At 73.4% G+C, this 56,181-nt stretch carries 55 protein-coding genes; 21 read left to right on the plus strand and 34 right to left on the minus strand.

Annotated features, from left to right (window positions below):
- Window positions 1–710: 710 nt before the first annotated feature.
- From AB0873_RS17900 to AB0873_RS17925, 6 genes are all read right to left on the minus strand, one after another.
- Entirely contained in the window at window positions 711–1,511 is an 801-nt protein-coding gene (locus tag AB0873_RS17900; protein WP_366600822.1) for a DedA family protein, read from the minus strand.
- A 201-nt stretch (window positions 1,512–1,712) separates the two neighbouring features.
- Window positions 1,713–3,158, minus strand: a complete 1,446-nt coding sequence (locus AB0873_RS17905; protein ID WP_366600823.1) for a serine/threonine-protein kinase — start codon at window positions 3,156–3,158, stop codon at window positions 1,713–1,715.
- 127 nt (window positions 3,159–3,285) lie between these two features.
- Window positions 3,286–3,489 (minus strand): hypothetical protein, encoded by a 204-nt coding sequence (locus AB0873_RS17910; protein WP_366600824.1) that lies wholly within the window; start codon window positions 3,487–3,489, stop codon window positions 3,286–3,288.
- Between the two features lie 4 nt (window positions 3,490–3,493).
- Window positions 3,494–4,543 carry a LacI family DNA-binding transcriptional regulator gene (locus tag AB0873_RS17915; protein ID WP_366600825.1) on the minus strand — a complete coding sequence of 350 codons (1,050 nt, stop codon included), beginning with the start codon at window positions 4,541–4,543 and terminating at the stop codon, window positions 3,494–3,496.
- Between the two features lie 117 nt (window positions 4,544–4,660).
- Window positions 4,661–5,548 carry a helix-turn-helix transcriptional regulator gene (locus AB0873_RS17920; protein ID WP_366600826.1) on the minus strand — a complete coding sequence of 296 codons (888 nt, stop codon included), beginning with the start codon at window positions 5,546–5,548 and terminating at the stop codon, window positions 4,661–4,663.
- A gap of 128 nt (window positions 5,549–5,676) precedes the next feature.
- Window positions 5,677–5,916 (minus strand): DUF397 domain-containing protein, encoded by a 240-nt coding sequence (locus tag AB0873_RS17925; RefSeq protein WP_155332512.1) that lies wholly within the window; start codon window positions 5,914–5,916, stop codon window positions 5,677–5,679.
- 241 nt (window positions 5,917–6,157) lie between these two features.
- On the opposite strand from AB0873_RS17925, the gene AB0873_RS17930 reads away from it, so the two are divergent.
- A complete protein-coding gene (locus AB0873_RS17930; protein ID WP_366600827.1) occupies window positions 6,158–6,805 on the plus strand; it encodes a GGDEF domain-containing protein in 648 nt (215 codons plus the stop codon).
- 58 nt (window positions 6,806–6,863) lie between these two features.
- On the opposite strand, the gene AB0873_RS17935 is transcribed toward AB0873_RS17930, so the two are convergent.
- The gene (locus AB0873_RS17935) at window positions 6,864–7,346 is read right to left on the minus strand and encodes a type II toxin-antitoxin system PemK/MazF family toxin (RefSeq protein ID WP_366600828.1); all 483 of its coding nucleotides are present in this window, start codon (window positions 7,344–7,346) and stop codon (window positions 6,864–6,866) included.
- 160 nt (window positions 7,347–7,506) lie between these two features.
- Between AB0873_RS17935 and AB0873_RS17940 the strand changes: the two genes are divergently transcribed.
- Entirely contained in the window at window positions 7,507–8,022 is a 516-nt protein-coding gene (locus AB0873_RS17940) for an NUDIX domain-containing protein (protein WP_366600829.1), read from the plus strand.
- Window positions 8,023–8,054: 32 nt separating this feature from the next.
- A complete protein-coding gene (locus AB0873_RS17945; RefSeq protein ID WP_366600830.1) occupies window positions 8,055–9,296 on the plus strand; it encodes a hypothetical protein in 1,242 nt (413 codons plus the stop codon).
- 65 nt (window positions 9,297–9,361) lie between these two features.
- Here AB0873_RS17945 and AB0873_RS17950 read toward each other — a convergent pair whose 3' ends face one another.
- From AB0873_RS17950 to AB0873_RS17965, 4 genes are all read right to left on the minus strand, one after another.
- Window positions 9,362–9,769: a DUF2267 domain-containing protein gene (locus AB0873_RS17950; protein ID WP_366600831.1), complete on the minus strand. Its 408-nt coding sequence runs from the start codon at window positions 9,767–9,769 to the stop codon at window positions 9,362–9,364.
- 81 nt (window positions 9,770–9,850) lie between these two features.
- Window positions 9,851–11,188, minus strand: a complete 1,338-nt coding sequence (locus tag AB0873_RS17955) for a hypothetical protein (protein ID WP_366600931.1) — start codon at window positions 11,186–11,188, stop codon at window positions 9,851–9,853.
- Window positions 11,189–11,229: 41 nt separating this feature from the next.
- The gene (locus AB0873_RS17960; protein WP_366600832.1) at window positions 11,230–12,051 is read right to left on the minus strand and encodes a sugar phosphate isomerase/epimerase family protein; all 822 of its coding nucleotides are present in this window, start codon (window positions 12,049–12,051) and stop codon (window positions 11,230–11,232) included.
- A complete protein-coding gene (locus AB0873_RS17965) occupies window positions 12,048–13,091 on the minus strand; it encodes a zinc-binding dehydrogenase (protein ID WP_366600833.1) in 1,044 nt (347 codons plus the stop codon). Before AB0873_RS17965 ends, AB0873_RS17960 begins: the two co-directional genes overlap by 4 nt.
- A gap of 116 nt (window positions 13,092–13,207) precedes the next feature.
- Between AB0873_RS17965 and AB0873_RS17970 the strand changes: the two genes are divergently transcribed.
- From AB0873_RS17970 to AB0873_RS17985, 4 genes are read left to right on the plus strand one after another with little or no spacing between them, the layout of a single operon-like run.
- Complete coding sequence (locus AB0873_RS17970) at window positions 13,208–14,602, plus strand: extracellular solute-binding protein (RefSeq protein ID WP_366600834.1); 1,395 nt, start codon at window positions 13,208–13,210, stop codon at window positions 14,600–14,602.
- Entirely contained in the window at window positions 14,599–15,561 is a 963-nt protein-coding gene (locus tag AB0873_RS17975; protein ID WP_366600835.1) for a sugar ABC transporter permease, read from the plus strand. Before AB0873_RS17970 ends, AB0873_RS17975 begins: the two co-directional genes overlap by 4 nt.
- Window positions 15,561–16,427 carry a carbohydrate ABC transporter permease gene (locus tag AB0873_RS17980; RefSeq protein WP_366600836.1) on the plus strand — a complete coding sequence of 289 codons (867 nt, stop codon included), beginning with the start codon at window positions 15,561–15,563 and terminating at the stop codon, window positions 16,425–16,427. Before AB0873_RS17975 ends, AB0873_RS17980 begins: the two co-directional genes overlap by 1 nt.
- Before the next feature lie 41 nt (window positions 16,428–16,468).
- Window positions 16,469–17,074 carry a class I SAM-dependent methyltransferase gene (locus tag AB0873_RS17985; protein WP_155332523.1) on the plus strand — a complete coding sequence of 202 codons (606 nt, stop codon included), beginning with the start codon at window positions 16,469–16,471 and terminating at the stop codon, window positions 17,072–17,074.
- 33 nt (window positions 17,075–17,107) lie between these two features.
- On the opposite strand, the gene eccB is transcribed toward AB0873_RS17985, so the two are convergent.
- Entirely contained in the window at window positions 17,108–18,496 is a 1,389-nt protein-coding gene (gene eccB / locus AB0873_RS17990; protein WP_366600837.1) for a type VII secretion protein EccB, read from the minus strand.
- A 125-nt stretch (window positions 18,497–18,621) separates the two neighbouring features.
- Between eccB and AB0873_RS17995 the strand changes: the two genes are divergently transcribed.
- The 7 genes from AB0873_RS17995 (at window position 18,622) to AB0873_RS18025 (ending at window position 23,739) form a co-directional block, all read left to right on the plus strand.
- Window positions 18,622–18,891: a metal-sensitive transcriptional regulator gene (locus AB0873_RS17995; RefSeq protein WP_155332525.1), complete on the plus strand. Its 270-nt coding sequence runs from the start codon at window positions 18,622–18,624 to the stop codon at window positions 18,889–18,891.
- Window positions 18,892–19,023: 132 nt separating this feature from the next.
- Window positions 19,024–20,436 carry an MBL fold metallo-hydrolase gene (locus tag AB0873_RS18000; RefSeq protein ID WP_366600838.1) on the plus strand — a complete coding sequence of 471 codons (1,413 nt, stop codon included), beginning with the start codon at window positions 19,024–19,026 and terminating at the stop codon, window positions 20,434–20,436.
- Window positions 20,437–20,513: 77 nt separating this feature from the next.
- Window positions 20,514–21,119, plus strand: coding sequence for a rhodanese-like domain-containing protein (locus AB0873_RS18005; protein ID WP_366600839.1), 606 nt, complete (start codon window positions 20,514–20,516; stop codon window positions 21,117–21,119).
- Complete coding sequence (locus AB0873_RS18010; RefSeq protein ID WP_366600840.1) at window positions 21,116–22,024, plus strand: sulfite exporter TauE/SafE family protein; 909 nt, start codon at window positions 21,116–21,118, stop codon at window positions 22,022–22,024. Before AB0873_RS18005 ends, AB0873_RS18010 begins: the two co-directional genes overlap by 4 nt.
- A gap of 27 nt (window positions 22,025–22,051) precedes the next feature.
- Window positions 22,052–22,666: a class I SAM-dependent methyltransferase gene (locus tag AB0873_RS18015; RefSeq protein WP_366600841.1), complete on the plus strand. Its 615-nt coding sequence runs from the start codon at window positions 22,052–22,054 to the stop codon at window positions 22,664–22,666.
- A gap of 81 nt (window positions 22,667–22,747) precedes the next feature.
- Window positions 22,748–23,467 carry a spermidine synthase gene (locus tag AB0873_RS18020; RefSeq protein WP_366600842.1) on the plus strand — a complete coding sequence of 240 codons (720 nt, stop codon included), beginning with the start codon at window positions 22,748–22,750 and terminating at the stop codon, window positions 23,465–23,467.
- Window positions 23,468–23,562: 95 nt separating this feature from the next.
- Window positions 23,563–23,739: a hypothetical protein gene (locus tag AB0873_RS18025; protein WP_366600843.1), complete on the plus strand. Its 177-nt coding sequence runs from the start codon at window positions 23,563–23,565 to the stop codon at window positions 23,737–23,739.
- Between the two features lie 235 nt (window positions 23,740–23,974).
- Here the strand turns inward: AB0873_RS18025 and AB0873_RS18030 are convergent, their stop codons facing one another.
- On the minus strand, window positions 23,975–24,610 hold the full coding sequence (locus tag AB0873_RS18030) for a GyrI-like domain-containing protein (protein WP_366600844.1): 636 nt from the start codon (window positions 24,608–24,610) through the stop codon (window positions 23,975–23,977).
- On the minus strand, window positions 24,594–25,127 hold the full coding sequence (locus AB0873_RS18035) for a PadR family transcriptional regulator (RefSeq protein WP_366600845.1): 534 nt from the start codon (window positions 25,125–25,127) through the stop codon (window positions 24,594–24,596). Before AB0873_RS18035 ends, AB0873_RS18030 begins: the two co-directional genes overlap by 17 nt.
- 232 nt (window positions 25,128–25,359) lie before the next feature.
- On the opposite strand from AB0873_RS18035, the gene AB0873_RS18040 reads away from it, so the two are divergent.
- Entirely contained in the window at window positions 25,360–25,791 is a 432-nt protein-coding gene (locus tag AB0873_RS18040) for a hypothetical protein (protein WP_366600846.1), read from the plus strand.
- Window positions 25,792–25,876: 85 nt separating this feature from the next.
- Here the strand turns inward: AB0873_RS18040 and AB0873_RS18045 are convergent, their stop codons facing one another.
- Complete coding sequence (locus AB0873_RS18045) at window positions 25,877–26,551, minus strand: hypothetical protein (protein ID WP_366600847.1); 675 nt, start codon at window positions 26,549–26,551, stop codon at window positions 25,877–25,879.
- Between the two features lie 450 nt (window positions 26,552–27,001).
- On the opposite strand from AB0873_RS18045, the gene AB0873_RS18050 reads away from it, so the two are divergent.
- Window positions 27,002–27,790: a hypothetical protein gene (locus tag AB0873_RS18050; protein WP_366600848.1), complete on the plus strand. Its 789-nt coding sequence runs from the start codon at window positions 27,002–27,004 to the stop codon at window positions 27,788–27,790.
- Window positions 27,791–27,904: 114 nt separating this feature from the next.
- Here AB0873_RS18050 and AB0873_RS18055 read toward each other — a convergent pair whose 3' ends face one another.
- From AB0873_RS18055 to AB0873_RS18065, 3 genes are all read right to left on the minus strand, one after another.
- Window positions 27,905–28,396, minus strand: a complete 492-nt coding sequence (locus AB0873_RS18055; protein ID WP_366600849.1) for a hypothetical protein — start codon at window positions 28,394–28,396, stop codon at window positions 27,905–27,907.
- 155 nt (window positions 28,397–28,551) lie between these two features.
- A complete protein-coding gene (locus AB0873_RS18060; RefSeq protein ID WP_366600850.1) occupies window positions 28,552–30,132 on the minus strand; it encodes a glycosyltransferase in 1,581 nt (526 codons plus the stop codon).
- Window positions 30,129–31,448 carry a glycosyltransferase family 4 protein gene (locus AB0873_RS18065; protein ID WP_366600932.1) on the minus strand — a complete coding sequence of 440 codons (1,320 nt, stop codon included), beginning with the start codon at window positions 31,446–31,448 and terminating at the stop codon, window positions 30,129–30,131. The genes AB0873_RS18060 and AB0873_RS18065 overlap by 4 nt, the downstream gene beginning before the upstream one ends.
- 311 nt (window positions 31,449–31,759) lie before the next feature.
- On the opposite strand from AB0873_RS18065, the gene AB0873_RS18070 reads away from it, so the two are divergent.
- On the plus strand, window positions 31,760–32,782 hold the full coding sequence (locus AB0873_RS18070; protein WP_366600851.1) for a glycosyltransferase: 1,023 nt from the start codon (window positions 31,760–31,762) through the stop codon (window positions 32,780–32,782).
- A gap of 21 nt (window positions 32,783–32,803) precedes the next feature.
- The gene (locus AB0873_RS18075) at window positions 32,804–33,913 is read left to right on the plus strand and encodes a glycosyltransferase (protein WP_366600852.1); all 1,110 of its coding nucleotides are present in this window, start codon (window positions 32,804–32,806) and stop codon (window positions 33,911–33,913) included.
- A 51-nt stretch (window positions 33,914–33,964) separates the two neighbouring features.
- Here AB0873_RS18075 and AB0873_RS18080 read toward each other — a convergent pair whose 3' ends face one another.
- Both AB0873_RS18080 and AB0873_RS18085 read right to left on the minus strand, forming a co-directional pair.
- Entirely contained in the window at window positions 33,965–35,107 is a 1,143-nt protein-coding gene (locus AB0873_RS18080; RefSeq protein ID WP_366600853.1) for an acyl-CoA desaturase, read from the minus strand.
- A 13-nt stretch (window positions 35,108–35,120) separates the two neighbouring features.
- Window positions 35,121–36,212 carry a ferredoxin reductase gene (locus tag AB0873_RS18085; RefSeq protein ID WP_366600854.1) on the minus strand — a complete coding sequence of 364 codons (1,092 nt, stop codon included), beginning with the start codon at window positions 36,210–36,212 and terminating at the stop codon, window positions 35,121–35,123.
- Between the two features lie 84 nt (window positions 36,213–36,296).
- Here AB0873_RS18085 and AB0873_RS18090 point away from each other — a divergent pair, with 84 nt between their 5' ends.
- A complete protein-coding gene (locus tag AB0873_RS18090) occupies window positions 36,297–37,535 on the plus strand; it encodes a helix-turn-helix domain-containing protein (RefSeq protein ID WP_366600855.1) in 1,239 nt (412 codons plus the stop codon).
- Window positions 37,536–37,562: 27 nt separating this feature from the next.
- Here the strand turns inward: AB0873_RS18090 and AB0873_RS18095 are convergent, their stop codons facing one another.
- Window positions 37,563–38,114: a MarR family winged helix-turn-helix transcriptional regulator gene (locus AB0873_RS18095; RefSeq protein WP_366600856.1), complete on the minus strand. Its 552-nt coding sequence runs from the start codon at window positions 38,112–38,114 to the stop codon at window positions 37,563–37,565.
- Window positions 38,115–38,208: 94 nt separating this feature from the next.
- Here AB0873_RS18095 and AB0873_RS18100 point away from each other — a divergent pair, with 94 nt between their 5' ends.
- Window positions 38,209–39,900 (plus strand): LLM class flavin-dependent oxidoreductase, encoded by a 1,692-nt coding sequence (locus AB0873_RS18100; protein ID WP_366600857.1) that lies wholly within the window; start codon window positions 38,209–38,211, stop codon window positions 39,898–39,900.
- Window positions 39,901–39,973: 73 nt separating this feature from the next.
- Here AB0873_RS18100 and AB0873_RS18105 read toward each other — a convergent pair whose 3' ends face one another.
- From AB0873_RS18105 to AB0873_RS18150, 10 genes are all read right to left on the minus strand, one after another.
- Window positions 39,974–40,777, minus strand: a complete 804-nt coding sequence (locus tag AB0873_RS18105) for a sugar phosphate isomerase/epimerase family protein (protein ID WP_366600858.1) — start codon at window positions 40,775–40,777, stop codon at window positions 39,974–39,976.
- Window positions 40,774–41,925 carry a DUF993 family protein gene (locus AB0873_RS18110; RefSeq protein WP_366600859.1) on the minus strand — a complete coding sequence of 384 codons (1,152 nt, stop codon included), beginning with the start codon at window positions 41,923–41,925 and terminating at the stop codon, window positions 40,774–40,776. The genes AB0873_RS18105 and AB0873_RS18110 overlap by 4 nt, the downstream gene beginning before the upstream one ends.
- Complete coding sequence (locus AB0873_RS18115) at window positions 41,922–43,076, minus strand: Gfo/Idh/MocA family oxidoreductase (RefSeq protein WP_366600860.1); 1,155 nt, start codon at window positions 43,074–43,076, stop codon at window positions 41,922–41,924. The genes AB0873_RS18110 and AB0873_RS18115 overlap by 4 nt, the downstream gene beginning before the upstream one ends.
- 115 nt (window positions 43,077–43,191) lie before the next feature.
- On the minus strand, window positions 43,192–45,279 hold the full coding sequence (locus AB0873_RS18120) for a PQQ-dependent sugar dehydrogenase (RefSeq protein WP_366600861.1): 2,088 nt from the start codon (window positions 45,277–45,279) through the stop codon (window positions 43,192–43,194).
- Window positions 45,280–45,317: 38 nt separating this feature from the next.
- The gene (locus AB0873_RS18125) at window positions 45,318–46,274 is read right to left on the minus strand and encodes a hypothetical protein (protein WP_366600862.1); all 957 of its coding nucleotides are present in this window, start codon (window positions 46,272–46,274) and stop codon (window positions 45,318–45,320) included.
- A gap of 106 nt (window positions 46,275–46,380) precedes the next feature.
- On the minus strand, window positions 46,381–47,130 hold the full coding sequence (locus AB0873_RS18130; RefSeq protein ID WP_366600863.1) for an ABC transporter ATP-binding protein: 750 nt from the start codon (window positions 47,128–47,130) through the stop codon (window positions 46,381–46,383).
- Window positions 47,120–47,860 (minus strand): ABC transporter ATP-binding protein, encoded by a 741-nt coding sequence (locus AB0873_RS18135; protein WP_366600864.1) that lies wholly within the window; start codon window positions 47,858–47,860, stop codon window positions 47,120–47,122. The genes AB0873_RS18130 and AB0873_RS18135 overlap by 11 nt, the downstream gene beginning before the upstream one ends.
- Window positions 47,857–49,038 carry a branched-chain amino acid ABC transporter permease gene (locus tag AB0873_RS18140; protein WP_366600865.1) on the minus strand — a complete coding sequence of 394 codons (1,182 nt, stop codon included), beginning with the start codon at window positions 49,036–49,038 and terminating at the stop codon, window positions 47,857–47,859. The genes AB0873_RS18135 and AB0873_RS18140 overlap by 4 nt, the downstream gene beginning before the upstream one ends.
- The gene (locus AB0873_RS18145) at window positions 49,022–49,909 is read right to left on the minus strand and encodes a branched-chain amino acid ABC transporter permease (protein ID WP_155332550.1); all 888 of its coding nucleotides are present in this window, start codon (window positions 49,907–49,909) and stop codon (window positions 49,022–49,024) included. Before AB0873_RS18145 ends, AB0873_RS18140 begins: the two co-directional genes overlap by 17 nt.
- A 6-nt stretch (window positions 49,910–49,915) precedes the next feature.
- Complete coding sequence (locus AB0873_RS18150) at window positions 49,916–51,139, minus strand: amino acid ABC transporter substrate-binding protein (RefSeq protein ID WP_366600866.1); 1,224 nt, start codon at window positions 51,137–51,139, stop codon at window positions 49,916–49,918.
- Window positions 51,140–51,255: 116 nt separating this feature from the next.
- On the opposite strand from AB0873_RS18150, the gene AB0873_RS18155 reads away from it, so the two are divergent.
- On the plus strand, window positions 51,256–52,362 hold the full coding sequence (locus AB0873_RS18155; protein WP_366600867.1) for a LacI family DNA-binding transcriptional regulator: 1,107 nt from the start codon (window positions 51,256–51,258) through the stop codon (window positions 52,360–52,362).
- A 164-nt stretch (window positions 52,363–52,526) separates the two neighbouring features.
- Here the strand turns inward: AB0873_RS18155 and AB0873_RS18160 are convergent, their stop codons facing one another.
- The 3 genes from AB0873_RS18160 to AB0873_RS18170 form a co-directional block, all read right to left on the minus strand.
- Window positions 52,527–53,597, minus strand: a complete 1,071-nt coding sequence (locus tag AB0873_RS18160; protein ID WP_366600868.1) for a MerR family transcriptional regulator — start codon at window positions 53,595–53,597, stop codon at window positions 52,527–52,529.
- A gap of 195 nt (window positions 53,598–53,792) precedes the next feature.
- Complete coding sequence (locus tag AB0873_RS18165; protein ID WP_366600869.1) at window positions 53,793–54,512, minus strand: alpha/beta hydrolase; 720 nt, start codon at window positions 54,510–54,512, stop codon at window positions 53,793–53,795.
- Between the two features lie 143 nt (window positions 54,513–54,655).
- Window positions 54,656–55,702 (minus strand): NAD(P)-binding domain-containing protein, encoded by a 1,047-nt coding sequence (locus tag AB0873_RS18170; protein WP_366600870.1) that lies wholly within the window; start codon window positions 55,700–55,702, stop codon window positions 54,656–54,658.
- Window positions 55,703–56,181: the final 479 nt, after the last annotated feature.

Genomic DNA, 56,181 nt, shown 5'->3' on the forward strand with positions numbered 1-56,181 from the left:
TGCGGGATCAGCGTGCCCTTGTCCGCCTTGTCGGCCAGCACCGTGGCGGCGACCGGCCTCGACTCCACCACGGGGGCGGCGTGAGCGGTGGCGGGACCGGCGAACACACCGGTGGCGAACGCCAGACCAGCAACACCCAGAACGCTCTTACGCAGCATCGTGTTCATGACCAAGCTCCATTCGGGGGATCGACACCACCACCACGAGGGGGATCACGGCGGGGTGCGAGCACCACTCAGGCACTCGAAAGACATCGGGGGATCCCGTCCAGGGCCCAGGGGGTGGACCTGCTCGACGGGGTAATCCAGGAACCGGCAACCCGGGGGATCCGCAGGCCACACCCTGCGGGGTGGGCGGCGCTCTCGTGGGGCCGGGACCAGATGTAACGACCGGGCGGCCGCCATCATTCCGGGGCCGCTCGCCCTGCCATCAAGGCGGGCGCTGCTCGATCGTCCAGGTGATGTAACGACCCCGTCCCCGCCACCATTCCACCCCCACGATGCCGCCCATCACACCCCCAAACCCGACAATCAGGCCACCACGTGACACCGATTCCGGATATACATTCCACAAGGTGCAGGTGACGCATCGAGATCAGGGAAGAATTCGGCCCCTCCAGGGGCCATACCCTTCCAAGATCTCGCCCCGGAACAGGGCCGAGCAGGCAGCACCGGCGGGCCACACCCCCACCGCAACCAACGACAAGTCGCCTATCCGACGTCCTGCCCCTGCGACCACGAACTGCGGTACAGCGTGCCGCGGCCGTGCGGGTCGGGTACGCCGTCGGCGGGCGGGACGGACGAGGGGAACTCGTCCTCGGGCCCGTTCGGCAGCACACCACCGGCCGTACGCGACCGGCGCACTCGCGTGACGACGAACCAGACGAGCCCCACCGCACAGGCGACGATGACGACCTTCTGAAGGGCGCCGGCGTACCCCTCGACGAGATGCCAGTTGTCCCCGAGCAGGTAGCCAGCCATGACGAACGTGGTGTTCCAGATCAGGCTGCCCAGCGTGGTGTAGACGGCGAAGGTCAGGATCGGCATCCGTTCCACGCCCGCCGGGATGGAGATCATGCTGCGGAAGATCGGGATCATCCGCCCGAAGAACACCGCCTTCACGCCGTGCCGGAGGAACCACTCCTCGGTGCGGTCCACGTCACTCAGCTTCACCAGCGGCAGCCGGGCGGCGATGGCCCGCATCCGCTCCCGCCCGAGCGCGGCCCCGATGTAGTACAGGGCCAGCGCGCCGAGCAGCGAGCCGAGCGTCGTCCAGAAGATCGCGCTGACCAGGCTCATCCGGCCCTGCCCGGCGACGAACCCGGCGAGCGGCAGGATCACCTCGCTGGGAATCGGCGGGAAGAGGTTCTCCAGGGCCACGGCCAGACCCGCGCCGGGCCCTCCGAGCCGTTCCACCAGGCCGGTGACGTACCCGACGAGGCCGTCCTGGGGTGGTGCGGCCTCCCCGGTGGCGGTGCCGGCGGCGAGCAGGGCGTGCGCGGTTCCAGACATGAGCTACACGCTACGAACCCATCCTGAGAGCCGGCCGAGCGGGCGGCCCCACTTCGGCGCGACCCGATTATCCTGCGGAGCCCCGGGAGAGGAGCCGCCCGAATGCCCGGGGCGTGGTCTTCCCGAGTTGTCCCTGACCGGCTACCACCTGGACGCGCCCGTCCTCGACCCCACCCACCCGGGCCGGCGCCCGGCTCACCGTCAACCGTCGCGCCGGGTGCCGCCGGTGTCGGCGAGCAGGGCGTCGAGCTGGGCGGCCACCGTCGGGTCGAGCTTGCCGTCCTCGACGGCCTTGTCGAGGCGCTCGCGCAGCTTCTCGACCCGCTCGGCCCGGTCCCGCGACCGGCCGCCCAGCTCGACGAGGTCCCTGCCCAGCTGCTCGGCGGTCTTGCGGTCGACGTCGCCCTGGGCGACCGCCAGCGCGAGCACCGCGGCGAACTCGGCGGCCACCTCGCGCAGGTTGACCGGCGCCGGTCCGGCGGTGGTGGGCGCGGCGCTGCTGGGTCTCGGCGCGGGCGAGCTGCTCGGCGCCTCGACCGGCACGGACCGTCCGGCGGTCGGGGCCTGGTCGCCCCGGTCGCCGAGGACCAGCACGGCGACGGTCGCGACGACCAGGGCGAGACCCGCGGCCACCAGGGCGGCGACCGGCCGGTCCGACCGTCGGGCGGGTGCCCGGGTCGGGGCGGGCGGCCGTGGCCCGGCACCGTCGGGGGTGGCCGGGCGCCGGTCGACCAGCGTCGGCGCGTGGGCGGGCGTCGACGCGGCGACGGACGGCAGGATCGCGGTCGGCGGGTTCGCGGGTGGGGCGGCGGGTCGCGTGGCACGCAGGTGGGCGGCGAGCTGCGCGGCGGTGGGCCGGCGGGCCGGATCGGCGGCGAGGCAGGCGAGCGTGAGCCGCGCGACGTCGGCCGGTAGCCCGGGTACGGCCGGTGGTGGCACGGTGGCGCCACGGGCGTGCACGTCGACCGCGTCCTCCCAGCTGTCCACGCGCAGGTGCGCCCGGCCGGTGAGCGTGCGGTAGAGCAGCGCGCCGAGGGCGTACACGTCGCTGGCCGGGTTCGGCGGGCCGGGCCGCATCCGCTCCGGGGCGAAGTACGCGGGCGTGCCCATCAGCAGCTCACCGGTCTGCCCGGCCAGGGGGTGGTCGGGGCCGGCCAGGGCGGCGATGCCGAAGTCGAGCACCTTCGCGCCGGTGGCGGTGAGCATGACGTTGCCGGGTTTGATGTCGCGGTGCACGACGCCGATCCGGTGGGCGTCGGCGAGCGCCGCGGCGACCTGCGCGGCCATCCGGACCGCCTCGGGCCAGGGCAGCGGGCCGGCGGCCAGCCGGTCGGCGAGGTTGTGCCCGTCCACCAGCTCCATCACCAGGTACGGCACGACGGCGCCACCGGCGAGGGACGCCTCGCCGTAGTCGTACACCTGGGTCACGTGCGGGTGGCTCAGCCGGGCGGCCGCGCGGGCCTCGCGCTGGATGGTGGCCCGGAGCTGGGGGTCGGCGGCCAGCTCGCCGGCGAGGGCCTTCACCGCCACCGGCCGGTGCAGCACCTCGTCGTGGGCGCGCCACACCTCGGACATCCCGCCGCGGCCGATGCGCTCGCGTAGGACGTACCGGTCGTGCAGCCGGAGGCTTGGCGTGAACGGCGACATAGGTCTCCAGTCTGCCTGCCCGACGGCGGGTAGGACCACCGACTACGCAGAGAGCCACGCCCGGTACCGACCGTGGTGACCGGATCATGCCCGAAGCACCAACTTCCGCTGGTCGCAAAACGCCGGTTCAGGAGCAACGGGGCGGAGCGGGCACCGGGGCGGGCTGGATGCGGTCGGCGAGCCGGCGCAGGGTGGCTGCGGCGGCCCGACGGGTGGAGGCGAGCCGTGGGGTGCGCGGCGGTTCGGGGCGGATCGGCGCGTCCGGTCGGGCGGAGGTGACGTGCCGCGTCACCGCGTCGACGGCGAGAACGAAACCGGTGGGCTGGTCCATGGGGTCAGCTCCTCGGGACGGGTCCGGTGGACGACCGGACGACGAGTGTGGTGGGCAGCAGGACCTGCCGGGCCCCGGGTTCCGCGGGCGGGTCGAGCAGCAGGCGGGCGGCGATGCGGCCCTTCTCCTCGGCGGGCTGCCGCACGGTGGTCAGCCCGGCGGCGGCCGCCTCGGGGACGTCGTCGAACCCCGTGACCGAGACCGGCGGGCCGCCGGCCAGCGCGTCGCGCGCGCCGAGGGCGAGGACGTCGGAGCAGGCCAGCACCGCCGTGGGCGACCGGTCGGCGGTACGCAGGGCGGCGACGGCGGCCGCGGCGGCGGCGCGGTCGTTGGCGGGGGCGGTGAGCACGGTCAGCTCCGGCCAGGCCACACCCACCTCGGCGAAGGCGTCGGCGAAGCCGGCGAGCCGTCCCCGTGTGGTCGGATGCGGGACCTCGGTCGCGGCGGCGAGCCGCAGCGGCCCGGCGGGTGCACCGGGCAGCACCGAGTCGCCGAGCAGGGCCACCCGCCGGTGCCCGAGGCGGGCCACGTGCCGGGCGATCTCCCGGGCGGCGGCGCGCTCGTCGATTCCGACGAAGCGGTCGTCGGGGCCGGCGGTGTCGGGGGGCGCGGTGGTCACGTACGGCACGCCGCGGCCCCGGATCGCGTCGATGGCCCAGCCCTCGTGGCCGGCGCAGTAGACGCAGAACCCGTCCACGGCGGCGTTCTCCACCGCCACCCGCGCGCCGGCCGGGTCGTCGGGCAACGGCACGAGCAGCAGGCTGGTGCCGCCCTGCTCGGCAGCCTCGGCGAGACCGGCGAGGAAGCGGACGGCGAACGGGTCGGTGAACGCGTACGACAGCCGGGACGTGAAGAGGACGCCGATCGCGCCCACGTACCCCCGTCGAAGCGAGCGGGCGGTGGGGTTGGGCCCCGGGTAGCCCAACTGCCGGGCGGTGGCCAGGATCCGCTCCCGCAGCGCCGAGGAGAGCTGGTCGGGCCGGCAGTACGCGTTGGAGACCGTGCTGCGGGACACCCCCACCGCGTCGGCCACGGCTTGCAGGGTCGGCTTCACCGGTCACCTCTGGATCGATTCAGACTGGATCGATCCAGAGAGTAGCCGGAAGCGTCGGCGTCGGTCAATGGGATGCGGGCGAACCGGCGCGCCACGGCCGCGCGCGGCCCCGGGGAGTTACCGCCCGGGCAGGTCGTCCAGGATCCGGCCGAGGATCTCCGGCGTGTGCTCCGGCGGCTCCGCCTCCCCGCGGAGCCGTTCCATCGCCGCCGCGTAGTTCTCGAGGTCGTCCCGTTTGTCCAGGTAGAGCGCGGTGGTGAGTTGCTCGATGTACACGACGTCCGGCAGGTCGTCCGCACCGAACCGCAGGATCGTGAACGCGCCTCCGGCGGCGGCGTGCCCGCCCGCGGCGAACGGAAGGATCTGGAGCCGGACGTTCGGCGCCCTGGTCGCCTCGATCAGTGCCGCCACCTGGTCGCGCAACACCCCCGGGCCGCCGATCGGCCGGCGCAACGCCGCCTCGTCCACGACCGCCCACAACTGGGGCGGGTCCTCCCGGCGCAGCACGCGCTGCCGCTGCATGCGCAGGGCGACCCGCCGGTCGATCTCCGCCGGCGTGGCGCGGCCGTGGCCGAGGAGCACCACGGCCCGCGCGTACGCTGGCGTCTGCAACAGGCCGGGCACGAACTGGACCTCGTACGTCCGGATCAGGGACGCGGCGGCCTCCAACCCCAGGTACGCCTGGAACCACGACGGCAGCACGTCGCCGTACCGGTGCCACCAGCCGGGGCTGTTCGCGTCCCGGGCGAGCTTGAGCAGCGCCTCCCGCTCCTGCGGCTCGGCGACCCCGTAGAGGGTGAGCAGGTCGGCGACGTCCCGCTCCTTGAAGCCGACCCGCCCGAGCTCCATCCGGCTGATCTTCGACTCCGAGGCGCGGATCTCCCAGCCGGCGCCCTCGCGGGTCACTCCGCTGGACTCGCGCAGCCGGCGCAACTGCGCGCCGAGCAGCATGCGCAGGACGGTGGGGCCGGTCGCCGGACCGCCCTCGGCGGGAACCATCGCCACTGCCGACCCTCCGCACGCCACCATGCCGTCGGGCGATCGAACCCGACCGGGGTGTAAGCATGCCATGGACGGTCAGTGAGGTGAATGGCTCCAGCGAGGCGAATCCGGCCCGGCCGCGGGACAGCGGGTCAGCGGATCAGGTGGTCGAAGTCGCCGTCGCGGGCGCCGAGCACGAAGGCCGCGATCTCGTCCACCGTGTAGATGAGGGCCGGCCCGTCGGGGTGCCGGGAGTTGCGGACCGCGATGCCCGCCCCGCCGGGCAGCTCGGCCAACTCCACGCAGTTGCCGCTGGGGTTGCTCCGTCGACTCTTCTGCCACCGCAACGGCGGCAGCTGGTTGGTGGGGAGGCCGTTCGGTGGCTGCTGCATGTACGTCTTTCTCTTCACGCACCGGCTCGCACCGGGGCCGGTGGAGGCGTCGCGAATGGACGGAGGGGTTTCCTGCACGTGCATCTGCTATTGCATCCGCATTGGACAGCGAGCATGATAACCGACGTGTGCGGTACCGAACCGCTCACGGACAGTCATCTCACCCTGGGCTGCCACCAGGGAAACACGGGGTGTCGGTGACCGCCGGCGGGGCCGGGGCGTCGGCGTGACGGGAGGGCTCGTGCCGGATCCGTTGACCATCGCGTCCGGCATCTGCGCCGCGGGAGCCCTCGTCTCGTCCTGGCAGTTGCACCGCCGGGCCATCCGAGCCGAAGCCGAGCTCGCCGTGCTGCAGGCCGAACTCGCGGCCGAGCGCCACGCGGCGAGCCACGACCCGCTGACCGGCCTGCCCAACCGGCGCGCCTTCCACCGGCTCGCCGCCGCGGTGCTGACCGGGGCGGCCGGCCGGCCCGTCATCGCCGTCGTCCTCGACCTCGACGACTTCAAGCAGATCAACGACCGGTACGGGCACGCCGTCGGAGACCAGGTGCTGGTCAGCGTCGCCCAGCGGTTCGCCGCCTTCGCCGGTGGCGATCCGGTCGCCCGGCTCGGCGGCGACGAGTTCGCCGGGCTGCTGACCACGCCGCGGGTGGACCGGCGGTGGATCGACCACGCCACCCGGCGACTCTGCGACATCCTCGCCGCGCCGATCCCCCTGCGCGGGCTGACCATCCGGGTGACGGCCTCGGTCGGCCTGGCGCCGGTCACCGGTCCGGGCCAGCTGACCGAGGCGCTGGACCAGGCCGACGCGGCGATGTACCGGGCGAAGGGCGTCGGGTCCGCCCGCCCGCGCCGCCAACTCGACGGCGCGGGCGCGACCGACCGCTGACCCGCCCGCTCCGTCACCTGCCCGGCCGCCGGGGGCACCGACGTGCCTGGGAGATGCCCTACCGCCAGCCGTAGCCGGCGCGCAGCGCCCGGGCCACCCGGTCGAAGCGTTCCCGGTCGAGCACCGCCCCCTCGCGACGGATGCTGTCCTCGCGCATGGTCAGCACCCGGTCCAGCCGCAGCCAGCTCGGACGGCCGGACCGGTCCCAACCACCCGCCCCGAGGGCCAGCCAGTGCCGCTGTCCGTCGCGGTCGTCCTGGCTGGAGAGCATCAGCCCGAACAACGTCCGGCTGTGCCGGCCCACCACCAGCACCGGACGGTCCTTGCCCTGGCGAGGGTCGTCCTCGTACGGCACCCAGGTCCAGACGATCTCCCCCGGGTCGGCGTGCCCGTCCAGCTCCGGGGCGTACGCGAGCTGGCGACGTTGCAGCGCGGCGACCTGGCGCCGACGCGCGACCTGGGCCGGGGCGGGGCCCGGTCGCCGCGGGGACGGGATGACGGTGCCGAGGCGCGCGGCCACGTTCCGGAGAAGACCTGCCACGGCCGGCAGCCTAACGCCTGCCCCTCCCGTCCCACGGCTGAGGGACATCGCACGGCTGAGGGAACACCGGCGCACCGAACTGGACGGGCACGCCGGCACCGGCCAGGATCGGGACCATGCCCGTCCCCGTACGCCCGCACTCCCCGTCCGGAACCCCGTCGTGACCGGGCTGCCGGACGACTACCCGGTCGTCGAGCGGCGCGCGGTACGGCTCGTGGTGCTCGACGTCGACGGACGGGTGCTGCTGTTCCACACCCGCGACCCGGCGCACCCGCGGCTGGGCACCTGGTGGGAGCTGCCGGGCGGCGGGATGGACCCCGGCGAGACGTACCTCGACACGGCCGTCCGGGAGCTGCGGGAGGAGACCGGCATAGCCGTCGCCCCCGCCCTGGTCGGGGCGCCGACCTGGCGTCGGCGGGCCAGCTTCCTGCACCGCCACCGCCGGCACCTCCAGGACGAGGTGGTCGTCCCGGTCCGGCTCGCCGTGCCGGGCCCGGACGTCGACGAGACGCACCGGCTCGCGTACGAGCGGGAGGACTACTTCGGCTTCCGGTGGTGGCCGGTGGCCGAGGTGACGGCCGGCGACGCGCGCTTCTACCCGGGACGGCTGCCCGACCTGCTTCCCCGCTTCCTGGCCGGCGAGCGCGTCGACGAGCCGTTCGAGCTCTGGTCGTGACGGAAACGGCCGACCACGGGCACAGTGGAGCGATGACCGACATTCCCGCCTGCGTGGCCCGGTACGCCGAACGGCTGCACAGCGCCCTCGGCGACGGCCACCACGTCGCCTCCCCGCTGGGCGCCTGGCTCCTGCTCGCCCTGATCGCACCCGCCGCCTCCGGCACCACCCGGACCGACCTGGAGGAGGTGCTCGGCACGGGCGCGGAGGCCGCCGCCGACGCCGCCCGTACGCTGCTGGCCGACCCGCACCCGCTGGTCGGCGCCGCGACCGGCCTCTGGCAGGCCGGCGGGGTCGACTCCCCCGGCCTGGCCTCCTGGCGGGCCGGCCTGCCACCGTCGACGCAGACCGGCCCCCTGCCCGACCAGGCCACCCTCGACGCCTGGGCGCGCGAGCACAGCCTCGGCCTGATCGAGCGCTTCCCGCTGAAGGTCCGGCCGGAGGTGCTGCTCGTGCTGGCCAGCGCGCTCGCCACCCGGGTGTCCTGGGCGGAGCCGTTCCAGGTGACCGGAGCGGAGGCGCTCGGCCGGGGCAGCGCCTGGGCCGGCCGGCTGCGGCGAGTCCTGCGCACTCCCGCGCACGGCCACCGCGCGTGGGTCGCGGCCACCGACCGGGCCGGGGACGTGATCGTGCACGCCGCACCCGCACGCCCTGCCGCCGAGGACGGACCGGGACTGCTGGTGGTCTCGGTGGCCGCGGCGGCCGACGTACCGCCCGGTGACGTCCTCGCCGCAGCCCACGAGCAGGCCGCCCACGCGCTCGACGGCGACGAGCCGGCCGGCCGGCGTTCGCTGTACGACCTGCCGCTGGGCGAGGCTCCGCTGTGGACGCTGCGGGAGGAGACGGTGCGCACGTTCGCGGTCCGGGAGGAGCGGGTCGCCGCGGTGCTGCCCTGCTGGTCGGCCGAGAGCCACCACGACCTTTCCGCGTCGGCGCTCGGTTTCCCGGCGGCCGCGAAGGCCTTCCGCGCGCTCCTGGCCCGGCCCGACCTCGGCTTCGAGGCGGCCCAGGCAGCCGCCGCCCGGTACGGCCGCTACGGGTTCGAGGCCGCCGCGGTCACCGGGTTCGCCATGACGGTCGCCCTGCCGCCGGAGGCGGTACGGCGCACCGCCGAGCTGCGCTTCGGCCACCCGTACGCGGCGGTCGCCGTCGCCACCGACGAGCGGTCCGGCACGCCCGGCCCGTGGCACGGCCTGCCGGTCTTCTCCGCCTGGGTCGCCGAGCCGGAGGACCTGCCCGAGGCCGACGCGGCCGACCCGCCGGACACCTGGTAGCCGCTGGTCAGCGTGGTGGCGACGGGGCCGGGACGGCGTGCGGGGGTCGCCGCGCGGCCCCGGGGTCACCAGTCCGGCGAGCGCGGGATCGGCTGCGTCATGCCGTCGAAGTCGCGGGGAAGCTGGGCCACCATGGCCCGGAACTCGTCGACCGTCACGGCGTCGCGCAGGGTGGCGAAGACGGCCGCCGTGCCGGTCCGGGCGGTCTCGTCGTCCACCCCGGCGCGCTCCCCCACCCGGCGCAGGAACTCCACCGGGCCGATGGCCGGCGGCCGATCGCCGGCGGGACTCGTGCCCGGCTCGGCGAGGTAGTCGCCCGCGTCGTCCGGCAGGTGTCCCGCCAGGTCGGCGGCCTCCCCACCGGTCATCCGTTCCACCATCGTCTGGAGCACCGCGCGGGCGACGGTGGCGGCCTGCTCGGTGGGCAGGCCCGCGCGGCGGGACACCGCGTCGACGAAGAGGGGAAACCGCACGGCCGCGCTTACCCGCCGCGCGACCGCACAAACCGACGGGACCGCGCCCGCCGGTGTGCCCGGCAGCGGGGCCGGCGGGCCCTACCCGTCGGCCAGGACGTCGAGCAGGAGGGCGGCGGTCCAGCCGAACGCCGGCGAGCCGAGGCCCGCGCCGGTGTCCGGATGGAAGTACTCGTGGCAGCCCGACCGCGCCACCAGCCCGATCATCGACCGGCGCAGGCCGGCGGCCAGGTCGGGCCGTCCGTGTGCGCGCAGCCCCCGGCGCAGCAGCCAGGCGAGGTTCAACCAGCTCGGGCCGCGCCAGTACCGCAGCGGCTCGAAGTCCGGCGCGGTGCGGTCGTGGCTGGGCAGCGGCCGCTCCATCCGGGGCGCGAGCCCGAACCGGGCCGAGCACGCCTCGGCGATGACGCTCGCCGCCGCCCGGGCCGGCAGGTCGGGCAGGCCCAGCGGCATCAGGCCGAGCGCCGTCCGCGCCGGGACCAGGCGGCCCGTGCGCAGGTCACGGGGGTGGAACAGGCCGGTGGTCGGGTCGTACAGCCGGCGGACGAGGGCCTCGGTGATCGCGGTCGCGCGGTCCCGGTGGGGGCCCGGGTCGGCGCCGACGACCGCCGCGATCCGGGCCAGGGCCTGCTCCGCGCCGCCCATCGCCGCGTTGAGCAGCGGACACTCCACCAGGAACGGATGCCGGTCGGCGAGGTCGTCGTCGCGGTACCGCAGCGCGCGGTAGGACGCGACGATCGCGATGTAGCGCGCGTAGTCCAGGTCCGTGGGGCGGTGCGCGGCGTCGGCGTGCGTGGTGTCGTGCCGGCGGTACGCGCGCATGAGGGCCGCGTCGACGCGTACCGCCGCCATCGGGGCGTCCCAGGCCGGGCTGTTGTCCAGACCGGACTCCCACGGGTGCACGATGCAGGCCAGCCCCCCGCCCCCGACGTCCCGGCGCGCGGCCAGGTACCGCTGCTGCGCCACCAGCCGCGGGTAGAGCCGGGCCAGCGCCGCCCGCGCCGCCTCGGACCGGTCCCGCCGGTACGCGAGCCAGGCGGCGAGCGCGTGCACCGGCGGCTGGATCAGGCCGGAGGTGGCGGCGGCCGGCGCGCCCTCGGCGAGCGCCGAGGCCCAGTGGTCCGGCCCGGGGAAGTACGCCCCGACCCGCACGGACGGGTTGAACACGATGTGCGGCACCCGGCCGTCGGCCCACTGGGCCCGGAACAGGCTGGCCAGCTCCCGCCAGGCGCGGGCCGGGCGGACGTGGGCCCAGCCGATCGCGATGAACGCCGAGTCCCAGCTCCACTGGTGCGGGTAGAGGGTGCGCGACGGCACGGTGTGGTCGTGCTCCCAGTTGCCGTCGAGGGTCGCCACGGCCAGCGCCCGAAGGTCGGCCGGGTCGGCGGTGACGGGTCCCGCCGGGGCGTCGTTGCGCACCGCGCCGGGCCCCGCGACCACACCGCCCGGCGTGCCGGCGCTCACGCCGCCGCTCGTTTCGGCTGGGCCAGCCGCAGCACCGTCGCGGCCTGTTGCAGCGCGCGGACCGGGTCGCCGCGCAGCCGGCACTCCAGCGCCAGCCAGCCGGGGTAGCCGATCTCGAGCAGGGTCCGCAGCAGCGCCGGCCAGTCCAGGTGGCCCGCGCCGGGCTGGCACCGGTTGGAGTCGCTGACCTGCACGTGCCCCAGGTACGGCGCGGCGGCGCGCAGCGCCGCGTGGACGTCGTCCTCCTCGATGTTCATGTGGAAGGTGTCGGCGACCACGCGCACCGAGGGCAGCCCGACGGCGGCGCAGAGGGCGACGGCCTCGTCGAGCCGGTTGACCATGTGGTCCTCGTACCGGTTGAGCGGCTCCAGGAAGAGGGTGACGCCTTCGGCGCGGGCGTGCTCGCCCAGCTCGCCCAGGGCGTCGAGGAGCACCTGCCGGTCGCCGGCCGGGGACCGGGGCGGCTCGAACGGCGGCAGCCGGCGGGAGAACATCCCCCACGCGGCCGGTGTCATCGCCCCGACGCCGCCCAGCTCAGCGATCACCGACAGCTGCGACCGGAGGTTGCGGACGGCGTCGCGGGATCGCCCGGGGTCGAAGTCGCCGATGAAGTGGTCCATCTCCACGCACACGGTGGGCATGACCACGCCGGCCGCGCGGGCCCGGCGGAGCTCGGGCAGCCGCCGGACAAAGGCGAGGTCGCCGCGCCCGCGCAGCTCGATGCCGTGGTAGCCGAGTGCGGTGGCGAGCGTGTACTTGCGGATCAGGTCGTCGCCCGGCAGGAGCTGCTCCTGGCAGGCCAGTGGGATCGTCGTCATGGTCGGAACCTCAGAACTACTTGGAGGACGTCACCGTCACCGCGGTCGAGCAGCGCGAGCGCGTCGGCCACCGCGCTCGCGTCGACGACGTGGCTCACCAGCGGCAGCGGATCGACGCTGCCCTCGGCCACCAGGTCCATGAACGTCTGGGTGACCCGCGCACCGGTCCACCGGCCGGCCATGCCGGGCGCCGGCGTCGGCCCGGAGACCTGGGCCGCCACCAACTGGATGCGGTTGTGGTGGAACTCCTCCCCCAGGCCGAGCGCGTCGGCCTGCCCCTGGTAGAAGCCGGCGGCCACGACGCGGCCGGCGTGGGTGGTGGCGCGGATGGCCTCGTGCAGCGCCGGGTACGCCCCGGACAGTTCGAGGCAGACGTCCGCGCCGCGCCCGCCGGTGGCCCGCCGGAGGACGGCGGCGGCGGAGTCGGCGGTGGCGTCCACGGCGAGCCGGGCACCGAGACGGGTGGCGTGCCCCAGGCGGGACGGCATCCGGTCCACCGCCACCACCCGGGCACCGGAGAGCACGGCGAGCCGGGTGGCGAGCAGGCCGATGACGCCCTGCCCGAAGACGCCCACCCAGTCCCCCAGGTGCAGGTCGCCGGCCAGGACGGCGGTGAGCGCGATCGCGCCGGGGCGGGCGAAGACGGCGGCGAGGGGGTCGAGCCCGGCCGGCAGCGGCTGCACGGTGTCGGCGGGCACGACCGCCTCCGCCCGGTGTCCCCAGATGCCCCAGACCACCTGTCCGGGCTGCCGGCCGGCCACGTCGGCGGCCACCTCGACGATCTCGCCGACCTCCTCGTAGCCGAAGCCCACCAGCGGATACGGCACGACGGCCTGCCGGGGGACGAACATCCGCGTGACGTCGTCCCAGTCCTTGCTCAGGCGCGGATTGCTGCCGCGGTAGAGGGTGAGCTCGGTGCCGGCGGAGATGCCGGAGTAGCAGGTGCGGACGCGCACCTGACCGGGACCGAGCGGATCCGGGGGGCAGGGCTGGAGGCTGATCTGTCGCGGCCCGGCCAGAGAGACAACCCAGTTGACCATGAGTCACATCCCGGTAGCACTGGGTTCCATCGTAGGCAAAATTTCGTTATATGTCTTGTCATTGATCAATCGAAGGGGTTGAATCCGTCATGTACCCTTCGAGAGGAGTGCCACCGATGCCAGCACCTCCGATGCGGACACTCGCCGCCACCCTGATCATGGCACTCGCCGGGGCCAGCCTGCTGTCCTGCGGCGACAACGAGTCCGAAACGGACAGCAGGAAGATCACCGTGTGGAGCCTGGAGGACGTGGCCGACCGGGTCACCGCCACCAAGGCGATCGTCGCCGACTTCACCGAGCAGACCGGGATCACCGTCGAGCTCGTCACCGTCAACGAGGACCAGTTCCCCGCACTGATCGCCTCCAGCGCCGCCGCCGGGGAGCTGCCCGACGTGGTCGGGTCGGTGTCGCTGGCCGGCGTACGGACCCTCGCCGGCAACGAACTGCTGCACGCGGACGCGAACAAGGAGGTCGTCGACAAGCTCGGGCGGGACACCTTCTCGCCCCGCGCCCTGGAACTGACCTCCGAGGACAGCCGGCAGCTCGCCGTGCCCAGCGACGGCTGGGGCCAGTTGCTGGTCTACCGCAAGGACCTCTTCGACGCCGCCGGCCTGCCTGTCCCCGACACGTACGAGAAGATCGCCGCCGCGGCGGCGAAGCTGAACACCGGCGGGGTCGCCGGCATCACCGCCGCGACCGCCCCCGGCGACGTCTTCACCCAGCAGACCTTCGAGCACCTCGCACTGGCCAACAACTGCCAACTCACCGACGACTCCGGCGCGGTGAAGCTGAACACCCCGGAGTGCGTGGAGGCGTTCCGCTTCTACGGCGACCTGATGCGGAACCACTCGGTCAAGGGCGCGCAGGACGTGGACACCACCCGCGCCACGTACTTCGCCGGCAGGGCGGCCATGCTGATCTGGTCGCCGTTCATCCTCGACGAGCTGGCCGGCCTGCGGAACGACGCCCGGCCGACCTGCCCGCAGTGCGCCTCCGACCCGACGTTCCTCGCGAAGAGCAGCGGCTTCGTCACCGCCATCAAGGGCCCGAACGGCGCCGAGCCGGCGCAGTACGGCGAGATCACCTCCTGGGCGGTGCTCGACGGCGCCGCCGACGACCCGGCGAAGTCCTTCGTGGAGCACATGCTGGACGACGCCTACCCCCGCTGGTTCGGGATGTCCCCGGAGGGGCGCTTCCCGGTGCGCAAGGGCACCGCGGCGGAGCCGGAGAAGTTCCTCACCGCCTGGAACACCAGCCAGGCCGGGGTCGACGCGAAGAAGCCGCTCGCCGAGGTCTACGGCGAGGAGGTGCTCGCCACCCTGCGCCGCAGCCCGGACACGTTCCAGCGGTGGGGCCTCACCCAGGGCCAGGGCAAGCTGGTCGGCGCGATCCTCGGGGAACTGCCCGTGCCGAAGGCACTCGCCGACGTCGTCTCCGGGAAGTCCGACGCCGCCGCGGCGGCCGGGCGGGCGCAGCAGGACGTGGAGGCCATCAAGGCGGGCGTCAATTGACGACCGCGGCACCGGACACCGGCCGCTCCCCCACCCGGGAGCGGCCGGTCCCGGCCCGCCGCCGGGGGCCGGTCACGCTCCGGCAGCGCGAGTCCCGCGCCGGGCTCGCGCTGGTCGCGCCCACCGTGCTCGTCGTGGTCGCGGTGATCGGCATCCCGATCGTCTGGACGGTGGTCCTGGCCTTCCAGCGGGTACGCCTGGCCACGCTGCGCCGCACCGGCCTGTTCGGCGAGTTCACCCTCGCCAACGTCGAACGCGTGCTCAACACCCCCGGATTCGCCGACACGCTCTGGACCACGCTGGTCTACAGCCTGGGCAGCACAGCCGGCTCGATCGTGCTCGGCCTCGTCTCGGCGCTGGTGGTGCGCCGGCCGTTCCGGGGCCGCACCCTGGTCCGCGCCTCGATGCTGCTGCCGTACGTGGCACCGGTGGTCGCGGTGACCTTCGTCTGGCAGGTGATGCTCGACCCGCAGCTCGGCATCGTCAACAACTGGGGGCAGCGGTTCCTCGGCTGGGACGCGCCGGTCCCGTTCCTGTCCCAGGAGTCGACCGCGCTGGCCACCGTCATCGCGTTCGAGGCGTGGCGGTACTTTCCCTTCGCGTTCCTGTTCCTGCTCGCCCGGCTCCAGGCGGTGCCCGGTGAGCTGGAGGAGGCGGCGCTCGTCGACGGGGCCACGCCGACCCAGCGGTTCCGGCACATCCTGCTGCCGCAACTGCTCCCGGTGATCGCCCTGCTGGGCGTGCTGCGCTTCATCATGACGTTCAACAAGTTCGACGACGTCTACCTGCTCACCGGGGGCGCGGCCGGCACCGAGGTGGTCAGCGTCCGGGTCTACGAGTTCCTGACCGCGCGTACCGACATCGGCGCCGCCGCCGCGCAGGCGGTGGTGTTGGCCGTCGTGCTCATCCTGTTCGTCGTCGTCTACCTGCGCTTCTTTGGCGGACGGAGGGCCGACTGATGGACCGGGACCGGATCGAGACGGTGAGCCTGCGCTGGCTGCGCCGGCTCGTGATCGCGCTGTTCCTGCTGGTCACGGCCTTCCCCTTCTACTACATGCTGGTGCTCTCGGTACGCCCCATCGAGCGCCTCCTGCTCGACCCCGGCTCGCTGATGGTGGGGCTGGGCGAGCTGACCGTCACCACGTACACCGAGGTGTTGAAGGCCGCCGAGGACGGCGGCCAGGGCTTCCTCACGTTCATGCGCAACAGCGGGCTGGTCGCCGTCGCGGCGACCCTGCTCACCCTGCTGGTGGCGATCCCGGGCGCGTACGCCGTCTCCCGGCTGCGGTTCTTCGGCCGCCGGCAGGTCCACTTCCTGTTCCTGGCGGTCTACCTGTTCCCGTCGATCGTCATCGCCATCCCGCTGTTCGTGGTCTTCACCCGGGCCGGGCTGCGCGGCTCGCTGCTCGGGCTGATCCTGGTCTACATCTCGCAGACGCTGCCGGTCTCGGTCTACATGTTGAAGAACTACTTCGAGACCATCCCGGTGAGCCTGGAGGAGTCCGCCGCCCTCGACGGTGCGGGACGGCTCGGCATCATCCGGCGGATCAGCCTTCCCCTCGCCGCTCCGTCGATCATGGCGGTCGCGCTCTACGACTTCATGATCGCCTGGAACGAGTTCCTCTTCGCCCTGCTCTTCCTCGTCGACAAGCCCGACCGGTGGACGGTGTCGCTCGGGCTGGCGCAGCTCGCCGACGGGGTGGAGGTCCCCAAGACCGTGCTCATGGCCGGCTCGGTCATCCTCACCCTGCCCATCGTGATTATCTTCTTCGCCAGCGAACGGCTGCTCACCGAGGGCCTGACCAGCGGCGCGGAGAAGGGCTGACCGCGGGGTGGGTGCCGCCGGGGAGCCGTTAACGTGGCGGCATGGGGAAGCCGACGCGCTGGATGACCGAGACCGGCCCGGAGCACTCGCAGTGGTACATCGACCGGTTCCGCCGACTCGCCGCGGAGGGCGTGGACCTCGCCGGGGAGGCCCGACTGGTCGACACCCTGGTGCCGCCCGGCTCCCGGATCCTCGACGCCGGCTGCGGCACCGGCCGGGTGGGCGCCGCGCTGGCCGCGCGCGGCCACACCGTGATCGGCGTCGACGCCGACCCGGCCCTGGTCGAGGCGGCCCGGGCGGACCACCCCGGCCCCCGGTGGCTCGTCGCCGACCTGGCCGACCTCGACCTGACCGCCGCCGGGGAGCCGGAGCCGTTCGACGCGGCCGTGGTCGCCGGCAACGTGATGGCCTTCGTCGCGCCCGGCACCGAGCCGGCGGTGCTCCGGCGGATCGCGGCGCACCTGCGACCGGACGGTGTGGTGGCGGTCGGCTTCGGCCTCGACCGGGGCTACCGGCTGGCCGATTTCGACGACGACGCGACCGCCGCCGGGCTGCGCCGCGAGCACCGCTTCGCCACCTGGGACCTGCGCCCCTGGCGGGAGGAGAGCGACTTCGCGGTCACCATCCTCCGCCGCCCGGCCGGCTGAGAACGCCCCGGAGATCCGGCTCCACCCGGCCCGTCAGGCCGGGGCGGCGACCACCCGGGCGGCGGCCGGGTCCAGCGTGGCGCCCGGGGGCACCAGGCTGACCAGGCTCGCCGGCAGGCGGAGCGGACGCACGTTGCGGTAGCCGAGCATCCCGAGCACCTCGGCGCCGGCCAGCACGTACCGCCGGCCGAGGTCGGTGACCACGCAGATCGCGCCCCCGGACGCCCCGGGCGCGGCGACCGCCTCGACCACCGCGCCCCGGCCGGGGTCCACGACGACGTGGTCGGCGACCACGCCGCCCTCCGCCGGGGCGGGCCCGGAGCGGAGGGCGGTGCCCAGGTCCGGCAGCCGGACCCCGTACCGGACGTCGGACACCGCGCCGTCCTCGCCGACACGCGTGCAGAGCCCGCCGTCGGGAGCGGCCAACCGGGGCGGTACGGCCGGCGGGGCCGTCGGCCCGGCCGGGGTCAGGTCGGGCACCTTGGGCAGGGCGGCGAACCGCCCCAGGGTGATCGGCTCCGGCTCGCCCTGGCCGGTGCTCGCCAGCAGCAGGCTGGCCTGCAACTCGGTGATGCCGGCGAGACCGTCGCGGAGCGCGACCGCGTACTGCCGGCCACCGCCGGAGTTGCGGACCAGGTAGACGTCGCCGATGCGGGCGCCGGGGACCCGCGCCGAGGGCCGCCCCTCACCGGGCAGGGCCGGTGGGGTCAGGTCGACGCCGGCGGTCAGCGAGTGCAGCAGGGCCGGCGCCACCGGGACCGCCCGGGCCCGGGTGGCCGCGAGCGCGGCGAGCACCCGGTCGGGGTCGCGGATCGCGTGCCGCCGCTGCTGCCAGACCAGATGCAGCCCGCCGTCGGGGTGGCGCAGGAGCAGGCCCTCGTCGCCCAGCGGCCGGCCACCCGGGGCGTCCACGCCGATCAGGAGCGCGGAGCGGGGTTCCGGCCGGTCGCCGTCGGGGCCGGTCACGGAACAGACCGTCCACGGCGCGGTCGACAGCCCGTTCGGGGCGGGTAGGGAGTCGGGCGCGTCGGCGATGCCCAGCGGAAGGCCGCGCGGCACCCCGGCGATGGACCGGCGGGACACCAGCACCGTCTTGGGCCGTTCGGCCCCGATGATGAGCAGGGCCGACGCGTAGTTGAGGACCGGGTGCAGCCGCTGGTCGCGGTAGACGAACCGGGCGCCGGACTCCTTCTCCACGATCACCGCGGCCTCGTCACGCCACTTGCTCCCGCCCCCGGCGAACAACCCGTACAGGGCGAAACCGCCCAGGGCGATCACCGCCACCAGCACGCTGGCCAGCCCCGCTCCCGCCAACCGCCGGAACGGCGACTGCGCGGGGTCGGTCTCCCGCATCACCAGGGCGGCGACCGCCCGTTGGACGGTGAACTGGTACGAGTGCAGCTGGTCCTGCCGCGACGGCATGGGATCCCCTCCGGTGGCGGGCTCGGCGCACAGGATAAGCGTTGCGTCGATGTCCCGAGGACCCTGCGTCGCCGAGGTGGCGGTTCGATACCCCTGGGGGTATGCTCGGTCGTGGAGGTGACGAGGTGAAGTTGCGACCCGAGATGACGGCGGACGCGCTGACCCGGTTGAAGCGGGCGCGCGGCCAGTTGAACGCCGTGATCGAGATGATCGAGACCGGGCAGGACTGCCGGGAGACCCTGACCCAGCTGGCCGCCGTCTCGAAGGCGGTGGACCGGGCCGGTTACAAGCTGATCGCCTCCGGCATGCGGCACTGCAACCTGGCGCGCGAGCGCGGCGAGCAGCCGGAGATGACCGAGGACGAGCTGGAGAAGCTGTTCCTCGCCCTGTCCTGACCCCCTGACGACCCGACCGTTCGTGGCGTGACCGCGCCGCGAACGGGTAGTCCGCGCGCGTGACATCGACCCAGGCGGACGTCTGTTCACCACATACCCCCGGGGGTATCAGTCGAGATCGAAGGAGCTCCCATGACCGTGCAGGTGTCCGTCATCGTGACGTCGTCACTCGGCGACCGCAGCTACCTGGCCGACGACGGCCAGGTAGCTGTCGTGGTCGACCCGCAGCGCGACATCGACCGGGTCCTCCACCTCGCCGGCCGGCGGGGCGTCCGGATCACCCATGTGGTGGAGACGCACATCCACAACGACTACGTCTCCGGTGGGCTGCAGCTGGCCCGGATCACCGGCGCCCACTATTTGCTGGCGGCGGCCGACGAGGTCGACTTCGGGCGCGTCGCGGTCTCGGACGGCGACACCGTTCCCGTCTCCGACTCGCTGCGCCTGCGGGTGGTCGCCACACCGGGGCACACCTTCCACCACCTGTCGTACGTCCTGGACGAAGCCGCAGCCGGCGGCTGGCGACCGGCCGGCGTCTTCACCGGTGGCTCGCTGCTGTTCGGCACCACCGGGCGGACCGACCTGCTCGGCAAGCAGCACGCCCACGACCTCGCCCACCGGCAGCACGCCTCCGCCCGGCGACTCGCCGACCTCCTGCCGGACGGCGCTCAGGTCTGGCCGACCCACGGCTTCGGCAGCTTCTGCTCGGCCAGCCAGGCCGACGCCCCCGAGTCGACGATCGGGCGGGAGCGGCAGGCCAACCCCGTACTCCGGCTGGCCGCCGACGACTTCGTGACCGAGACCCTCGCCGGATTGGACGCCTACCCGGCCTACTACGCCCACATGGGTGTGGCCAACGCCGCCGGGCCGGCACCGGTCGACCTCACCCCGGTCGCCCGCGCCGACGCCGCTGAGCTGCGCGAGCGGATCGCCGCCGGCGAGTGGGTGGTCGACCTGCGCCACCGCAAGGCGTACGCCGCATCGCACCTGGCCGGCACGGTCAGCCTCGGGCTCGACGGCCCGATGTCCACCTGGCTCGGTTGGCTCATCGACTGGAATATGCCGATCACCCTGCTGGCCGAGACGCCCGAACAGGTCGCCGACGCCCAACGCGAACTGGTGCGCATCGGCATCGACCGGCCCGCCGCCCAGGCCACCGGCGAGACTGCGCAGTGGGCGGCCGACCGCGAGCACCTGCGGGAGCTGCGGATGGCCGACTTCGCCGCGCTGGCCGCGGCGCGGGCCGGGACGACGCCCGCCGGGCTGCCCGCACCGGACGTCGTCCTCGACGTGCGGATGACCAACGAGTGGACCTCCGGCCACATCGACGGGGCGGTGCACATCCCGCTGCCCGACCTGCCGAAGCGCCTCGCCGACGTGCCCGCCGGCACCGTGTGGGTGCACTGCGGCTCCGGCTACCGGGCCACCGCCGCCGCCTCGCTGCTGGCGAACGTGGGCCGCGACGTCGTGGTCATCGACGACACGTTCGGCGAGGCCGAAGCGGCCGGCGTCGCCATGGCCGAGCAGGGCTTTCCCCGCTGGTGACCGCCGCCCGGCCGCCGCCGACCGGGCGGCGGCCGGGCCTCGCCCCGTCGCCCCGACAACCCCGGAACGAGGAGAACATGAGCACCTCCGGAAACATCCGCCCCGCCACCCTCGACGCCGCCACCCTGCGTGAGCTGATCGGCTCCGGTCGGGCCCCCCGCCTGCTCGACGTACGAACCCCGGCGGAGTTCGGGACCTCGCACGTCCCCGGCGCCTACAACGTGCCGCTCGACCTGCTCAAGGAGCACCGCGAGGAACTGCGCAACCACCTCGACGAGGACGTGGTGCTGATCTGTCGCTCGGGCGCCCGCGCCACCCAGGCCGAGCAGGCGCTCGCCGGGGCCGGGCTGCCCAACCTCAAGGTGCTGGACGGCGGCATGCTCGCCTGGCAGGCCGCCGACGCCCCGACCACGTGGGGCACCCCACGCTGGGACCTGGAGCGGCAGGTCCGCCTGGTTGCCGGCTCGATCGTGCTGGTCAGCGTCCTCGCCTCGGTGTTCGTGCCCGGCCTGAAGTGGGTCGCCGGCTTCATCGGCGCCGGCCTCACCTTCGCTGCCGTCACCAACACCTGCGCCATGGGCATGCTGCTCGGCAAGCTGCCGTACAACCGGGGCGCCAGCTGCGACCTGGACACCATCGTCGGGCAGCTGCGCGACGGCGCGACTGCCGGGCGGCGGTCGTGACCGGAAGCCTCGCGCTGACCGTCGGGCTGGCCGTGCTGATCGGGATCAGCCTCGGCCTGCTCGGCGGCGGCGGGTCCATCCTGGCCGTGCCGCTGCTGGTCTACGTCGCCGGCCTGCCCGCGAAGGAGGCGATCGCCATCTCGCTGCTCGTCGTCGGGGTGACCAGCGCGGTGGGTGTGCTGCCGCACGCGCGCGCCGGCCGGGTCCGGTGGCGGACCGGCCTGGTCTTCGGCGTCGCCGGCATGGCCGGCGCGTACGCCGGTGGCCGGCTCGCCGCGTTCGTGCCGGCGGCGGTCCTGCTCACCGGCTTCGCGCTGATGATGCTGGCCACCGCGGCCGCGATGATCCGGGGCCGGCGCGACACCGGCGGTAGGCCGGTGCCGCACGAGTTCCCGGTGTCGCGGGTGGTGCTGGACGGCGTCGTCGTCGGCCTGGTCACCGGGCTGGTCGGCGCCGGCGGCGGCTTCCTCGTGGTGCCCGCCCTCGCCCTGCTCGGTGGCCTGCCCATGCCGGCGGCGGTCGGCACCTCGCTGGTGGTCATCGCCATGAAGTCGTTCGCCGGCCTGGCCGGCTACCTGTCCAGCGTCAGCGTGGACTGGGGGCTGGCCGCCGCGGTGACCGCCGCCGCGGTGGTCGGCAGCCTCGCCGGCGGCCGGATCGCCGGGCGCGTCCCGGAGCAGGTACTGCGCACGGCGTTCGGCTGGTTCGTCGTGGCGATGGGCGTCCTCGTCCTCGGCCAGCAGATGCCCGGTCAGCTGCGTGGCGACCCGCTGTTCTGGGTCGCAGCCGGCGGCCTCGCCGCCACGGTCGCGGCCGTCGCGCTGCTCGCCGCCGCGTGCCGGGGCGGGCGCGGGTGGATCCCGACACCGGTGTGCCGCGTGCTGCGGGCGGTCGCCCCACGGTGAGAAGCTGACCCGGGAGAGGAGGCGGTCATGGACAGCGACGAGTGGGACGCGCGGTACGCATCCACGCCGGATCTGGTCTGGACGGACGAGCCGAACCGGTTCGTCGTCGAGGAGTTGGCCGACCTTCCGCCCGGCCGGGCGGTGGACCTCGCGGCCGGCGAGGGACGCAACGCGGTCTGGCTGGCCCGGCAGGGCTGGCAGGTCACCGCGGTGGACTTCTCGCCGGTCGCCGTCGCCCGGGGCCGCACGTTGGCGGCGAGCCGGAACGTCACGGTGGACTGGCACGTCGCCGACGTCACGACGTGGCTGCCGGAGCTCGGGGCGTACGACGTCGTCCTGGTCGCCTACCTGCACCTGCCGCCGGACGACCTCGCCCGGGTGCTGGCCGGCGCGGGAGCCGCGCTCCGCCCGGGCGGCCGGGTCGTGGTCGTCGGTCACGACCGCGCCAACCTGACCGGCGGCACCGGCGGTCCGCAGGACCCGGAGATCCTGCACACCCCGGCGGCGGTGGTCGCCGCTCTCGCCGGCCTGCGCGTGGTCCGGGCGGAGACGGCCCGCCGGCCCGTCGCCCGCCCCGACGGCACGACGGTCGAGGCCCTCGACACGGTGGTCGTCGCCGTCCGCCCGGCGGACGATAGCTGAGTCGGCACCGGCCCGGGCGCCGCGCGTCGCCCACCGCGCGCCGGGTGCCGCTCACCTCCCGCCGCCGGTAGCATCCGGCCCGTGGGCGCACGGTTCGAGGAGTTGGCCTGGCGGGAAACGCCGATCGGCGCCATCAGCCTGCGCCGGCGCCGCGACCCCGCCCTCGACGTCGACGTGTACGAGGTGAAGCTCGACGACGACTTCCTCATGTCGAGCCTGTTCCCGGTCGCCGAGATCGAGCTGGCCCGGCTGGGTCTGGCTCCGCTGGCCCGGGGCGACCTCGACGTGGCCGTCGGCGGCCTGGGGCTGGGTTTCACCGCCCGTACCGTGCTGGAGGACGACCGGGTCGCCTCGATGCTGGTGGTGGAGGCGGTCGAGGACGTGGTCGACTGGCACCGGCGTGGCCTGCTGCCCTTCGCGGCCGGGCTCGCCGGCGACCCCCGCACCCGTTTCGTCCGCGCGGACTTCTTCGCCGCCGTCGCCGGGGGCGCCGGCCTCGACCCGGAGCACCCGGGGCGGCGGTTCGACGCGGTGCTCCTCGACGTCGACCACTCCCCGCGCAACGTCCTGCACCCCAGCCACGCCGCCTTCTACACGTGGGACGGGCTGCGCCGGCTCGCCGCCTGCCTGCGGCCGGACGGTGTGTTCGCGCTCTGGTCCGACGACCCGCCCGACGCCGCCTTCACCGAGGTCCTCGCGCGGGTGTTCGCGGCGGTGGAGCCGCACGTCGTCCGTTTCCCGAACCCGCTGACCGGCGGCGAGTCCGCGAACACGGTGTACGTCGCGCACACTCCGGTTTGAGGCGGTTGGCGCAGGTCGACAGGCATGCAGCCGGCCGCGCCGGGGAAGGCGGCGGGGCGCGGCCCGCATGGCGCGGGCCCGGTCAGGAGGTCGACGTGCGAGCGATGCTGTGGGTCGTGGGCGTGATCGCCGGGGCGCTCATCCTGCTCGGGCTGCTCTTCGAAGCGAACCGCTGGCTGCTGATCATCGGCGCGTTCGCGCTCCTGGCCGCCGCGGTTCTGGCCGCCGTCAAGGCACGCCAGGCGACCGGCGGGTCGCTCCGGCGACATTGAGCGCGAACGCCCGATGAACCTGCGGAGAGTAGGGTGGAGAGCCACGGGGGCCAGGTGGCCGGCGGCTTCGTCGAGGCTGGCCAGGGGCCTACCATGGCCGGGCCGGGTCCGACCGGAGGCGGGCGCTCGGCTGCATCCGCAACTGCCGAGATCAGGGCGCATCTCGTATCGCGGACGTTGTCTGCCCCGACGACGCTGCGAAGGTCGGAACGACGTCGGCCGCGCATGCGTGCTCCTACCCACCGGGTGCGGCTTCGGTGGTGACCGGCTGTCGGAGGATGGTGCGCTGCTTGTCGGGTGCGACCCTGCGGAAGTCGCTGAGATAGATCTCGTGGTGAGTGCCGACCATGCGGAACCCTTGGCCGGGGATGACCTCGTGATGCAGTTGCGAGAGCACGTCTGCTTCGTCGTCGAAGGAACCGACGTGCAGCGTCTGCACGCACCGCCCTTCGGACAGCGTCTCCAGACGGACGTCATCAAGACGCGCCGGCTGGCTCTTCGCCCGGGCTTGCTCGACCGCGGTGATAAACATGGTCTGGTTGATCCAGTCCGGGACCATGAGCATCAGCGTCCAGTCCCACTGCGAATTGTCCCGTGCCACTGTGAAGGAGGCCATGTCCTCGGCCCACCACAGGCCTTCCAGAGGCGGGACGACATAGTCGCGCCCGAGGTCTCGCTTGCTGGCGAACTTGAGTTTGTACGCCACCGGATAGAGCGCTTCGACCGCCTCGGCGAAGGCCGGCGAGGTGTTGGGGTCGCCGTGGCCGTCGACCATCAGATATTGCATGTCGGGCACGTCCACAACCCGGAACCGGCCCCGTTTTGCCTGGTAGGCGTCGAGGGCTTTCTTGAAGTCAGTTTTGTTCGTCATCGAGCACCTGGGCTCGGGCGGCGAGCCACTGCCTTTCCGCCTCCAAGAGGCTCAGTGAGTAGGAGAACACCTCACGCGCCGCCGGCGGGAGGGGAGTCTGTGCCTGTCGCGCCGCCTGGGTTGCGGCGATCCGGGCTTCGATCTGCGCCAGTCGGGTTAGCAGCGCCTGCGTGTATTCCCGCTCCGAGAGCAGGGGCAGGTTGGCGAGGCCGACCAGCAGCGGGTGCGGGATCGGCCGCGGCTCGGCGACGAGGGCCAGCGCGTTGCGTGCCGCAACCTCGCGGCCTTTGGTTGTGGCGTGGAAGACGCGGCGGGACTTCGCGGCAGCAGGAGCCTCCGGGACGTGGAGCAGGCCGCGCCTTTCCAGCTTGGTGAGCAGGTAGTAGATCGAGGAGAATCCGATGTCGGTCCACTGCCGTATGCCGCGTTGCTCGATCACCTGCTCCAGGTCGTAGCCGTGCTGTGGGCGTTCGATGATCAAGCCCAATACGGTCAGCTCGGCGGGAGTCAGCTCCACAGCACTATTCTAGCACTAGAATGACTGCCTGCCATCGATGACGAGATGCTCGCCGTCTCGGGCCTGTCCCGTGCGCAGATGCAGATGCGGCGCTCGGTGCCCACGCACGGCGGCCGCGGAGGCCTCTGATCGGGTACACACTCATGCCGCTGATCGCGCCTTGCCGAGTGGCGTTCTGGGAGTGGGACGTCGAGACACGAGGACGCCGAGGCGTGGTATATGCCCGACGCGTGTGTCATCGATCCCGTCGTACGACCTGCCGCGCGACGTGTGGTCGCAGGTCCAGGAAGCGGCACGTCGGGTCGAGGCTGACCACGGCTGGGAGTACCACACTGACCTGGCGGTCGCCTCCGGAAGCAAGGTCGGCGGCTACCCCGGCTGGACGCAGTCGCCTGATTGGCCGAATTGCGAGTGCGGGGTTCAGATGGAGCATCTGCTCACTATCGCCAGCTGGGAGTTCAGCCGGAGCGACGAGCAACGTTGGGTCCCGCTGGAGGACCGGCCCGCAATGATCGGCTGGGGCTTCGACAGCCCGGATGACCATCCATGGCGATCGCTCCAGAACCCGGCAGGATTGATGCTCGGCGACGCCGGAGGCATCTACGTCTTCGTCTGCACATCATGTCCAGAGCGCCCTTACGACCACCGATTTGACTGCTCCTGACCAGACAGGAATCACGGACGGTAGCCGAACCGGCATCCGGATCTGCCCCGTTGCGACGGCGTGGGAGACGTTCGCCGGGCTGATCTCAGGTCAGGGGCGCGTACCACCGCGCGCCGGTGAGCAGGATTCGGGTTGCCTGGCTCCGGTTCCACTCGACCCGCATGCCGTGTTTGCGGAGCACCGGAAACACAAGGTCGTCCAGCAGTCGCTCGACGTCGGCCTGGTACCAGGCCCGCTTGTCGTCCTCCGATAGGGCGTCATAGGTGGCCTTGTCGAAGTACCGGGGCGGATAGGCGCCGTAGCCGAGGTAGACCGAGCCGTCGAGGCTGGAGACAAGTGATTCGGTGTCTTGCTGGTGATACCAGAGATAGCCGCGCCAGTGCCGAATTCCGTCGCGCTCGTCATGGATCTCGGCAGCAGCGCAGGTTCCGCAGCAGCTGAAGTTCTCCCGCGCCAGCACGCCGAGCTGGTTGAGTTCGGCGAAGGCGAGGGTCAGGTTGCTCTGCACGGCACCCCATTCGCGCTGCTGGGCTCGCCGGACGTGGAGCGCCCTCTCGTAGGCCGCCATGAGTTCCTCGTCGGTGACACCGTGGCGATCCTCATCATCGTCGAGGTAGTCCACGAACTCTCCGGCATCGTCTTCCCCGCGCACGATCCAGGCCCAGATCTCGTCCTCAATCTCGGTGCGAGTCGGCTCTGCGATCCGACCGGGCAGAAACGTGACGCCGTCAGGACGGTCGTTGTAGGCCCAGTCGCTCATGAGAGCGATCATGACACGGGCGCCGCTTGGGTGCGCCCAAAATGGATCGTCGTTGGTGACGCTGCGAGTCAGTGATGGAGTTCGGCCCGAAGGGCTGGCCGCTCTGAGCACGGCTACTCAGGTCCGGTGCCGTCCCGCCGTGTGAGGGTGGGTGACATGCGTCGACTGCTGCTGCTGCTGATCGTGCTCGCCGTTGCCGCGGCCTGCGCCGACCCGAATGCCCAGCCGGACCGCCCGGGCCGGTCGGCCGAGGGAGCACCGCCCGCTTCGCTGCTCTCCGACGGCAGCGTCCCGTGGGCTGACCTGAAGATCACAGCGGAGGACCTCAACGGGCGCCCGGCCGGACCGCGGTCCCCGGCCGCCGGAAGCAAGCCGTGCCGGGCGGAACAGCTGTCCGGCCGGCTCACCGGCTGGACGCGGCCCGGCGGCGGCGGTGAGACACCCCGCGGCATGGACGCCGCCATCGGCAAGCTCATCGGCGAGGTGGAGGTGCAGAACGCGTCGAACGTCGAGTGCACATTGCAGGGCGAGGTACCCACCACCATGCTCGCCGGCGGCCGCGAGATTCCCATGCTGTACACGCACGGCATCAACGAAGAGGCCCGGGTACGGGTGGTCGTCGTGCCCGCCGGCGGCCATGCCAGCCTGCGCCTGGACTGGTCCGGGCCGTTCTGCCAGCCCACTGACGGGACGATGGAGCTCGCGATCGAGGTGCCGCACGGCGGCGGCACGCTGCGTGCACCGATCACCGCCGAGGACCGCCCTGGCTGCCAGCAGGGCGAGGGAATCAATCCCAACGCCCGGGCGACGCTGTACGCGAGCGGGTTCACCGAGCCGGTCGCCGTGTCGACGCCCCCATCCTCGCCCCTTAACCAGCTCACCGTCACTGTCGCGGGGCCGCCAACCGCCGCGGCCGGGTCGCGGCTAACCTTCCGCGTGAAGCTCGGCAACCCGACCGGCAGCCCGCTCGCGCTGGACCCCTGCCCGGGCTACCTGATGGAACGCTTCTCCCTCGGCGATGCGACGAATGACGCGGTGAACACGTCCCAGCTGTACCGGCTGAACTGCCGCCCGCTCACGCAGATCCCCGCCGCCGGCACCGCCGTCTTCGAGATGGTCGCCGAGGTACCGGCCTCGATACGCGCAGGGCGCGAGCTGACGGTCACGTGGAAGCTCTACCTGCCGCACCACATGCAGGGCGGCAACCAGCTCGGCGCCTTTACCGTGAAAGTCACCTGAACACGGGCGAGCTCACCGGCAAGGGATCGCCGCGCCCGCCGCGGCGGCCCGACCGCGCTACGCGGTCCACCGGCGGGCGAAGGCATCCCCGCGACCACGTCCACCCTGGTTCGGTCAGTGTTGCGGCCGGATCACCTCGTACAGCGCGGTCCAGTTCCTGTTCCCCAGACCGGCGGCGATCGCCCGGTCATAGTGCGACTTGACTGCCTTCGGCAGCTCGGGGTCGACGCCGGACGCCTCGCTGGTGCGCAGGGCCGTGCTGACGTCGCCGGGGTGTTCGCCTGCCGCGAGCTCGCCGGCCAGGGTCGCTCCATCGCCGACCATCGCCGGGATGTCGGTCAGCGTCTGCAGCGCGTCGGGCAGGAAGTCTGCCGGGGCGACACCGGCCGAGGCGACGAGTGCGGTGGCGTGCAGCAGGCTCGACAGGGAGGTCAGGAACACGTCGAGGTGCGCCTGGTAGAACAGCTGCGCCAGGCCCGGGTCTTCGCCGAGGTACTTCGGCCTGCCGATCACGCTCAGCACCGGCTCGTGCCGGTCGTAGGTGTCTCGTGGTCCGCTGTAGTACACGTAGGCGTCAGGGGTGCCGACGGCGGGCGCGGGAACCATGACGCCGCCGGTGACGAAGTCCGCGCCGTGCTTGGCGGCCCAGACGGCGGCGTCCCGTGAGGCTGTGGGCGTGTCCGAGCTGAGGTTGACGACGGTCCGACCGGCCAGCGCGCCCTCCTGCGCCGCACCGTTCGGGTGCGGCGGGGCGCGGGTGGTCAGCGGGGGCGGCGGCTCACCCTTCGTCGGACCTGGGCGAGGATGCGGTTCGGGGTCACCGGCACCACGGCGATCATCAGCCGGCCGGACTCGTCCATGACCGCCGTGAGGACGTACAGGCGGGCCCCGCGCCGGCGCACCAGCGGCGCGGTCACCCGCAGTCGGGGTGCCCGCAGGGCGGTGGAGCCGGCCGCCCCGGTGGCCCGGTGCAGCCCTTGGGCGAGCCCCGGGTCGAACCCACCGACCTGGGCGGAGACCGCGCGCCGCCGGCCGGTGGGCCCGGTCGCGGCGAGCAGGTCGGCGGCGCGGAACCGGATCCGCAGCGTGGTCCCGTCCGGGCCGGCTGTCACCGTCTCGGTGTCGGCGAGGATCTCCTCGGCGCTGACGCTGAGCGGCGGGAGATCCGGCGCGGGCGTCGTCGCGGTCAGGCTGAGGACCCGCTCCCCCCGCCGGTCGGTCTCCCAGCCGATACCGGTGACGTCCAGCTTCGCGACCCAGTCCGGTGCCGTGGTGACGTCGAAGCACGAGTCGGGCACGCCGGCGCGGAACCCGGGATACGCGGCGTACCGGCGGCCGTCCTCGACGACCGTGGGCGGCACCCCCGTACGGGCGTCCTGGCGGATCACGGCGAGCAGGTCGTCGAGGCCGCCGTCGCGGGTCAGGGCGAGCCGGATGCGGGTCTCCGCGTTCAGTTCGCCCGCGACGTCGTCGGTGAGGTACGCGGCCACGAGCCGCCCGATGCCGTCGTGCACCCGCTGCTGGGTGTCGCGGTCCAGCCGCAGCAGGTCGTCCTCCAGCAGCTTGGCGATCTCGTGGTCGAAGCGTCGGGCCATGACGGCGTCCCGCTGCTTGCCGGGGCCGATCAGGTCGGCCACGAACGCCGTGGTCGCCTCCACGGTGCGCAGCCGGTCCAGGTGGCGGCTCAGGTACGTGATGTTGGTGGCGTTGAACCGCCGCACGGCGTAGTAGAACTCGTAGTCGGCCAGCACCGAGATGCGCCGCGCCCGGTAGCACGCCTCCAGGGTGAACGGAAGGTCACTGCCGAGGGGCAGGTCCTCCCGGTAGCGGATCCGGTGCCGTTCCAGCAGCTCGCGCCGGAACAGCTTGGTGTTGGCCAGCGACCTCGGCAGCGGCGAGTCGAACAGGTCCACGTCGACCCGGTTGGCCGCGAAGATGTCCTGGTAGATGTGTCGACTGTTGACGCCGACCACCTTGCCGAGCACGACGTCGGAGTCCCACTCGTCGGCGGCGGTGACCAACCGTTCCAGCGCCTCGGGGCCGAGGTGGTCGTCGGCGCCGACGAAGAAGACGTACCGGCCGGTGGCGGCGTCGAGCGCCCGGTTGCACGGTCCGGCGGGGCCGCCGGAGTTGGCCTGGTGGATGACGGTGAACACGCCGGGGTACCGGGCGGCGAACCGGTCCAGTTCGGCGCCGCTGCGGTCGGTCGACCCGTCGTCCACGGCCACGACCTGCAGCCGGTCCAGCCCGATCGTCTGGCCCACGAGGGAGTCGAGGCAGCCGGTCAGGTACGGCATGGTGTTGTAGACCGGCACCACCACGCTGACGGCGGGCGTGCTCACGGCGCCTCCACCGGGGTGGGCGCGCCGGCACCGGCCAGCAGCCGGCGGTAGAGCGCGTCGAGGCGGTCCGCCTGCGCCTCCCACGTCCACCCGGGCAGCGGCGAGTCCGGGCCGTCGTAGACCTGGCGGTACCGCCGCGGGTCGGCGAGCACGGCCCGCACCGCGCGGGCCAGGTCGGCGGTGTCGCCGGCCCGGAACACCTCACCCTGCCCCGTGGCACGGACGGTGTCGGCCATCGTACGGACGTCGCTGACCACGATCGGCAGCCGTGCGTGGGCGTACTCGAAGAACTTCGTGATCAGGGCGATCTCGTGGTTCGGCCAGTGGTGGATCGGGATCAGGCCCACGTCGGCGGCGCTGAGGAAGGCGCTCACCTGCCCGTGCGGCACGTACGGCACGGGATGCAGCCGCTCCGCGACGCCGAGCCGGTCGGCGAGGGCCCGCAGGTGCTGGACGTACGGCGCGGACGGGTCGGCGATCACCAGCGCGAGGTGGGCGCCGGGCAACCGGGGCAGCGCCTCGACCGCGGTGGCCACCCCACGCTGCTCGGCGAGCGCACCGCTGTAGACGAGCAGCGGGGTCTGCGGGCCGACCCCGCAGAGGTCACGCAGGTCGGGCACCTCCGCGCCCCCGGGTGTCGGGGCGGCCGACGCCGGGGCGTTGAGCAGCACGGTCGGGCGCTCCCCCAGCCGGTGCTCCTCCTGCAGCAGGTCGGCCAGGGTCTCCGACACCGTCACCACGGCGTCGGCGTGCGACACGTACTCCCGCACGTACGCGAGGTGGGCCGGCAGCCACCGCACGTTGTCGCGGCGGGGCTTCGCGCCGGGCAGCCACTCGTGCGCGTCCCACACGACCTTCACGTCCCGGCCGGCGGCCCGCGCCCGGTCCACCGCGCGCGCGGCCACGCCGAGCATCCGGAAGTCGTGGGCGTGGATCAGGTCCGGCGCCAGGGCGTCGACGACCGGCCCGAACACCCGCTCGTACGTCCACAGCCCCGGTTCGAGCCGCCGCCACGCCCGGTCGCCGGAGACCGCACCCCAGAGGAGGACCTGGGCGTGCTCGACCGGCCGCCGGGCCAGCCGTGCCGCCCGCAGCACCGGCCCGCCCCGGGCGACCAGCCGCTGCCGCAGCGTGCGCCGCCCGCCGGGGGGCGCCCCGCCGCCCATCGGCAGCACGCGGACGTGCGCGTCGCCGAGCCGCCACTCCCGCTCGACGCGGGCGCAGCCCAGCAGGGTGACCGCCCAGCCCGCGTCGGCGGCCGAGCGGGCCGCCTTCTGCACCCGGGAGTCGCCGTCCACGCCGTTGTCCACGAGCATGACCACCCGGCCACCGCCGGTCGCGGTGACACCGTCGAGCCGCACGAATTGTTCTCCGATTCCTCACGTCAGCGGATGCCCGGCGAGTGTACGGCAGTTCCGGTCTCCGGAATCGTTGCACCGCCGCGCTTCCGCGCCACCCGACGGTTCGGCCACGAGCTGGTTCCCGGCCGTATACGCTCTGGTCATCTTCCCCTCACCGCCGTTTTTCCTTCGGCCGGTTAGGTCATTCGCAGAGCCTCGTCCGGCACCTGATGCCGCCCATTCGCCGGCGCACGAGGAAACCGCAATCAATGCGTAAGCGGGTATTCATGTCGCGTACACCTGACGTCAGCGTGGTCATCCCGACCTGCGACCGGCCGGACCTGGTGACCCGCGCGGTCCGCAGCGCCCTCGCCCAGACGGTGGCGGAGATCGAGGTCGTCGTCGTGGTCGACGGCGCGGACCCCGACACGCGGGCCGCTCTCGCCGCGATCCCCGACCCGCGCCTGCGGGTGCTGCCGCTGCCCGAGCGCGGTGGCGCGCCGAACGCCCGCAACGTCGGCGTCCAGGCCGCGCGTGCCCGCTGGACGGCGTTCCTCGACGACGACGACGAGTGGCTGCCCCGCAAGCTGGAGGTGCAGCTCGCGCTCGCCGCCACCGCGACCGTCGCGTCCCCGATCGTCGCCAGCCGCCTGGTGAACCGCACCCCGCGCGCGGAGTTCGTGCTGCCCCGCCGGCTGCCGGAGCCGGGCGAGCCGATCTGTGAGTACCTCACCGTGCGCCGGGGCCTGTTCCACGGCGACGGCTTCATCCAGACCTCGACGATCATGGCGCCGACCGAGCTGCTGCGCCGCGTGTCGTTCACCGTCGGCCTGCGCCGCCAGCAGGAGCTGGACTGGACCCTGCGGGCACTCGCGCACGACGACGTACGGCTGCTGATGGCGCCCGAGCCGCTCGTGCTCTGGCACCAGGACGAGGACCGGCCGCGGATCAGCCTCTCCTCCCCGTGGGCGGCGCAGCTGGAGTGGCTGCGGTCCAGCCGTCCCCTGCTCACCCCCCGGGCGTACGCGGCCATCGCGCTGAGCGTCGTCGGCTCGATGGCGGCCACGACCCGCGACCCGAAGGTCTTCCGGACCGTGCTCGCCGACGCCCGCCGGCACGGGCGTCCAGGTGCCATCGACTACCTGACGTACCTGCAGATCTGGCTGATCCCGCCGCAACTCCGGCACAGTCTGCGGGACCGGATTCTGGACCGCCGTCGCCGCCCGGCCCCGCCCGCCCCGCCGGCCGCCGCCGGGTCGGCCCGGCCCGCCGAACCAGGCCTCGCCGCCGCCGACTCCGGGAACCCGTGACCCGTGCCGCACGCTGAACAGGTGCCCCACGTCGTCATCTGGCGCAGCCACCTGCTGGCCGGCTCCGAGACGTTCATCCGCAACCAGGCCGACGCGCTGGCGGCCTGGCGCGCCACCTACCTCGGTGCGGTGCGCGTCGCCTCGACACTGTCCCGCGACACCGACGTGGTCGCGTTCGGCGACGCCGCCCGCGACCGGCGGGCCCTGCTCGCGCTGAAGGCCACCGGCCGCTCCCCCCGGCTCACCCGGCTGCTGCGGCGGCTCCGGCCGGCACTGGTGCACGCCCACTTCGGCAACGACGGCTGGCTGGTCAGCCGCGCCGCCGCCGACCTGGACATCCCGCTGGTCGTCACCGTGCACGGCCAGGACGTCACCCGCCAGCCGGCCCTCCCGGGCCTGCGCGGCGCCCGCCAGCGGCACAACCTGCGCGTGGCGTTCGACCGGGCGGCGCTGGTCGTGGCCGTCAGCGAGTTCATCCGCGACCGGGCGGTCGCCCTCGGCGCGGACCCGGCGAAGGTCCGGGTGCACCACACCGGGGTGCCCGTCCCGCCCCTGCCGGCGCCCACCCCGCCCGTGTGGGACGTGGCGTTCGTCGGCCGGTTCGTCGAGAAGAAGGGCGTCGACGACCTCGTCGAGGCGCTGGGGTCGCTGCGGCCCCGGCGGCCCCGGGCGCTGTTCATCGGCGACGGGCCGCTGGAGGGGCCGCTGCGCGCCCGCGCCGCCCAGCTCGGCCTCGACGCCACCTTCCTCGGCGCGCAGCCCCCGGAGGTGGTGGCCGATCACCTGGCGCGGTCGGCGCTGCTCGCCGCACCGTCGAGGACCGCGGCGAACGGCGACTCCGAGGGGCTGCCCACCACCATCCTGGAGGCGGCGAGCCTCGGCCTGCCGGTCGTGGCGACGCACCACAGCGGCATCCCGGAGGCGGTCGTGCACGGCGAGACCGGCCTGCTCGGCGCCGAACGCGACCGGGCCGCGCTCGCCGGCAACATCACCCGCCTGCTCGCCGACGACGGCCTACGGCGGCGGCTCGGCCGCGAGGCCCGCCGGCACGTCGAGGACCGCTTCGACCTGCACAAGCAGACCCACCGGCTGGAGAAGCTGTACGACGCCGTCGCCGCCGGCAGACCCTAATGGCGTACCCGCCGCGGGCCGGTCGCCCTCGCTGGGCACGGCGGCGGTCGGTCAGGCGCCCGTCGCGGCGAGGGCCGGGGTCGGACGGTCGTCGACCCGGCCACGCGGCTTGCGGTTCGGCAGCGACAGCCGGATGACCTTCCACCAGGCGGAGGCGACCTGCTTCGGCAGGGAGCCGGAGGTGTACTTCAGACCGTACCGGTCGAAGAGCGCCCGTACCTCGGGGGCGATCTCCTGGTAGCGGTTGCTCGGGAGATCCGGGAAGAGGTGGTGCTCGATCTGGAACGACAGGTTGCCGGTCATGAGGTGCAGCAGCCGGCTGCCGCTGATGTTGGCGGAGCCGAGCATCTGCCGCAGGTACCACTCGCCGCGCGTCTCGCCCTCGATCGACGTCTTTTCGAAGGTCTCCACGCCGTTCGGGAAGTGCCCGCACATGATCACCGAGTGGCTCCACAGGTTGCGGATCAGGTTGGCGGTGAACGTCGCGGCGAGCGTGGTGAGGAAGGACGGGCCGGAGAGCAGCGGGTGCAGCACGTAGTCCTTCAGCACCTGGCGGCGGATCTTGCGGCCGACCGCGCGGGCCCGGGCCCGGAACTCCGGATCCCGGTGCCGGCCGTTCTTCAGGTTGTGGCCCAGCTCCAGGTCGTACGCCGCGATGCCGTACTGGAAGAAGCAGGCGTTGATGAAGTTCCACAGCGGCTGGCCAAGGTAGACCGGGTGCCAGGGCTGGTCCTCGTCGACCCGCATGATGCCGTACCCGAGGTCGTTGTCCTTGCCGACCACGTTGGTGTACCGGTGGTGCAGCTGGTTGTGCGAGTGCTGCCACTGGTCGGGCGGGGAGACGTGGTCCCAGTCCCAGGTGGTGGAGTGAATCTTCGGATCACGCATCCAGTCCCACTGGCCGTGCAGGACGTTGTGCCCGATCTCCATGTTGTCGAGGATCTTGGCCACGGCGAGGCCGGCGGTGCCGACGACCCAGGCCGGCGGGAAGAGCGAGAAGAGCAGCACCACCCGGCTGCCGAGTTCGAGCTTGCGGTGGGTGGAGATGACCTTGCGGATGTACGCGGCGTCCCGCTCGCCCCGGTCGGCGAGGACCCGGTCCCGGATCGCGTCGAGTTCCTTCCCGATGACCGCGATGTCCTCGGCGGTGAGGTGGGCGATCGGATTGACGGCCTTGCGCTGGATGACGGTCACGTGGGCACTCCGGTCAGTGGTCGATGTCGCAGGGGCCGGCCGCTGCCGACACGCAGGTCTGAATGAGGACGCCGTCGCCGGGGACCGCCGTGGTGAGCGCCCCGTTGCGCAGGTCGCGAACCGCGCCCTGGCGCAGCGGCAGGACGCAGCCGAAGCAGATGCCCATCCGGCAGCCCGAGGGCATGAGCACTCCGGCCGCCTCACCGGCGTCGAGCAGCGGCGTGGCGCCGTCGGCGGTCACGGTCACACCGGCCCGGCCGAAGGTGACCGTGCCACCCTCGCCGGGTGAGATGACGGTCGGCCGGAACCGCTCGGTGTGCAGCCGCTCCGCCCGACCGGCGGTGGACCAGTGGGCCTCCAGGGCGTCGAGCAGCCCGACCGGGCCGCACGCCCAGGTCTCCCGGTCGAGGTGGTCCGGCACCAGATCGGCCAGGTCGGCGATGGTGAGCACACCGTCGTGGTCGGTGTGCCGCTCCACCAGCCGCAGCGTTCCGGCCGCGGCGAGGCCCCGCAGCTCCGAACCGAAGATCACATCCGCCGGTGTCGGCGCGGAGTGCACGAGCGTGACGTCGGCGCCGGCGAGGACGCCGCTGCGCAGCATCCCCATGACCGGCGTGATCCCGCTGCCCGCGGTCACGAAGAGCACGCCCGCCGGCGTCGGCGTGGGCAGGACGAAGTCGCCCGTCGCCTGGTCGAGCTGGACGATCGTGCCGGGGCGGACCCGCCGGACGAGATGGTTGCTGACCACCCCGTCCGGGATCGCCTTCACGGTGATCGCGATGGGGTCGCGGCGGCCACCGAGGGCCGAGGTCACCGAGTACGCCCGCCACTGCCGTACGCCGTCGACGTCCACCCCGAGGCGGACGTACTGCCCGGGGACGTGCCCCCGCCAGTCCCGCCCCGGCTGCACGATCACCGTGGCCGCGTCCCGGGTCTCCGGCCGCACCGCGAGGATCCGGCCCCGCAGGTCGGCGCCGGAGCGCAGCGGGGCGACCAGGTCGAGGTAGTCGTCGGGCAGCAGCGGGGTGGTGACCGCCGCGGCGAGCCGCAGGAACCGGCGCCGCAGGGACGCCGCCGCGGGTGGGCGCGGGACGGTGGTGGTCATATCCCGATAGTCGCGGCACACTGGCATAAAATCTTGGCCCGCGAAGGTGAACCGGGCCGGTCGATTTGTGCGGGAGGAACAACAATGGCGGACCGCTCCGAGGCGACTCGCCGCGCCGCCGGGCTCGCCCTCGACGAGGGGGTGGCCCGCGGCCTCCGCGACCGGTTGCCCCTGCTCGCCGAGCGGACCGTCACCGCGATCACCGCCGAGGTGCCCAGCTACTCCGGCACCCTGACCGGCCAGATGCGGGACAAGATCGAGACCGCGGTGCAGATCGCGCTCGGCAACTTCCTGCAACTGCTCGAACGCTCCCACGCCACCGACCCGAGCACCCCCCTGGTCCCCGCCTTGGAGGCCGCGTACGCCCTCGGCAGCGGTGAGGCCCGCTCGGGGCGGAGCATGGACGCGCTGCTGGCCGCGTACCGGGTGGGAGCGCGGGTCTCCTGGCGGGAAATGTCCACCATCGCGGTGCGCGGCGGGCTCCCGGCGGTGACCGTCGCCGACTTCGCCGAGCTGATGTTCGCCTACATCGACGAGCTCTCCGCCGCCAGCGTCGCCGGGCACGCCGACGAGCTGGCCAGCGCGGGCCGGGCCCGCCGGCGCAACTTGGAGCGCCTCACCCAGCAGCTGGTCACCGGCGCGGCCGAGGACGTGCTGCTGCGCAGCGCCGAACGAGCCGACTGGCCGCCGCCGCAGACGCTCACCGTCGTACTCCTCCCCCGGACCAACCTGCGCCCGGCGCTCGCGCTGCTTCCGGCGCAGACCCTGGAGAGCGGCGACGACCTGCCGGGCGCCGCGCCCGGGGAGGAGCTGGCCGTCCTGCTCGTCCCCGACGCGCACGGCGACCGGCGGCGGCAGCTCACCCGGACGCTGCACGGCCGCCGCGCCGTGCTCGGCCCCGCGCGGCCGTGGACGCGGGTGACGTACTCGTGGCAGCGGGCCACCCGAGCCCTCGCGCTCGGGCTGCGCCCGGCCGACGACGGGCCGCCACTGGACACCGAGGCGCACCTCGCCGAACTGCTGCTCGGCATGGACCCGGAGGGCCTCGCTGACCTGCGCGCCCGCGTGCTGGCCCCGCTGGCGGCGCTGCCGCCGACCACCGCCGAGCGGCTCGCCGAGACGCTGCGCTCCTGGCTGCTGCACCACGGCCGCCGTGACGACGTCGCCGCCGACCTGTTCGTGCACCCGCAGACGGTGCGCTACCGGATGGGCAAGCTCCGCGAGCTGTACGGGGACCGCCTGCACGACCCCGCCACGGTGCTCGACCTCACCCTCGCGCTGGCGTTCCCGGCCCGCGACCGGGCCGACGAACCGGCCGGCTGAGCGGCCCGGACCGCGCGGCGGTCCGCATCAGGGTTTCCGCCGGGCTCGGGGGCGCGCCGGGGACGGGCCGGCGTCGGTCGGCTGCGCCTCCGCCACCGCCTCGCAGAGGTCGATCAGCGGGTCGCGGCGCTGCGCCGCGCAGGCGACCCGTCGCAGCAGGGTCCGGAAGGCGGCGGTGTCGGCGGGATCGAGGGCGCCGAGCACGTGCGACTCCACCTGCCGCAGCGCCCGCTGGCGCTCCCGCCAGGCGACCCGGCCCACGTCGGTGGCGCAGACCAGGCGGCTGCGCCGGTCGGCGGGATCGGCCCGGCGCAGCACGAGCCCGCGCCGCTCCAGGTCGTCGATCAGGTACGTGAGCACGGTCCGGTCGATGCCGAGTTCCTCGGCGATCGCGCCCTGGTTGCGGACCGGCTCCCGGACCGCCGCCGACAGCACCTGGTAGCCCCGGGGCCCACCGGGTATGTCCTCCAGTGCCCGGTCGGCGGCCCGGACGTAGGCGCGGAAGACGACACCCAGCATCCAGCCGAGGTCGTCGTCGAGCGGGTCCGGCCGTGGGTGTGCCGCCGTCGCACCGGTCATCCGCCCAGGATAGCTGAGCTGGACAGACCTTGTTGGCAACAGATGTTCTGTGTGGCATAACATCTGTCTGACAGCACTTCAGGGGAGGACTCCGATGAGCGACCACGGCCACCCACTGACCTTCGGGTCGTTCCTGACCCCGGCCAACGCCGACCCGGACCGGGTGGTGGCGCTCGCCGTCCTGTCCGAGCAGGTCGGGCTGGACCTGGTCACCTTCCAGGATCACCCGTACCAGCCCGCGTACCTGGACACCTGGACACTGCTCAGCTTCGTCGCCGCCCGCACCAGCAGGGTCCGGCTCTCCCCCAACGTCACCAACCTCCCCCTGCGGCCACCGGCCGTCCTCGCCCGCAGCGTGGCGAGCCTCGACCTGCTCAGCGCCGGGCGGATCGAACTCGGCCTGGGCGCGGGCGCGTTCTGGGACGCCATCGAGGCGATGGGCGGGCGACGGCTCACCCCGGCGGAGGGCGTACGGGCCCTCGAGGAGGCCATCGAGGTCATCCGCCAGACGTGGGACGCCGACACCCGCGGCGGCGTCCGGGTCGCCGGCGAGTTCCACCGCGTGGTCGGCGCGAAACGCGGGCCCGCCCCCGCACACGACGTGGGAATCTGGCTCGGCGCCTACAAGCCGCGCATGCTGGCGTTGACCGGCCGCCGGGCCGACGGCTGGCTGCCGTCGCTGGCGTACCTGCAGCCCGGCGACCTCGCCAGGGGCAACGCGATCATCGACGACGCCGCCCGGGAGGCGGGACGGTCGCCGGGCGACGTCCGGCGACTGCTCAACGTCAACGGACGGTTCGCCACCGTCGGCCGCGGGCCCCTGCACGGCCCCGCCGAGCAGTGGGCCGAGGAACTGGCGGGCCTCGCCCTCACCGACGGGATCAGCACCTTCATCCTCGGCAGCGACGACCCCGACGACCTGCGCCGATTCGCCGCCGAGGTGGCGCCCGCCGTCCGCGAACTGGTCGCCGCCGAGCGCGCCTCCGCCGCCGCGCAGCCCGACTCCGCCGCCGCGCAGCCCGACTCCGCCGCCGCGCAGCCCGACTCCGCCGCCGCGCGGCCCGACGCCGCGCCCGCCGACTCCGCTGCCGGGCCGGTCGAGCGGGATGCCACCGCCCGGCCAGGACCGGCGGAGGCCGTCGCGGCGGCCGGACCCCGGGCCGGCCGGCCCGCGCCCGTGGGCCGCAGCGCCTTCTCCGTCGTACCGACGCCGGACGACGGCGTCCGCCGCAGCGGCGAGCGGGTCTGGGACGAGTCCGCCCGCCCGACCGGCCCGGCCCGCGACCCCGACCGTACGTACGCGGCGCACGACCTGGCCACCAGCCAGCACCTCGTCGACGTGCACGACGGGCTGCGCGCCGAGCTGGCGCAGATCCACGACCTGATCGAGCAGGTGGCGGCCGGCACGATCGACGCCGGCACCGCCCGCTCCCACATCAACACGATGACGATGCGGCAGAACAAGTGGACCCTGGGCACCTACTGCGAGTCCTACTGCCGGGTGGTCACCACCCACCACACCATCGAGGACCGGTCGCTCTTCCCGCACCTGCGCCGCAGGGACGCCCGGCTCGCCCCGGTCGTCGACCGGCTCGAGCAGGAGCACCACCTCATCCACGACGTGCTGGAACGCGTCGACCGGGCCCTGGTGGCGTTCGTCTCCGTCCCGGACGGGATGGCCGACCTGCGCGCCGCCGTCGACCTGCTCAGCGACACCCTTCTGTCGCACCTGGCGTACGAGGAGCGGGAGCTGGTCGAGCCCATCGCCCGCATCGGCCTGTCCTGAGCCGTCGCCGTACCGCCACCGGGCCGCGACGGCGTGCCGATCGGTGGGGCGTGGCCTGACCGCGCCGACCCGGTCAGGCCACGTGGGTGAGGTAGCCGGCGACGGCCTCGTCGAGCACCTCACGGCCCGGCCGGGCCCACACCGCCTCGGCGAAGACCTCCACCTCGACCGGGCCGGTGTACCCGGCGGCGTCCACCGCCTCCCGGAAGCGCCGCAGCTCGACACAGCCGGCGCCGGGCAGCCCCCGGCCGAGCAGCACACCCGCCGGCAGCGGCGTCACCCAGTCGGCGACCTGGAAGCAGGCGATCCGTCCCTCCCGGCCGGCCCGGTCGATCTGCGCCCACACCTGGTCGTCCCACCACAGGTGGTACGTGTCGACCACGACGCCCACCGCCTCCGCCGGGTACGGCGTGACCAGGTCGAGTGCCTGGCCGAGACTGGCCACCACGCACCGGTCCGAGCAGAACATCGGGTGCAGCGGCTCCACGGCCAGCCGGACCCCCGCGGCGACCGCGTGCGGCACCAACTCGCCGATCGCGTCCCGCACGTGCGCCCGTGCGGCGTCGAGGTCGCGGCTGCCGGCCGGCAGGCCGCCGGAGACCAGCACCAGCACGGGTGCGCCCACCGCCGCCGCCTCGTCGATCGCCCGCCGATTCTCGTCCAGCCAGCCGGGGACCTCGAAGAAGCCGCCGCGGCACAGGGAGGTGACGGTCAGGCCGGCGTCCCGCACCAGCGCCGCCGCCGGCTCGACCCCGTGGGCCGCCAGGTCCTCGCGCCACAGCCCCACCCCGGTGACCCCGGCGTCGACGCAGCCGGCGACGAGCTCCGGCAGCGGCCACCGCTTGGTGGTGGCGGAGTTGAGCGCGAACCGCTTCACTGCGCCACCCCCGCCGTGGTCATGAACGCCCGGGCCCGGTGGGCCGCCAGCTCGGCGTCCGGAAGCAGGCCGGCGGCGTCGGCGAGCCGGAGCAGCCGGCCCAGGTGCGCCGGTGACCGTCCGGACTGGAGGCCGCCGACCATGGTGAAGTGGTCCTGGTGGCCGGCGAGCCAGGCGACGAAAACGATCCCGGTCTTGTAGTAGAAGGTCGGGGCGCCGAACAGGTGCCGCGCGAGCGGCACCGTCGGTGCCAGCAGCTCGTCGTACGTGGCCGGGTCGCCCGCGTCGAGCGCCCGGAACGCCGCCGCGGCCGGTGGCGCGATGGCGGCCAGGACGCCGAGCAGCGCGTCGGAGTGGCGGTCGCCGTCGCCCCGGATCAGGGCCGGGTAGTTGAAGTCGTCGCCGGTGTAGAGGCGTACCCCCGGTGGCAGGCGCCGGCGCAGGGCGACCTCGAACTCCTCGTCGAGCAGCGACAGTTTGATGCCGTCCACCTTGGTGTGGTGGGCGCTGATCAGCGTCACCACGGTGTCGGCGGCGCGCGCGGGGTCGGCGGCGCCCCAGTAGCCGGCCAGGGCCGGGTCGAAGGCCGGGCCGAGCCAGTGCAGCACCACCGGACCGTCCGCCTCGGCCAGCAGGCGGCCGTAGACGTCGAGGTAGTCCTCGGCGGACGGGGCCGCCGCGGCCAGGTGCCGGCTGCACATCAGCACCGGCCGGGCGCCGGCGTCCTGCACGTCGGCGAGCTGCTCCGCGTACGCCCTGCGGATGTCGTCGAGGGTGGCCGGGCCGGACGGCAGCTGGTCGGTGGCGACACCGGCGCAGATGGCGGCGCCCTCCGCGCGGGCCGCCTGCGCCGACCGGCGGACGAGTTCCCGGGCCGTCGGGTAGTCCAGGCCCATGCCCCGCTGCGCGGTGTCCATCGCCTCGGCCACGCCGAACCCGTACGACCACAGGTGCCGCCGGAAGGCCAGCGTCGCGTCCCAGTCCACGGCCGCCGGCGTGCCCGGGACGTTCTCCGCCCGCGGGTCGGCGACCACGTGCGCGGCGGCGTACGCGACGCGGCTGGTGAAGCGGGCGCCGGGCGTGCGGTGGTCGCGGCCGGCGCCGGAGAGCGTGAGCGGCCCGTCGGGCAGGACCACCTTCGCGCTCACGAGCGCAGCTCCGTCACCTCGACGCGCCGGCCCTCACGCGCCGACCGCAGGCCCAGCTCGGCCAGTTGCACGCCCCGCGCGCCGGCCCACAGGTCCCAGGTGTACGGGGCGTCCTCGGCGACGTGCCGCAGGAACATCTCCCACTGCGCCTTGAAACCGTTGTCGAACACGTCGTTGTCCGGCACCTCCTGCCACTGGGAGCGGAAGTCGTCGGTGGACGGCAGGTCCGGGTTCCAGACCGGCTTCGGGGTGGTGGCCCGGTGCTGGACGCGGCAACGACGCAGGCCGGCGACGGCGCTGCCCTCGGTGCCGTCGACCTGGAACTCGACCAGTTCGTCGCGGTTCACCCGCACCGCCCACGACGAGTTGATCTGCGCGACGACGCCGCCGTCGAGTTCGAAGATGGCGTACGCGGCGTCGTCGGCGGTCGCGTCGTAGGGCTGGCCGTCCTCGTCCCACCGGCGCGGTACGTGGGTGGTGACGTGGGCGGTGACGGCCCGGACCGGGGCGAAGATCTGCTCCAGCACGTAGTGCCAGTGCGGGAACATGTCGACCACGATGCCGCCGCCGTCGGCCGCCCGGTAGTTCCAGCTCGGGCGCTGTGCCTCCTGCCAGTCGCCCTCGAAGACCCAGTAGCCGAACTCTCCGCGTACCGACAGGATGCGGCCGAAGAAGCCGCCGCGTACGAGCCGTTCGAGCTTGCGCAGGCCGGGCAGGAACAGCTTGTCCTGCACGACGCCGTGCCGTACGCCGGCCGCGTCGGCGGCACGTGCCAGCTCGACCGCACCGTGCAGGGTGGTGGCGACGGGTTTCTCGGTGTAGATGTGCTTGCCCGCCTCGACGGCGAGACCGATGGCCTTCTCCCGTTCGCTGGTGACCTGGGCGTCGAAGTAGATCGAGACGTCCGGTCGGGCCAGCGCGGCACCCAGGTCCGTCGTCCAGTCGGTCAGCCCGTGCCGGGTCGCGACGTCCCTCAGCTTGGCCTCGTTGCGCCCGACCAGGACGAGTTCCGGCCAGAGCCGGCCCCCGCCGCGCAGCGGTACGCCGCCCTGCTCGCGGATCGCCAGCAGCGACCGGACCAGGTGCTGCCGGTAGCCCATCCGCCCGGTCACGCCGTTCATGACGATTCCGATCGGGACACGTGCCGTCATCGTCCCACCCTCCAGGTAAGGCGTCATTCCCCGGCACCCGGTCCGCCGGGTGCCGCACACTGCCGTTGACCGGCGGGGACGGCGGCGGCTCTGCCGCCGTCCCCGGCCGGCCGGTTCAGGCCGGCGTTCCGGTCACCGTCAGGTGACGCATCCGGCCGATGTTGTCGAACGAGCCGAAGCCGACCCGCCCGGAGCTGAACGTGGTGTCCTTCGCGGTCATCAGCGGGTCCTTGCGGCCGTCCAGGTAGACCGCGATCTCCCCGGTGGCCGGGAGGTGGACGACGCGCACCTTGTGCCAGTCGGCGTCGACGATCGCCGGGTCGGCGCCCCGCGACCGGCCGTTCCACTGGTGGTCGATGCGCTGCCGGTCGGCGTTGTTCACCTTGAAGATGCCGTTGTGCGGCAGGATCGTGTTGTCGGTCGAGAGGTGCGCGTAGTAGAACTCGGTGTCCGAGCGCCACCCGAAGACGATGATCACGTCGCGGTTGGTCACCTCCACCGGCGTGTCCAGGCGCACCCGCGCCTCGATCTCCACCGACGACCACGCCGGGCCCTCGGTCAGGACGGCGTACTCGAACGGGCGGCGCGGGCCCGGCCGGCTCACGCCCGCCTCGGCGAGGATGATCTCGTCCTTGTCGAACTGCCACTTCGACGGCGTCACCGGCGCCCAGCTGTCCGGGCCGGACGGCTTGTGCACCCGGGTGCGGCCGACGTCGCCGCCGGCGAACTCCCTGGTGTCGGTGACCTTCCAGATCTTGCCGTTGGCCTTGGCGAGGACGTACAGCTCACCGGCGGCGTCGGTGCCGAAGCGAAGGTCGACCCGCTCCGGGTTGCCCGGCGCCCCGGGGCCGGACAGGTCCTGCATCCGCACCGGGCTGCCGGCGGCGTCGAACAGGGCGAGCCGGTGGATCGGCGCCAGTCCCTCGCCGCGGCGCATCCGGTGTGCCTCGGTGTAGAGGACCTGACCGTCGACGAGGTCGCCGAAGACGTACTTGCCCTTCAGCTTCGGCACGTCCTTGCCGCGGTAGACGAACCCGCCGGCCACGGCGACGCCGACGTCGGAGGTGCAGTTCCAGTTGGGCGCCGGGTTGTGGTCGTACGCCGCGACCGGGTACGTGTAGCCGTACTCGGCGTCGTTGGCCGGCAGCGGGAGCAGCTTGTCGCAGGCGCTCCCCGCCTTGTCGAAGACGAACGCGCCCTCCCGCTCGCTCCAGCCGAAGTTGTCCCCGGCACGCACCTCGTAGATCGCCTCGATGGCGTGCTCACCGATGTGCCCGAGGTACATGCGACCGGTGGCCCGGTCCCAGCTGAACCGGTGCGGGTCCCGGAAGCCGAGGGCGTAGACCTCGCCGAGAGCGCCGTCCCGGCCGACGAACGGGTTGGACGCCGGGATGCCGTACCGCCCGTTCGCGGAGTTGGTGCCGCTCGGGTCGATGCGCAGCAGCTTGCCGTGCACCATGCCCAGGTTCTGCGGCTCGGTGTTCCGCACGCCGGTGCCGCCGTCGCCGACGGCCAGGTACAGCAGCCCATAGTCGTCCTGGCCGGGCCGCACGGTGGGGTTGAAGTTGATTTCCTGGACGCCGTGGATCTGGCCGGCGAAGCCGATCCGCAGTACCTCACGGCGGCTGCCGGCGAACGTGTCGGCGGCCGGGTCGGTCGCCGTCCACTCGTTGATCACGCCATGGAAGATGGCGTTGGCCTGCGCGTAGTCCGGTGTCCTGGTCGCCAGCGACGCCTGCTCGGTGTGGATGGTGTAGAACCGGCCGTTGCTACCGAACTCCGGGTGGAACGTGACGTAGCCGAAGCCCTGGCCGAGGCCTCGGCCGGAGAAGAACTGCGGCGCGAAGGTGGCGGCCACGTCGAGGTAGATGTGCGGCACGCCGTCCTGCACCAGGTAGAGCGTGCCGTTGAGGTCCGGCACGGCGCGGCGGCCGGACCCGTCGGGCAACTCCATGAGGGTGTTGATCCGGGCGGTCCGCATCAGCCGCTGGTCGGTCGGGGCCGGCGTGGGGAACGACTGCGGGAAGCTGGCGTACTCGGTGAGGACCAGGCCCAGGCGGGACTGGGTGGGCATCTCGACGATCGGGTCGTCGACCGGTTCGGCGGCCCGGGCGGGGCCGGCGACCAGGGTGGACAGGACGAGCGCGGCGGCGGTGAGCCCAGCCGTCAGCGTGGATCTGCGGATCTTGCCGATACTGCGCACGCGGGTCTCCTTCGCGGGTGAGGCGGTACGGAGGGTGGTCAGCGGGCCATGTAGCGGTACTGCTTCTCGACGTCGCTCGCCGAGACCACGCTGTCGAGGAACATCAGGGCGTCCATGCGGCAGTCGCACGGGTTCCGCTCCAGCGTGTCCTGCGGGAAGCTCCCGCCGATCTTGATGCCTCGCGGATCCGAGGCGGTCGTCACGTGCGGGCCGGGACCGGACACGAGCCACGGGTCGTCGCTGCGCGTGTAGAAGCCGTCCAATGGCTGGCCGTTGCGGTAGAGCGCCATCGCGCCGGTGTTGAAGTCGAAGGTGGCGGCGAGGTGGACCCACTCCCCCCTCGGCAGCAGGGTGCGCCACTCCTCGCTCGCGGCGAACGTCTGCGAGTTGCCCCCGTCGAGGCGCCGGCCCAGCGCCACCAGGCGCAGTTCGCCGTTGACGTCGATCAGCTCCAGCAGGGCGCGGACGCCGTGGCCGTCGGAGTCGCCGGTGAGCACCCCGGCCAGGCCGATGGCGTTGAACCGGTCGGTCGGGTTGGCGGTGGTGGAGTTGAGCGCCGGCGCGTCCATCTCCGACTTGAACCAGCCCATGACGGTGGTGCCCTCGGTGCCGGCGAAGGCGCGCAGGGTCCGCACGCCGCTCGCCGACCAGATCCCGGCCTTCCAGTCGTCGTTGCCGGCCTGGGCCGGATTCACCTGCCGGGTCTGCAGGGCGTCACCGCTGCCGCGGTAGGCGCGGTCCGGCACCCGCATCGCGGCGCCGCCGTTGACGAGCTCGATCTCGGTGCCCGAGCGTCCCTGGTCCCGCTCCAGGGCGGGATCGCCCTCCACCGGGTGGTCGAAGTCGTAGAAGGCGACCAGGCTCGATCGCAGGTGCGGGTGGACGTCGCGCGGGTTGGTCCGGTCCGCGTGCGCCGGGAGCGCCCCGGCGCCCGCCAGCACACCGGTCGCCAGTACGGCGGCGGTGGCGACGGCGAACCGTCTCGTTCTGGTCATCGCGTACACCTCGTTTCAGCTCCTGCGTGGGCACCGCAACCGCTTTCGGAAGCGCTTACGCGCTCACGCTCCAACTCTCGTGTGTGCCGCTGTCACGTCGGGGTGGTTACCGCTTCGGGGTCGCCGTGGACTCGGCGGGCCGGCCGCCGAGGTAGAGCTCGCCGAGCTGCGGGTCGGCGAGGAGTTGCGGCGCCGGCCCGGAGATGTGCACCCGACCGAGGTCGAGTACGCACCCGAGGTCGGCGGTCTCCAGCGCCCGCCGGGCGTTCTGCTCCACCAGCAGCACCGCCGTACCGGCGTCGCGCATCCGCACGACCTGCTCGAAAACGGTGGTGGTGGCCTTCGGGTCCAGTCCCATGGACGGCTCGTCGAGGAGCACGACCTTGGGGCTGACCATGAGGGACCGGGCGAACTCCACCTGCTTCTGCTGGCCGCCGGAGAGCAGCCCGGCGAGGGAGTTCCACCGCTGCGCCACGACCGGGAAGACCTCCTTGACGAAGGCCGTCCGCTCGGCGATGAGCGCCTTGTCCCTCAGCGTGTAGCCACCGAGCAGCACGTTCTCCGCCACGGTCATCTCACGGAACACGCTGTGGCCCTGGAGAACGTGCGCCACCCCGGAGGCCAGCATCCGCTGCGGGCCCTGGCCGGTCACGTCCACGCCCCCGACCAGGATCTTCCCGGAGCGGGGCTTGAGCAGCCCGCTGGCGACCTTCAGGACGGTGGACTTGCCGGCGCCGTTGGGGCCGACGAGGCAGACGATCCGCCCGGCGGGCACCGAGACGGTGAGGCCGCGCAGCACCGGCGCCGCGCGCCCGTAGCCGGCCTGGATGTCGACGAGTTCGATCTCAGACGCCAAGGTAGGCCCCCAGCACGCGTTCGTCGGAGCGGATGAGCGACGGCGGCCCCTCGGCGATCGGGCGGCCGCGGTCGAACACCACGATGTGGTCACTGACGCTCATCACGAGGTCCATGTTGTGCTCGACGATCACGAAGGTCCGCCCCTCGGCGTTGAGCTCGCGGACCAGGGTGCCGATCCGGTCCAGCAGCGCCGGGTTGACGCCGCCGGCCGGCTCGTCGAGCAGTACGGTCTCCGGGTCGCTCATCAGCACCCCGGCGAGTTCCAGCAGCTTCTGCTGACCCCAGGACATGTTGCGGGCCTCCACGTCGGCGAGGTGCTCGATGCCGAGGCGGGTGAGCCAGCCGCGCGCCCGGTCGATGTCCGCGCGGACGTGGGCGCCGCGCAGCAGACCGGTGAGGCCGACCGGCCGGACCGCCGCGAGGACGTTGTCCAGCGCCGTCATCCGGGGGAAGACCCGGCACAGCTGGAACGTACGCCCCACACCGGCGCGGACGATGGAGTGCGGTGCCGCGCCGGTGATGTCCCGCCCGCGGTAGGTGACCTGTCCGCCGTCCGGCCGGATCATCCCGGTCACGCAGTTGAAGAAGGTGGTCTTGCCCGACCCGTTCGGGCCGATCAGGGCGTTGACCTGGCCGTGGCGGAACTCGACGGTGGCGCCGTCGAGCGCGACGACCCCGCCGAACGCCTTGGTCAGCCCGTCGGTCGCCAGACTGCGTACCTCGCTCATGCCGTCCCCTCCCTGGTGGACTCAGGGCGGCTACCCGCTGCGGCGTCCACCGGTTCCCGGGCGGCCGGCACGCCGGCCGCCGCAGCCCGCTGCTCGCGCAGTTCCGCGGCCGTGACCTCGCGGATCGAGCTCTGCGCCGGCCGCAGCCGGCCCAGCAGCGAGCCGATCGCGGGCAGCACACCGTCGGGCATGAAGAGCACGACCAGGGCGAGCAGCAGGCCGGTCGCGACCAGGTGCAGCTGCGTGTCGCCGAACTCCACCTTGAAGTACTCCAGCCCGATGCCGACGATGAGCGCGCCGACCAGTGGGCCGAACAGGTTCCGGACACCGCCGAGCAGCGCCATCAGCACCAGGTAGGAGCCGGTGAGGATGGAGAACTGGAAGACCGGGTCGAGGTCGCCGAACCACAGCGCGTACAGCCCGCCGCCCAGGGCGGTGAAGGCCGCCGAAACCACGAAGACCACCAGCTTGTACGCGAACGTCGGGGTGCCGAGCGCCTCCGCCTTGTCCTCGTCCTCCCGGATCGCCTTGAGCCCCAGCCCGAACCGCGAGCGGTCGATCGACCACCAGGCCAGCAGCGCGAGCGCGAGCAGGCCGGCGAAGAGGTAGTAGAACACCCGGTGGTGCTCGGGACGGAGCAGGTCCGGGAAGGGCCGCGGCACGACCAGTCCCCGCGATCCGCCGGTGAGCGACGCCCAGCTCTGGAAGACCAGCAGCAGGATCAGCACCAGCGCGATCGAGACGATGACGAACGACGCCCCGCGGACCCGCAGCGCGGCGAAACCGATCGGTACGGCGAGGGCCGCCACCAGCAGCGCCGCCACGACCAGGGCCACGAAGCTCGGCAGCCCGGCCTTCGTGACCAGCAGCGCCGTGCCGTAGCCGCCGAGGCCGGCGAGCGCCCCGTGACCGAGGGAGATGTAGCCGGTGAACCCGCCGACGAAGTTCCACGACGTCGAGAGCACCGCGAAGTTGAGCACCACCACACCCGCCGACAGGATGTACGGGTTGGGCGCCAGGGACGGGAACGAGAGCACCGCCGCGGCGAGCAGCAGGACGGCGACGGCCTTGACCACCCGGTCGACGCTGCGCCGCCCGGTCGTCGCCGCCCCGGTGGGCGGAGCGGTCGCCGGCGAGGTGGTCGCCGGTGCCGTGGTCGGCTCAGAAGCGCTGGGCAAGGCGACCTCCGAAGAAACCTTGTGGCCGGAACGCGAGGGTCGCGAACAGGGCGAGGTAGAAGATCGTCTGCGCCCAGGTCGTGCCCAGCGGGATCTGGAGCAGGCTCTGCAGCATGCCGAGCACCATGGCGGCCATCGCCGCGCCGGGTACGCTGCCCAGACCGCCCACCACGATGATCGCCATCAGCGGGCCGATCCAGTGCCAGTGCAGCGACGGGTAGATGGTGGTGTCGAGGGCGAGGGCCGTGCCGCCGATGGCCGCGGTGGCGAGGCCGAGGCCGAAGCCGTACCCGGCCACCCGCTCGGTCTCGATGCCGACGAGCCGCGCCGCGTCACGGTGCTGGATGGTCGCGCGCAGCGCCCAGCCGAACGTCGTCTTCTTCATCAGCAGGTAGAGGGTGAGCAGGGCGACGGCGGCGAGCCCGAACGCGATCAGCTTGACCACCGCGACGCGGGCGCCGAAGATCCCGAAGCTCGCCGAGCCGTAGCCGAGCTGGATGCGCCGCTGGGTGCCGGTGAAGACGTAGCCCAGCAGGCCCTCGATGAGCACCGCGATCGCGAAGGTCAGCAGGACCGACATCATCGTCAGGGTGACCGGGCGCAGCCGGGCCAGCAGCACCCGCTGCAGCAGCACGCCGCAGGCGAAGAAGAGCGGCACGGTGACGATCATCGACAGCAGCGGGTCGACGCCCAGCCGGGTGTGTGACCACCAGGCGAGGTACGCGGCGAGGATGAGGAACGCCGAGTGGGCGATCATCACGACCCGCATGATTCCGAAGTAGAGGGTCAGGCCCGCCGCCAGGAGGGCGTAGAGCCCTCCCAGCAGCAGACCCAGGATGATGCTCTGGAAGAGCAGGGCACCGGAGGGCATGACGTCCTACCAGGCCGGCTTCGGGTAGACGAGGTCCGTCTCCTTGGCGTCGGCCGGGAGCACGATCTGGATCTTACCGCCCACCCACTGCTGGATCATGTGGGCGCCCTTGGGTTTGCCCGTCTCGTCCCAGGAGAGCGGACCGACGACCGTCTCCACGGTGTTGGTGCGGACCCACTCGACCAGCTTCTTCTGGCAGTCGCCCTGCTCGGCGCACCCGACCGCGGTGACCGCCGCAGCGACGACCTGGCCGGTGGTGTACGCGTTGGCCTCGTCCTCCTCCGGCGGCGAGCCGAACTGGGCGGTGTACTTCTCGACGAACTCCGTGTTGCTCGGGTACTTCGCGTCCTGCGTGTAGCCGGTCGGCGAGAGGATCCCCTCGGTCTTGTTGCCGATCGCCGCGGCGAACTCGGGGTTCGTCGGGGCGGTGGAGAACGCGGCCAGCTTCGGCTGGTACCTGAGCTGCTGGAGGGCGACGATGAGGTTCACGCCGTCCTGGTACTGCGAACCGCCCACCACCATGTCGGCCTTGGACGACGCGATCTTCGCGGCAATGCTGCCGAAGTCGGTGGTGTTCGGCGGGTAGACCTCGTCGACGACGGTGCGGACACCGCCCGCCTCGAGCTTCTCCTTGAGCCCGTACGCCGTGCCCTGCGCGAACGGGTCGTCCATGGCCGCGTACGCCGCGGTCTTCGGCCGCTGGTCCGGCGGCAGGGCGAGGATGTACTCGGCGAGGTGGTTGTAGTGGTCGTTGGCCACCGCCGGGGCGGCGTAGAACAGGTTCTTGAAGCCCTGCTCGAAGACCTCCTTCGCCGCGCCCGCGGGCTCGACGAAGAGCATGCCGTACTCCTCCGCGACGCGGGCCGCGGGCACCACGAGGCGGGTCGAGAACGGACCCACGACGAGGTCGACGTTGTCCTTGCCGATGAGCTGCTCGTAGTCGGCGACCACCCGGTCGGCGTTGGACTGGTCGTCGAGGATCTTCAGCTCGACCTTGCGGCCGAGCAGGCCACCCTTGTCATTAGTGATCTTGGCCCAGGCCTCGTAACCGCGCTGGACACCCTTGCCCGGCTCGGAGAAGTCGCCGGTCAGCGGCAGGGAGATCCCCACCACGATCGGGTCGTCGGCGCCGGCCGATCCGCCGTCATCACCACCGCAGGCCGTCAGCGCGAGGGCGAGGCTCGCGCCGAGTGCTGTCATCCACTGGATTCGCTTCACACGGGTTGTCATCCCGAGACGCTCCTTTGCCGGGACGGAAGCGCTTACGAAAGCGCTTTCGTAGACTAGGCTGTGGTCGGCGTCACTGGCAATAGTCAGATGACAGAGAAGTTTCCGGGGAGTTGCCGATGCCCAAGCCTGGCCCGAGGCTGCGCCTGATCGACGTGGCGGAGCGCGCCGGCGTCTCGCTCGCGACCGCCTCCCGCGCCCTCGCCGGGCGGGACGGGGTCAGCGAGGAGGTGGCCCAACGGGTCCGCCAGGTCTCCCAGGAACTGGGGTACGTCGCGAACCCGTACGCCCGCACCCTCGCCGGTGGCGCCAGTTCCACCGTGGGCCTCGTCGTGCACCAGGTCGACGACCCGTACTTCTCCGAGATCGCCGGCGGCGTCATCCAGGTCGCCGCCGAGGAGGGGCTGCTGGTGCAGATCTGTCACTCCGGCCGGGACCCGGACGCGGAGCTGCGGCAGTTGCGACACCTCATCGCCCAGCGGGTGGGCATCATCCTGATCGCCGGTTCCGGCTACGACGACGCCCGGATCGAGGCGGAGGCCCGCGCCGAGCTCGCGGAGTTCCAGCGGCAGGGCGGGCGGGTCGCCGTCATCGGCCGGCACGCCCTCGGCGTCGACGCCGTCCTGCCGGACAACGAGGCCGGCGGGCGGGCCCTCGGCGAGCACCTGCTGGATCTCGGGCATCGCCGTATCGCGGTCGCCGCCGGCACGGCGGGCCTCACCACCGTCGCCGACCGGCTCGCCGGTGTCGCCTCGGCGCTGCGGCGGCACGGGCTCTCCCTCGACGACCTTCCCGTCGTCCACTCCGACTTCACCCGCGACGGTGGCCGGGTGGCCGCCGAGCAGATCCTCCGCGACCACCCGGACACGACCGCGATCGTCGCGCTCAACGACGCGATGGCCATCGGCGTGCTGTCGACGTTGCGCGCGCACCGCATCCCGGTGCCCGAGCGGATCTCGGTCGTCGGGTTCGACGACGTCGCCGTCGCCGCCGACCTGGCTCCCAGCCTCACCACCATCCGGCTGCCGATGACCGACATGGGCCGGATGGCGCTGTCGCTGGCGCTGAAGCCCCGGCCGACCCGCCCGCGACGCCGTCCCACCGGGCATCTCCTCGTGGTCCGCGACTCGACCGGGCCCGCCCCGGCGACTGCGCCGACAGTGGCGCCGGCGGCCGACCGGGCCGCGGGCCACCGCGCCGGCACCCTGGCCCAGCCCGCTACCTAGGGCCCGGTCCCCACCGGCTCGCTCGGCCCCGCCGGGAGGCCACGCTCCACGCGACGGCCGGTGCCGGGTGGTGACTCCCCCGCGCCGGACGGCGTCTGCTGTTGCCCGACGGACAGCAGGCGGGCGCCGGCCCCCCGCTGCGCGGAGGGCCGGCGAGGTCAGCGTCAGGCCGTGACGACGTCGGCGACGACGCAGGCGACGTTGTCGGGTGCGCCGTGCTCGTACGCCAGCTCGACGAGCCGGTCCACGGCCTCCTCCGGACCGGCGGCCGCGCCGAGCACGGCGGCCAGGTCGGCGCGGTCGACGACGGCGGAGAGCCCGTCCGAACAGAGCAGGTAGCGGTCGCCGACGACCACCGTACGCAAGGCCAGGTCGGCCTCCACCGGGGTACCGCCGGCGCCGAGCGCCCGGACCAGCAGGGCCCGCCGGGGGTGGCTGGCGGCCTCCTCGGCGCCGAGCGCGCCCCGGTCGACCAGCGACTGCACGTACGTGTGGTCCCGGGTCAGCTGGGACAGCTCCCCGCTCCGCAGCACGTACGCCCGGGTGTCGCCGACGTGCACGAGCGCGAGCTGACCGCCGGACCGCAGCAGCGCCGTCAGGGTCGTGACCGGCTGGTGGTCGTCGACCGCCGCCCGGCGGACGGTGCGGTCGGCGTCGGCGACCGCGTCGGCCAGCACGGGGAGCAGCGCGGCGGCGGGACCGTCGGCCGCCTCCAGCGACGTGAGGGCGTCGATGGCGGCGGCGCTGGCGGCCGCGCCGCCGGGTCCCCGCATGCCGTCGGCGACGGCGAGCAGGCGCTCGCTGGCGTACGCGGCGTCCTCGTTGCTGTCCCGCGCCGTTCCGGTCTCGCAGCGGACGGCGAAGCGGAAGCCGAGGGCCTGGTTCGCATCGGACATGGTCGTGTCCCTTCCGGAGAGGAGGTCCACGAGGTGGGTGGCGACCCGGCTGCGGGCCACGGTGTCCGCCGTGACGTGCCGCCACCAGGCGCGCACCGCGTCGGCCGCCCCGGCGGCCGGCAGCTCGCACACCCGACGGATCTCCGCCAGCGGCATGCCGATGCGGCGCAGCGTGGCGATCAGCCGGGCCCGCTCCAGTTGGTCCGGGCTGTAGAGCCGGTAACCGGACTCCGGGTCGACCGCGGCGGGCGGCAGCAGTCCCGTCTCGTCGTACAGGCGCAACGCCTTCGGCGTCAGACCCGCCGCCCGGGCGAACGATCCGATGGTCAACAGCTCCACGTCGCGATCCTCCTCGTACCGGCCACCGCGGCCGGCACGCCCCAGGCTCGGCCTTCCCCGAAGGTCAAGGTCAAGAGAGGAATGCCCGGAGAACCGACTCGGCCCGGACCGCCGCCAGCCCTCCTCGAGGGCAACGAGGCCCGCGTCGCCACCTGGATCGGCACCGACGGTCTCGGCTACCCGTGACCGCCGGCGTCAGCCGCCCGTCCCGCGGACCGCCTCGATGATCGTCTCGGCGACCTCGGCGGGCTGGGACACCCCGATCGCGTGCGAGGCGCCGGAGATCTCCCGGGAGCCCCGGGGGCCGGCCCGATCCGCCATGAACCGGTGTGCGGCGACCGGGATGTTCCGGTCGGCGTCGCCGAAGATGAACCAGGAGGGCAGGGAGCGCCAGGCCGGGCTGGCCGCGCTCAGGTCCTCGCCGAGCGCCTGCTCCGTCACCGGCCGTTGGGTCCGGGCCATCAGCGCCGCCAGGTCGCCGGGCACGTCCGCGGCGAACTGCTGGTGGTAGGCGTCCTGCCCGATCGCCACCTCGTTGCCGCCGGTGGACACCGGGTAGGACACCAGGGTGTCGGCGAGCGTGCTGCCGGGGAACTTCTGGGACAGCGTCAGCGCCGACTCGCCGCTGTCGGGACAGAACGCGTTGACGTAGACCAGGGCACGCACCGACGGGTCGTCCGTGGCGGCGGCCGTGACCACCATGCCGCCGTACGAGTGGCCGACCAGCACGACCGGCCCGCCGATCCCCCGCATCACGTCCCGCACGTACGCGGCGTCCCCCGCCAGGCCGCGCAGCGGGTTGGCGGCGGCCACCACCGGGTACCCGGCACCGAGCCGCTCGATCACGCCGTTCCAGCTCGCCGAGTCGGCGAACGCGCCGTGGACGAGGACGACCGTGGGCTGCTGATCTGACACGCGGTCCGCTCCCTTGCGTCGGGGCGGTGGCGCGTACGCACACCGCCCGGCCTGCACCCGGCGCGGCTGATTACCCACCCGTCGAGGGTGAAACGTGGGGCGTGGCCCTCGACCACACGGCGGCTGCGCCACTCGGTGACGGGTCAGCGGGTCGACGCGGCGGGTGCCGGCGCCAGGAGCGCCCGCAGCTCGCGTACCGCGGCGCGCCCGGCGCGGTTCGCGCCGACCGTGCTCGCAGACGGCCCGTAGCCGACCAGGTGGATGCGCGGGTCGGCGACCACCCGGGTGCCGTCCATGACGATGCCGCCGCCGGGCCCGCGCAGCCGCAGCGGAGCCAGGTGGTCCAGCGCCGGCCGCCAGCCGGTGCACCAGAAGATCACGTCGGCGTCCACCCGCGCGCCGTCGCGCCACGCCACGCCGTCGGGGGTGATCCGGTCGAACATCGGCCGGAGTACGAGGACACCGCGGTCGCGGGCGCGCGCCATCTGCGGCGTCCACGGCAGGTCGATGACGCTGGCCACGCTTCCCGGCGGCAGGCCGGCGCGCACCCGCGCCTCCACCTTGGCGATGACGCCGAGCCGGTACTCCTCCGTGTACTCGGCGGAGTCACGGAACACCGGCGGTCGGCGGGTCACCCAGGTCGTCGCCGTCGCGACGTCGGCGATCTCCACGAGGAGCTGCGCGGCGGACGCGCCGCCACCGACCACCACCACGCGCTTCCCGGCGAACTCCTCCGGCGCGCGGTAGTCGACGGTGTGCAGCTGCCGGCCGCGGAACGTCTCCTGCCCGGGATATCGCGGTACGAACGGCCTGGTCCAGGTGCCGGTGGCGTTGATCAACGCCCGGGTGGCCCAGGTGCCCTGGTCGGACTCCACCAGCAGCCGCCCGTCGTCGCCGTTGCGGACGGCCGTGACGGCGACCGGCCGGCGTACGTCGAGCCCGAACTCCTGCTCGAAGGAGGCGAAGTAGGCGGGCACCGCGTCGGCGGCCTGCTCCTCGGGCGCCGGAGGCGTGAAGTGCAGGCCGGGCAAGTCGAAGATCCCGTGCACCGTCTCCATCCGGAGCGTCGGCCACCGGTGCTGCCAGGCCCCGCCGGGCGCCGGGTTGGCGTCCAGGACCACGAAGTCGAGGCCGGAAGCGCGCAGGTGGTACGCGCTGGACAGCCCCGCCTGCCCCGCTCCGATCACCACGACATCCGTCTCTGGCACATCCCGGACAACAGCGCGGACGTCACCCGCCATCCCTCCGGCGATGGATCTCACACGTCCTCGACGGCGCGGAACACCCCGGTCAGGGCGAGCCGCGGGCATTTTGGCACATGCCGGACAGCGACTCTCCGCTCGGGCGAGACCTGCCTATGCTCCGGACAGCAGTCGCCCAGCTCAGGGGGCACACGACCTCGACACGTGGCTGCGGCTGTCCCCGCTCCACGACCACGCGCTCCCCTGGGGAGACATCAAGCCGGACGACGACACCGGCCCGCACCGGTGGGCGGTCCACCGCCCGCCGTTCTTCGGGTTCACCTTCGGCTTCCTCCCGGTGCGCAGTGACAACTTCGTCACTACTTCGCGCACCTGTTCAGCGCGGGACCGGTGCCCGCCGGTCAGCCCGTGATCGTGTGCGCGGGGACCCGGTCGTTCGACAAGAGCGGCACCAACGACGTCGCGAT

The organism is Micromonospora sp. NPDC047707, assembly GCF_040704235.1.
GTDB lineage: Bacteria > Actinomycetota > Actinomycetes > Mycobacteriales > Micromonosporaceae > Micromonospora.

Coding starts and splice junctions, on each gene's coding strand:
- AB0873_RS18085 (WP_366600854.1), bottom strand. CDS start 36,212: ATGACCACCACCGTCCCGCGCCCACCCGCGGCGGCGTCCCTGCGGCGC.
- AB0873_RS18100 (WP_366600857.1), top strand. CDS start 38,209: ATGAGCGACCACGGCCACCCACTGACCTTCGGGTCGTTCCTGACCCCG.
- AB0873_RS18150 (WP_366600866.1), bottom strand. CDS start 51,139: ATGACAACCCGTGTGAAGCGAATCCAGTGGATGACAGCACTCGGCGCG.
- AB0873_RS18050 (WP_366600848.1), top strand. CDS start 27,002: ATGGACGCCGCCATCGGCAAGCTCATCGGCGAGGTGGAGGTGCAGAAC.
- AB0873_RS17965 (WP_366600833.1), bottom strand. CDS start 13,091: ATGGTCAACTGGGTTGTCTCTCTGGCCGGGCCGCGACAGATCAGCCTC.
- AB0873_RS18065 (WP_366600932.1), bottom strand. CDS start 31,448: ATGCTCGTGGACAACGGCGTGGACGGCGACTCCCGGGTGCAGAAGGCG.
- AB0873_RS18145 (WP_155332550.1), bottom strand. CDS start 49,909: ATGCCCTCCGGTGCCCTGCTCTTCCAGAGCATCATCCTGGGTCTGCTG.
- AB0873_RS18015 (WP_366600841.1), top strand. CDS start 22,052: ATGGACAGCGACGAGTGGGACGCGCGGTACGCATCCACGCCGGATCTG.
- AB0873_RS18095 (WP_366600856.1), bottom strand. CDS start 38,114: ATGACCGGTGCGACGGCGGCACACCCACGGCCGGACCCGCTCGACGAC.
- AB0873_RS17960 (WP_366600832.1), bottom strand. CDS start 12,051: ATGACGACGATCCCACTGGCCTGCCAGGAGCAGCTCCTGCCGGGCGAC.
- AB0873_RS18125 (WP_366600862.1), bottom strand. CDS start 46,274: ATGACCAGAACGAGACGGTTCGCCGTCGCCACCGCCGCCGTACTGGCG.
- AB0873_RS18055 (WP_366600849.1), bottom strand. CDS start 28,396: ATGGTTCCCGCGCCCGCCGTCGGCACCCCTGACGCCTACGTGTACTAC.
- AB0873_RS17985 (WP_155332523.1), top strand. CDS start 16,469: ATGGGGAAGCCGACGCGCTGGATGACCGAGACCGGCCCGGAGCACTCG.
- AB0873_RS17910 (WP_366600824.1), bottom strand. CDS start 3,489: ATGGACCAGCCCACCGGTTTCGTTCTCGCCGTCGACGCGGTGACGCGG.
- AB0873_RS18155 (WP_366600867.1), top strand. CDS start 51,256: ATGCCCAAGCCTGGCCCGAGGCTGCGCCTGATCGACGTGGCGGAGCGC.
- AB0873_RS18000 (WP_366600838.1), top strand. CDS start 19,024: ATGACCGTGCAGGTGTCCGTCATCGTGACGTCGTCACTCGGCGACCGC.
- AB0873_RS17970 (WP_366600834.1), top strand. CDS start 13,208: ATGCCAGCACCTCCGATGCGGACACTCGCCGCCACCCTGATCATGGCA.
- AB0873_RS17905 (WP_366600823.1), bottom strand. CDS start 3,158: ATGTCGCCGTTCACGCCAAGCCTCCGGCTGCACGACCGGTACGTCCTA.
- eccB (WP_366600837.1), bottom strand. CDS start 18,496: ATGCCGTCGCGGCAGGACCAGCTGCACTCGTACCAGTTCACCGTCCAA.
- AB0873_RS17945 (WP_366600830.1), top strand. CDS start 8,055: ATGACCGACATTCCCGCCTGCGTGGCCCGGTACGCCGAACGGCTGCAC.
- AB0873_RS18135 (WP_366600864.1), bottom strand. CDS start 47,860: ATGAGCGAGGTACGCAGTCTGGCGACCGACGGGCTGACCAAGGCGTTC.
- AB0873_RS17900 (WP_366600822.1), bottom strand. CDS start 1,511: ATGTCTGGAACCGCGCACGCCCTGCTCGCCGCCGGCACCGCCACCGGG.
- AB0873_RS18005 (WP_366600839.1), top strand. CDS start 20,514: ATGAGCACCTCCGGAAACATCCGCCCCGCCACCCTCGACGCCGCCACC.
- AB0873_RS18090 (WP_366600855.1), top strand. CDS start 36,297: ATGGCGGACCGCTCCGAGGCGACTCGCCGCGCCGCCGGGCTCGCCCTC.
- AB0873_RS17980 (WP_366600836.1), top strand. CDS start 15,561: ATGGACCGGGACCGGATCGAGACGGTGAGCCTGCGCTGGCTGCGCCGG.
- AB0873_RS18030 (WP_366600844.1), bottom strand. CDS start 24,610: ATGACGAACAAAACTGACTTCAAGAAAGCCCTCGACGCCTACCAGGCA.
- AB0873_RS18115 (WP_366600860.1), bottom strand. CDS start 43,076: ATGACGGCACGTGTCCCGATCGGAATCGTCATGAACGGCGTGACCGGG.
- AB0873_RS18070 (WP_366600851.1), top strand. CDS start 31,760: ATGTCGCGTACACCTGACGTCAGCGTGGTCATCCCGACCTGCGACCGG.
- AB0873_RS17925 (WP_155332512.1), bottom strand. CDS start 5,916: ATGCAGCAGCCACCGAACGGCCTCCCCACCAACCAGCTGCCGCCGTTG.
- AB0873_RS18045 (WP_366600847.1), bottom strand. CDS start 26,551: ATGAGCGACTGGGCCTACAACGACCGTCCTGACGGCGTCACGTTTCTG.